The sequence below is a fragment of the Sphingobium xenophagum genome (assembly GCF_031457465.1).
Classification (GTDB): Bacteria; Pseudomonadota; Alphaproteobacteria; order Sphingomonadales; family Sphingomonadaceae; genus Sphingobium; species Sphingobium xenophagum_A.
The window spans coordinates 57,672-114,992 of the sequence record NZ_JAVDWV010000005.1; the positions used below are offsets into that span (position 1 = coordinate 57,672).

The window sequence follows — 57,321 nt, forward strand, 5'->3', positions numbered from 1 at the left end:
GCTTATGGTATCGGGGCGCGATGCGGACGGCGGTGGCACTGAGCTATCGCAAATATGAAGCCGCGCACTGGCTGGAAAGCGTCGGCGGTTCGAACGGCTATTATAAATCGAGCCGCCATCTCCATTTCGCCATGGACCGATCGGAGGAGGCAACGGCCGCTTATGTAGAGGCGCACAGGTCGCATTTCCGTTATGCTTTTCCACAGAGCATCTCGCTGCTGATCCTCTATGCCGTCGCCAGCGCCGGTCTGCTGGCGCTTGGTGGCTGGCTGGTCATTCAGGGACAATTGTCGATCGGCCAGTTGGTCGCGGCCGAACTTATCCTGTCGAGCATCTTCTATGGTGCCGCTCAGCTAGGCCCCTATCTCGACAGCTTTTATGATCTGGTCGCCGGGGCGGAAGAACTTTCCCTGCTTCTCTCCATCCCGCAGGAGCAAGTGCCTGAGCTCAAGCCAGGCGCGTCCAGACCCGCCCATGGTGCCCTTGTGCTACATTCTGTCCGCGCGCCGATCGGTCGGGACGAAGCCGAGATCGACATCGTCATTCCTGGTGGCAGCCGCCTGATGGGTGCCGCCGAACCGGATATGGACCGCGTGCTTGCTACGCTTCTGAAACGGCATATCAGGCCGACAAGTGGCATCATCACCCTGGGCGGCACGGATATCACCTCGCTCGATATGTATCAGCTTCGCAGCGACGTCATCGTTCTCAATCGATCCACCATCGTGGAAAGTTCGATACGCGATTATCTGTCCCTGTCACGCGCCGAGGATGATTCCGCGACTATCATGGATGTCTTGCAGGTGGTCGGACTCGACGCGCGGGTAGCCGCTCTTCCCGATGGCATGGACACGCGCCTGTCCTCTACCGGCTGGCCGTTGGCTCTGGTCGAAATCATGCAGTTAAAACTGGCGAGCGCCCTGCTCGCCCAGCCGCGCATCCTGGTCCTGTCTGCGCTGTACGACATGGTCCCGGTTGAACATCTTCAGGCCGCCTTCGACATGTTGAAGGGCAAACCCGTGACCATCCTCTATTTTTCCAGTCGTCCGCATGACATCACTTTGGACGGCTGGCTGTGGCTGGGGCGCAAGGAGCAACGCTTGGTCGCCGACAAGGAAAGTCTGGATGCCCTGCGCGCCCGCGCTGGCAAGGAGGCTGGCGATGCCTTTTCGCGCTAATCACCTCTCGCATTTCAAAACCCTGGCGAGCATTCGCACGCCGCGCGTCACGCGCGTACTTGCCTGGATGCTGATGGCGACGATTGTCGGCTGCATCCTGTTCATGATGTTCGTGCCCTGGGTGCAGACAGCACCGGGCACGGGTGCGGTCATTGCGCTCGATCCGCGCGACCGGGTGCAGAATATCACCGCGCTGGTCCCCGGCCGGATCGAACAATGGTATGTCACCGATGGCAGCCTGGTGAAGCGCGGCGATCCGATCGCGCGGATCAGCGACAATGATCCCAATCTGCTCGACCGCCTACGCGCCGAAAGGGCGCAAGCCGATGTCGAAATCGTTGCGGCGCAGCAAGCGATGCGCGTTGCGCAGCTTGACGTGTCACGCATGGAAACATTGTATCGCGAAGGTCTGGCACCACGCCGTGACTATGAACTGGCGCAGATCAAGGTCAGCGATTATGCCGCGAAGGTCGCACAGGCCAAGGCCGAGCGCACCCGCGTCGATGTCAGCCTCAATCGCCAATCGGTCCAGATGATCCGCGCGCCCCGCGATGGTCGTGTGCTGCGGATTCAGGGCGGCGACAATGCGACCATGGTCAGCCCCGGCGACATTGTAGCAACCTTTGCCCCAGAAGAATCGCAGCGCGTAGTCGAGTTGTATGTCGATGGCCGCGACGTTCCGCTGATCCATCCAGGTCGGCGCGTCAGGCTGGAATTTGAAGGTTGGCCCGCCATCCAGTTCAGTGGCTGGCCCTCCGTCGCGCAGGGCATGTTCGACGGCAAGGTACGCGCCATCGACGTATCGGCATCGGCCAATGGCCTGTTCCGCATATTGGTCGAACCAGCTGCGGATCGCCCGCCATGGCCGCAGGAACCCTATGTCCGGCTGGGTGCCAAGGTACGCGGTTGGGTATTGATGGATACGGTCAGCGTCGGCTTTGAACTGTGGCGGCAACTCAACGACTTCCCGTTGCAATTCCAGCGACCCGGCAATGTCCCCGACGCATCGGCGACAAATCCGACCGATAGCAATGCCGATGCCAAGTAAGCGCCTGCTCATCCTTGTCGCGCTCATGGCGACGGTCGGCCCTGCGCTCGCGCAGGACATCGCCCCCTTGCCGACGCGCGCACCTGTCGCGCCCCTATCCGGCCCGTTGCAATTGGCCGATGTGCTGGCCTCTTCCCGGCAGCATGCTCCCCAGGTGCTCGAAGCGCTTGCGCGGGTGCGCGGGGCGGAGGGCAAGCGCCTGTCGGCCGAAGGCGCATTCGACACGGTTTTTTCTGCGGCAGCCGACACGCGGCTAACCGGCTATTATGACAATCGCTATGCGGAAACGAAGCTCACGCGCCCGCTCGAACAATGGGGCGGCAATGTCTATGGCGGCTATCGCGTGTCCGATGGGCGCTTCCCCATTTATGAGGACAAAAATTATACCAACCAGTTTGGCGAGATAAAGGCGGGTGTCGTGCTGGCGCTGCTGCGGGACCGCGCCATTGACGATCGTCGTTTTAACCGCACTCAGGCCGAAGCTGACATTGCGCTGGCCGATGCCGATCGTCTGTTCATTGCCATTGGCGTGCAGCGCCGGGCGCTGGATGCCTATAACCAATGGGTGGTTGCAGGAGAGCGGCTGGAGATTGTCCGCAACCTGCTGAACTTGGCGCAGGACCGGCAAAAGGGCTTGGAACGACAGGTCACGCTGGGACTGCGCCCGCGCATCATTCTGACGGAAAATCAGCAGAATATCCTGCGTCGCCAGACATTGGTGGTGGAGGCGGAACAGGCGCTTGCGAGCGCCGCAAACACACTCTCCTTATATTGGCGTGACGCCGATGGGCGGCCGGTCATCCCTTCGCCCGCGCAATTGCCATCGGACCTGCCCACCCCCCTCCCCCTGCCGATTGATCCCAAATCCGCGCTGTCGATGCGACCGGATCTGCGTACCATCGACGTGCGGATGCAGGTGGCGCGCGACCGGCTGGCGCTGGACCAGAATGCGCTGTTGCCGCGGCTTGACCTCAACGCCGAAGCGTCACGCGACATCGGGCCGATCGGCGAAGGCGGCCGGTCGCGCGAGGGCACCGAGACGCGCATCGGGCTGACCTTTACTCTGCCCCTTCAGCGCCGCGCAGCGCAGGGCCGCATAATGCAGACCCAGGCGGAGATCGAGGCGGCGATGCTGCGTGGCCAAGGCCTGCGGGAACAGATTATCGCGGAAATCGACACGATCGGCGTCGCGGTCGATGCAACGCAGCGGCTACTGACGCTGGCGGGCGACGAGCAGGCGAGGGCGCAGGACATGGCGCAGGCCGAACGCCGCCGGTTCGAAATGGGCGCGAGCGATTTTTTTCTGGTCAATATTCGCGAGGAAGCGGCGGCCGATGCGGCGTTGCGGAAGCTGGATGCCGCCTATCGCCAGTTGATCGCCCATGCCGACCTGGCCGCGGCCAGCGCCGACACCGACGCCTTGGGGCTGTGAACGGTTAGCGGCCCATCGTCGCTGCTATCTGCAACCGGAAATTCTGACCTGACGCCGGTGCGGCGATGGCGGTGATGCCTTGTTCCTTGAGCAGCGCGGCGATCGCTAGCGCCCGGCGCTGGGGCAAGGACGGCCGTTCGAGAGCCTCGGTGGGCAAGCCGGGCACGGACAGTTGCGGACTGTTCCAGCGTTTCGCCGCCCAGGCGGACAGCAGCACCGCCTGCTGCGCTTGCGCGTCCAGAGCATCCACATTGTCGGCAAAGGCGATGACCGGCAGTGGCGTAAGCGGGGGGATGATCGCCACTTCCCAATCCTCCACGGACTGAGCAGCGCGTTGTTCCAACGCGCCATAGGTTGTGAGGTCAGCGCCCGGCAAGACGGCGGCGGTTGCCGTCACCCGCTGATGATCGCGGTCGATCGTCACAGCATCTGGCGCGACCCCGGCCGCCAGCGCGACCAGCCCTGCAACCCGGTTCGCTCGGCCGCGATCATTGGCTAGCGCCTCATTAGCCTGCTGCAATTCCGCCCGCTGCGCCTCGACCGATCCTGCGCCCGGATCGAGAAGGACCTGATCCACGCGCAGCGCCACGGGACGGCCCAGCCGGTCACTAAGGTCGGTTTGAAGCAAGGCGTTGCTCTCCGCGCGGGATCGCGGTGCGATGACGACGGTGCGTACCGTCAGCGGTGTCCGGTCGAAATTCACATCAAGCTGGGTAATCCGCGACTCTGCGCCATAGCGATCGGACAGGAAGGAACGGATTTGGTTGACGGCGACCGCCTCGCCCGCGATCCGGCTCAAGGATATTGCCAACGGCACCGCCATCACGACGAAGACCAGCGTAAGCAGCACGGTCTGAGTCCAGCTTTGCTGGCTCGACAGATAATGGCCGAAACCATAATAGCGCGCCATCACCATCGCCGACAAAGCGATGGTCACGAAGTTGGTGACGAACAGGGCGAGCGCGCCGCCCAGAATCGGCATATTCCAGGTTGCAAGGCCAAAGCCGACGACGGCCAGCGGCGGCATCAAGGCCGTAGCGATGGCGACGCCCACGATCGTTTCGCCGCGCCCGCGAATGATGGCGAAGGTGCCAGCCAGCGCGGCGAAGAGAGCAACCAGCAGATCGAACAGATTGGGCCGGGTGCGCGCCAATATCTCGGCCGTGGGTGCTTTTAGCGGCGACACCAGGACGATGAAGGCGGTGAATAGCAGCGCGGCGGCTGCCCCGATCGCCAGCGCCGAGAGCGAGCGGCGCAGTTCGGCAAAGTCGAATAGCGCAAGACTGAAGCCCAAGCCCAGAATCGGGTTCATCAGCGGCGATATCAACATCGCGCCGATCACGACGGCAGGTGATGACAACAGCAGCCCCAGCACCGCAATGCCCGCCGACATCATCGTCATGAACAAATAGCGTGGCGTACAGCCGCTTTCCTCCACGATGCGGGCGACGACCTTTTCCTGATCGACAGATCCGACCACGGATTTCCGCCACCAGCGATAAAAGGGAATATGATCCCAGCGGGCAGGATAGGGATGATCAGTGGAAGGCGGGGTCATGCTATGGGTAGTCCCTTCACATCATCCAATAGATGGCAAAACACGTCACCAGGCCGACGATGATGTTCATGGGCAGGCCGATCTTCACAAAATCGCTGAACCGATAATCCGCTGCCGCATAGACCATCGTGTTGGTCTGATATCCGATCGGCGTGGCAAAACTGGCTGATGCGGCGAACATGACGGCCACGATCAACGGCCGTGGATCAACGCCATTCTGCCCCGCTATGCCGATGGCGATCGGCGTCATGATGACGGCGACCGCATTGTTGGTGACGGTTTCAGTCAGCACCGATGTCGCGGCATAGATGGCGATGATCAACGCTAGCGGCGGGAGCGCCGCCATCCATGGCGACAGAGTGGAGACGATCAATGCCACACTGCCGGATTTTTCGAGGGCCAGGCCGATGGCAAGCATGGCGAAGATCAACACGATGACATTGCCATCTATCGCCGACCAAGCTTCTTCCGCGTCCATGCAGCGGGTCGCTAGCACGATCGCAACGCCGATCAGCGCCAGTGCGAACACCGGCATGATGTTAAAGGCCGCGCCGAGAATGACCATCGCCAGCGTCAGCGCGGCGATCGGCGCGCGGCGACGGCGATAGGGCCTGACGCTGCTGGTATCCTCCGCGAAGAAATTCATATTCTCCCGCAATGCGGTGGCCGCCTGATCGTCGGCGGCGACCAACAAGCTGTCGCCTGCGCGCAGTCGCACATTGGGGAGGTCCGGCCCGGCGACATGGCGGGGACGACTAAGCCCCAATATGCGGACGCCAAGGTTGGACAGAAAGGGAATTTCCCGCAATTTTCGGCCGATGGCGGGATGGGTGGGAGCAAGTGTGATGCCGATCAGCCCGACCGTGCTGTCGCGTTCGTCCGCCGCCAGCCGGATCGGCCTGCCGACATTCTGAAGACCGACGACGAAGTCATGCGACCGGGCCAACGCATCCAATTCATGCGCGCTCGTTGCGACAATGACCCGGTCAGATGGCAGGACGTTATCATCATTGCTGATGTTGCGCAGTATCTGCGACCCGCGGGCAATGCCCAACACGCGCACCGAACCACGACGCAACGCCTTAATGTCGCCCAGCCGGGCACCATCCTCTTTAACCTTGGGGCAGAGTTCGGTGATATAGAGCCGATCGCTATCGACATCGAGTTCGTTATCCGGCCGGTTGGGCAGAAGCAAAGGCCCCAGAATGAGCAGGGTCACGCCTCCGGTGAGCAACGCCACCAGCCCGACCGAGGTAATTTCGAATATGCCGAAAGCCGCCTGCCCATTTTCCTGCGCCACTCCGTCGACCAGCAGGTTCGTGGACGTGCCGACCAGGGTCAAAGTGCCGCTGAGAATGGCAAGGTAGGAGAGCGGGATGAGCAGGCGCGTCGCCGCGATTCCGACCGTGCGCGCCAGTCGCTTTACCAGCGGGATCAGCACCATCACCACCGGCGTATTGTTGACGAAGGCGGGCGCCAGCATGGCGGTGCCGAGCAATTCCGCCACCGTGCGCTTTGGCCGTTCCTTGGCCCGCATGATCATCAGGCTGGCTAGAGCTTCTATCGCGCCGGTGCGGATGAGGGCACCGGAGAGAATGAAGAAGGCCGCGATCGTGATGGGCGCGGGATTGGCGAAGACCGTCAGCAGGTCAGCCGGGCTCAACATGCCGGTCACCAGCATGAGGATGGCCCCGATGACGGCGATCACGACGGGCGGAAACCGCTCCATCGCAAAAGCCAGGAACAGCAGCACGACCAGAATGAGGCCTGCCACCGGCCCCGCTTCAGGCCAGCGGGCAAAGAGCGTTCCTCCTTCCATCAGCACAGGATACCGCGCATCAAAGCCTTACCATCCGGTCGTTCATAATGCCCCTGTCGATCTGGCCCAAATGCCTGCGTCGGCAGCATAACGAGTTCAAGGCATTAAGGAACCAGCGCCGGATGAATTTGGTGCAGGTGGCCGACAGAAAAAGGCCGGTGGATCGCTCCACCGGCCTCATTTTCTTGGCGATGATAGCCGGACTTAGAAGTCCATGCCACCCATGCCGCCCATGCCGCCGCCGGGCATGCCGCCCATTGGCGACTTGTCGTCGGCAGGCATTTCCGAGATCGCCGCTTCGGTGGTGATCAGCAGGCCAGCAACCGAAGCCGCGTCCTGCAGAGCCGCACGAACGACCTTTGTGGGATCGATCACGCCAGCGTCGACGAGGTTTTCGTAAACGTCGGTCGAAGCGTTGAAGCCACGGGTTTCGTCATTTTCGCGCAGCAGGTTGCCGGCAACCACGGCACCATCAACGCCCGCATTTTGGGCGATCTGGCGCAGCGGCGCTTCGATCGCCTTGCGGATGATGTCGATACCACGGGTCTGGTCGTCGTTCGCGCCCTTCATGCCGGCCAAAGCCTTGGTCGCATAGAGGAGAGCGGTGCCGCCGCCAGGAACGATGCCTTCTTCAACGGCCGCACGGGTGGCGTGCAGCGCGTCGTCGACGCGGTCCTTGCGTTCCTTGACTTCGACTTCCGAAGCGCCGCCAACCTTGATGACGGCCACGCCGCCAGCCAGCTTGGCCAGACGTTCCTGGAGCTTTTCCTTGTCATAGTCCGAGGTGGTGTTCTCGATCTGCTGACGGATCTGCTCGGTACGGCCCTTGATCGAGTCATGGTCGCCAGCGCCATCGACGATGACGGTGTTGTCCTTGTCGATGGTGACGCGCTTGGCAGTGCCGAGCATCGCCAGCGTGACGTTCTCCAGCTTGATGCCCAGATCTTCCGAGATCACTTCGCCCTTGGTCAGGACAGCGATATCTTCCAGCATCGCCTTGCGACGATCGCCAAAGCCAGGGGCCTTGACCGCAGCAACCTTGAGGCCGCCGCGCAGCTTGTTGACGACCAGGGTCGCCAGCGCTTCGCCTTCGATGTCTTCAGCGATGATCAGCAGGGGACGACCCGACTGAACGACCGCTTCGAGGATCGGCAGGATCGACTGCAGGTTGCTGAGCTTCTTTTCGTGGATCAGAATGTACGGATCAGCCAGCTCTACAGCCATCTTTTCCGGGTTCGTCACGAAGTAGGGCGACAGGTAGCCGCGGTCGAACTGCATGCCTTCGACGACGTCCAGCTCGAATTCGAGACCCTTGGCTTCTTCAACCGTGATCACGCCTTCCTTGCCGACGCGCTCCATGGCTTCGGCGATCTTTTCGCCAACCACGGTGTCGCCATTGGCCGAGATGATGCCGACCTGGGCAATTTCCTTGGTCCCGGCGACGGGCTTGGAACGGGCCTTGAGGTCTTCGACAACCTTGATGACCGCGAGGTCGATGCCGCGCTTGAGGTCCATCGGGTTCATGCCGGCGGCAACCGACTTCATGCCTTCACGGACGATCGCCTGCGCCAGGACGGTCGCAGTGGTCGTGCCGTCGCCAGCAATGTCGTTGGTCTTCGATGCGACTTCGCGCACCATCTGCGCGCCCATATTTTCGAACTTGTCCTTGAGTTCGATTTCCTTGGCGACGCTGACGCCGTCCTTGGTGATACGGGGGGCGCCGAAGCTCTTGTCGATCACGACGTTACGGCCCTTGGGGCCCAACGTCACCTTGACCGCGTCGGCCAGGATGTCGACACCGCGCAGAATGCGCTCACGAGCGTCGCGGGAAAACTTTACGTCTTTCGCTGCCATGGTCTTAATACCTTCTATCGAGAAATTGCAAAATGGCGAAGTTCACACCGTTGCTGGGTTTGAAAATCGCGAACCGACAATCAGGCTACGACGCCCAGAATGTCCGATTCCTTCATGATCAGCAGGTCTTCGCCGTCGACCTTGACCTCGGTGCCCGACCATTTGCCGAACAGCACGCGGTCGCCAGCCTTGACGTCGAGCGGGGTGACCTTGCCATCTTCAGCCTTGGAACCGGTGCCGACGGAGACGATCTCGCCTTCCTGCGGCTTTTCCTTGGCGGTGTCGGGGATGATGATCCCACCGGCGGTCTTCGCTTCCGCTTCGATGCGGCGGACGAGAACACGGTCGTGCAATGGACGAAATGCCATGTTGATTGCCTTTCCCTTCTATTTGGGATGGGTTCGGCGCGCGATCCGGGGATGATTTCCCCGCAAAACCGCAATCGCCTTGTCCGTCTCCCCTTGAACTGCGTCGCTGTTAGCACTCGTTGAAGGAGAGTGCTAGCGCCGTGAATATGGAATGGTGCTTTTTTCCGTCAAGACGCTTTTGCAGAAAAATTTGATGAGGGCGGGCAACCTTGCACCGGCTTCTTGGTTATGGCCGTCAGCGACCTGAGCGCCACGCGCATGCGGTGAACGGACTGACTATTGCCATGGTCGGCTGTTTCATGTCGCGACCGTAATTTTTCATGAACGCTGCATCCCCTGCCTCGCCCGGTTGTTGGTCGAGAAGAACCATAAAGAGGATGCACCATGGCCTACTCCACGATTATTGTTGCCGTCGACATCAATGATGTGTTGCACGCGCGCGCCGCGATTGACGCCGCTGCGGCAGTTTGTGGACCGGAAACGACGGTCCATATGCTCTATGTCCGCTATCATATGCCCACGCGCTATTCCGAGCTTTTAGGGCGCGATCTCGACATCAAGGAAGAGGCCGAGGCACTGGCGCTGATGCGGCAATGGGCGACCGAGGGTGGCCTTGCCGAGGGGCAGGTCCATTTCGATACGCGGCGCGGCCGGGTGCGCGACGAAGTGATCAGCGCGGCCGAGCGAGTCGGCGCGACGCTGATCGTGATCGGGTCGCATGAGCCTTCCTTCTCCTCGAAACTGCTGGGGTCCAATGCTTCGGCGATCGTGCATCAAAGTCCGGTCAGCGTTCTCGTGGTGCGGGCATCGGCGGAATAATCCCAAAAAGCCTGACGGCTGTCGGTTGCAGGAGGTGGGATCGCCACTTACTTTTGGCCCATCCATTTACGATCCTGGAGCCAGCCCCGTATGACCGACAGCTATACCCCGCCCCGCGTCTGGACCTGGGACAAGGACAATGGCGGGGCGTTCGCTAATATCAACCGGCCGATCGCTGGCGCGACCCACGACAAGGCGCTGCCGGTCGGCCAGCATAAGCTCCAGCTCTATTCGCTCGCCACGCCCAATGGGCAGAAGGTGACGATAATGCTGGAAGAGTTGCTGGAGGCGGGTTTCACGGATGCCGACTATGACGCCTGGCTGATCAAGATCGGCGATGGCGACCAGTTTTCGAGCGGCTTCGTGGCGGTCAATCCGAACAGCAAGATCCCCGCGCTGATGGACCATAGCGTGTCGCCGCCGCAGCGCGTGTTCGAGTCGGGCGCGATCCTGCTGTATCTCGCCGAGAAATTCGGTGCCTTCCTGCCGACCGACCCGGCCAAGCGCACTGCTGCACTCAGTTGGTTGTTCTGGCAGATGGGGGCCGGGCCGCTGCTGGGTGGCGGCTTTGGCCATTTCTACGCCTATGCGCCGGAAAAATACGAATATCCGATCAACCGCTACACGATGGAGGTGAAGCGACAGTTGGACGTGCTGGACCGGCATCTGGCGGATAACGCCTATATGGCGGGCGATGCGTATAGCATCGCCGATATCGCCATCTGGCCCTGGTATGGCGGGCTGGTGTTGGGCCGCGCCTATGAGGCGGCGGAGTTTCTGGACGTTGCGAGCTATACGCATGTGATGCGCTGGGCGGAGCAGATTGATGCGCGCCCGGCGGTGAAGCGCGGGCGGATGGTCAACAAGGCGAATGGCCCGTTGGAAGAGCAATTGCACGAGCGGCACGACGCGAGCGACTTTGCGACCCGGACGCAGGACAAGCTGCAAAGCGAAGATTGAGACTCGTCACACGCCGCGACCGAAGATGTTGCGCGCGCGCAACATTGTTACAAGGGACTAGACGAGGCGGCGGAGCGGGGTAAGACAGGCAGGCAAGACATAAGGGAGTCATCGCCATGGATCGCCGCCTGTTTCTCTCCTCCGCCGGGGCAATCGCCCTCGCCGCCTCCGCCCCGCGCGCGCTGGCGCAGATGGCGGGCAATGACGATGCGCGGCTGTCCGCCGCCTTCGCCGCCATTTTCGAGAAGCAGCTCGATGTGTCGCCCGGCATGGTCACCAGCCTTGGTCTGGACAAGGGCGCGCGCGCCGGGGCCAAGAGCCAGTTGGACGACAATAGCAAGTCGGCGATGATGAAGCGGCTGAGCATGACGCAGGCGGCGATCAAGGAGTTGGAAAGCTTCCAATCGGCCAGCCTGTCCGATCTGCAGCGGCTCAATCTGGAGGTTGTCCTCTATTCGTTGGGGCAGCAGACGGTCGCGCCTGCGACCTTTGGCCTCAACAGCGCGGTGCGTCCCTATCGCATCTTCCAGCAGGGCGGCAGTTACTTCTCCACCCCGGATTTTCTGAACACGGCGCATACCATCAACAATGTAGCCGATGCGGATGCCTATATCGCCCGGCTCAATGCCTTTGCCCGCAACCTGCGGACTGACACGGCCGTCCAGCGGGACGAAGCGGCGCGCGGCTATCTTGCGCCCGGCTGGTCGCTTGACCTGACGTTGGCGCAGATGCGCAAGCTGCGCGATCAGCCCGCCGCGTCCAGTTCGATCGTGGAATCGCTGGTCAAGCGGGCTGCGGCCAAAAATGTGACGGGCGATTGGCAAGGCCAGGCGACAGCCGTTGTCGAGAAGGCGATCTATCCCGCGCTCGATGAGCAGATTGCGGCGATCGAGGCGCTGCGGGGCAGTACGGCTGCGGGCGATGGCATATGGCGCGCGCCGCGCGGCGACGAAATCTATGCCGCCGCACTCAAGAGCGCGACGACGACCGACATGAGCGCCGACGAGATTCACGCGATGGGCGTGGAGCAGGTCGCGGAAATCAGCGGACAGCTCGATACGATTCTCAAAGCCGCGGGCTATAGCAAGGGCACGATCGGCGAACGGCTGGCGGCGCTCAATGCCGAGCCGTCGCAGCTTTATCCCGACACGGCGCAGGGCCGCAGCGACCTGATCGCCGCGCTCAACGCCGAAGCCAAGCTGATGCAGGCGAAATTGCCGCAGGCGTTCGCCACCATTCCCGACACGCCGCTGGAAATCCGCGCGGTGCCGGTCGAGATTCAGGATGGCGCATCGAACGGCTATTATAATCGCGCGGCGCTCGACGGGTCGCGGCCCGCGATCTTCTTCATCAACCTGAAAGCGATTGGCGATTGGCCCAAATATACGCTGCCCGCGCTCAACTATCATGAAGGCGTGCCGGGGCATCATCTGCAGATTTCGACCGCGCAGACCGCCGGCGACATTCCGATGCTGCGCAAGACTGCGTTCATGAGCGCCTATAGCGAAGGCTGGGCGCTTTATGCCGAGCAGCTATCCGACGAGTTGAAGGGCTATGCGACGCCGCTCGACCGGGCGGGCTATCTGCAATCCTTCCTGTTCCGCGCGGCGCGGCTGGTGGTGGATACGGGCATCCATTCGAAGCGGTGGAGCCGTGAACAGGCGACTGCCTATATGGTGGAAAAGACGGGCTTTACTCCTGCCCGCTGCCAGCGCGAGGTGGAACGCTATTGCACCCAGCCGGGACAGGCGACCAGCTATAAGGTCGGCCATGGCGTGTGGACCAAGGCGCGTGCGGCGGCGCAGGCGGCGATGGGCGAGCGCTTTGATATCAAGCAGTTCCACGCCATTCTTGAGGAAGGCGCGATGCCGCTGTCGATGCTGGAGAAGCGCGTGGCCGCACGGGCGAAGATGGGCGTTTAAAAATACCGTTCGGGCTGAGCCTGTCGAAGCCCCATCCTTCTTCTCAAGAAGGACGGCCCTTCGACAAGCTCAGGGCGAACGGCTCAAAGACGTTCGACGGGCCGCTTATTCATATTCGAGATCCTGATAGCCATCCTCGGCGATGTCGGAGAAGCGGGTGATGCGGGCGTCGAATTTCATGCGGATGCGGCCGGTGGAACCGTGGCGCTGTTTGGCGACGATCAGTTCGGCGAGGCCGTAAATTTGCTCCATCTGCTGCGCCCATTCGGTATGTTCGGCGCTTTCCTTGTTCCCCGGTTCCTTGGCGGCGATGTAATAATCTTCGCGGAACACGAACCAGACCATGTCGGCGTCCTGCTCGATGGAGCCGGATTCGCGCAGATCGGAGAGCTGGGGTCGCTTGTCCTCGCGCTGTTCGACGGCGCGGCTGAGCTGTGACAGGGCGAGCACCGGGACATGCAGCTCCTTCGCCAAGGTCTTGAGGCCGCGCGAGATTTCCGAAATCTCGTTCACACGATTCTCGTTGCCGCGGCCGCTGCCCTGGAGCAGTTGGAGATAGTCGACGACGATGAAGCCGACGTCGTGGCGGCGCTTCAGGCGGCGGGCGCGGGTGCGCAGTGCGGCGATGGTGAGGCCCGGCGTATCGTCGATGAACAGCGGCAGTTCCTGCAGCTCGCGGGCGGCGCGGGAGAGATTCTGGAAGTCGGCGCGGCTGATCTTGCCCATGCGCAGCGCTTCGCCGCTGATCCCCGATTGTTCAGCCAGCACGCGGGTCGCGAGCTGATCGGCGGACATTTCGAGGCTGAAGAAGGCGGTCTTGGCCCCCATATTTTTTTCGGGTGGAATGCCATCGGCATTATCGCGCAGCCAGCGCGAGGCGGCATTATAGGCGATGTTGGTGGCAAGCGAGGTCTTGCCCATGCCCGGACGCCCGGCGAGGATCATGAGATCCGAATTGTGGAGGCCACCGATCTTGGCGTTGAGGCTGTTGATGCCGGTGGTGATGCCCGACACATGGCCGCCGCTGTTGAGCGCGCGTTCGGCGACCTGCACGGCGGCGGTGGAAGCGGACAGGAAGCTCTTGACCGAGCCGCTTTCGCCTTCGCCCTCCGAAACCTTGTAGAGCGCGACTTCGGCCGCTTCGATCTGCTCGCGGGGATTGACGTCTTCGCTAGTATCCAGCGCATTTTCAACCAGTTCGCGGCCGACACTGACAAGCTGCCGCAACAAGGCAAGGTCGTAAATCTGCGCCGCGAAGTCGCGCGCGCCGATGAGCGCCGCGCCATTGCCGGTCAATTGCGCGAGATAGGCCGCGCCGCCCAGTTCCTTGAGCGCCGGGTCTTGATCGAGCATCGGCTTCAAGGTCACTGGGTTGGCGATCATGTCGCGATCGAGCAATTTCATGATCGCGTCATAGATGCGGCCATGGAGCGGCTCGAAGAAATGCTCCGCCTTGATCTTGATCTGGACATCCTCGGCAATGCGATTGTCGATCATCAGCGCGCCCAGCAGCGCGGCTTCGGCTTCGACATTGCGCGGCAGTTCGGTGCCACCAGCTTCGGCGGCAGTGATTTTCAATAGTTCGACCATGGGCCTCTCATCCTCCGGTCGCGCGCGTCGCGCAAGGGCTGGCGCGCAATCCATCTGTGGATAAGTCCCGCTTGCTTTTCGGCGCGTGTCGCCGCACTGACTATGCCCTTCACCATGGCCGATCCGCGCATCATAGACATCAAGCTCGACGAGCGCACGATCCTGTGGCGCAATGCCGATGTCGAGCAGGAACGGCGGATCGCGATCTTCGATCTGCTGGAGGATAATCATTTCGCGCCCCAGCGGGTCCATGCGGACGGCTATATGGGGCCGTATAAGGTGGTGCTGCGCGTCGAGGACGGGCGGCTGGTGATCGAGATCAACCGCGAGGATGACAGCGCGCTTGAAGCGATCATCCTGGGGCTGGGGCGGTTCCGGCGGCCAATCCGCGAATATTTCGCGATCTGCGACAGCTATTATCAGGCGATCAGCAATGCGTCGCCGCAGCAGATCGAGACGGTCGACATGGCGCGGCGCGGCATCCACAATGATGCGGCGGAGATGCTGATCGAACGGCTGGAGGGCAAGATCGCGGTCGATTTCGATACGGCGAGGCGGCTGTTCACGCTGATCTGCGTGCTGCATATCAAGGGGTAGGGACGATCGGGCGACTGACTTTGGGGGGGCTGCTGGTCCGCATTGGCGCGGGGCTGGCGATCATGGCGGTGACGGCGCTGGCGCTGTGGCTCTATGCGCGCAGTTGGGCGCCCGCGCGGGACCAATATCCGGTGCAGGGCGTCACGATCAGCGCTGACAATGGCGTTGTGGAATGGGGCACGTTGGCGGCGCAGGGGGCCGACTTCGCCTATATCCGCGCGGCCAGGGGTGCGGCCGGGCGCGATCCCGCGTTCGCGGCGAACTGGCGCGCGGCGCGGACGGCGGGGCTGCGCTATGGCGCGATGCTCGACTATAGCCTGTGTCGGCTGGCAAGCGATCAGGCGACCCGCTTCGTGACGACGGTGCCGCGCGACAATGCCGCCCTGCCCCCGGTGATCCGGCTGGCGTTCGACCCCGGTTGCACCGCGCGGCCGGGGCGTGACCTGCTGCTGTCGGAACTCAATACCCTAGTCAATCTGATCGAAAGCCATGCGGGCAAGACGGTGTTGCTCAACGTCACCGAGGATTTCGACAAGCTGTATGACGTGGGTTCGGGGATCAACCGCACGCTCTGGCTCGACGGCAATTTCTTTCCGCCCGATTATGCGACGCGGCCCTGGGTGATGTGGACAGCCAGCGACATGCGGCATATCGACGGCGTCGACGGGCCGGTGAGATGGGATGTGGTGGCGCCATGAGCGAGACGGAAGATCCGGTGGCGCTGCTGATCGCCGCCGCGCGCGGGGCGATGGCCCATGCCCATGCGCCCTATAGCCGCTTTGCGGTCGGAGCGGCGGTGCGATTGACCGATGGCAGCATCGTGACCGGCTGCAATTTCGAAAATGCAAGCTATGGCCTGTCGCTCTGTGCGGAGACGGTGGCGCTAGCGACCGTCAATGCGCAGGGTCGCTTTGCCGATGTCGCCGCGATCGCCGTGGTCGGCGGCGCGATGGACGCGGCGGAGGAAGCGTTGGTCACGCCCTGCGGCCGGTGCCGTCAGGTGATGAACGAGGCCGAACAGATGGCCGGCCGTGCCATCGCCATCTATTGCGCCACACCATCGGGCAGCCGTGTCACCGAGCATCGCATCGCCGATCTTCTTCCCCACGCCTTCGGCCCCGCCGATCTGGGCATCACCCCCATCAGGAAAAGCTAAAACAGCATCATGGCCATTCTTTCCGACAAATGGATCCGCGACAAAGCCCTTTCGACCGGCATGATCGAGCCGTTCGTGGAGAGCCAGAAGCGTGACGGCTGCATCAGTTACGGCCTGTCCTCCTATGGCTATGATGCGCGGGTGGCGGACGAGTTCAAGATCTTCACCAATATCGACAGCACCATCGTAGACCCCAAAAATTTCGACACCAACAGCTTCGTCGATCGCAAGACCGACTGCTGCATCATTCCGCCCAACAGCTTCGCGCTGGCGCGGACGGTCGAATATTTCCGGGTGCCGCGCGACGTGCTGGTGATCTGCCTCGGCAAATCCACCTATGCGCGGTGCGGGATCATCGTGAATGTCACCCCGCTGGAGCCGGGCTGGGAGGGACATGTGACGCTGGAATTTTCCAACACCACCCCCCTGCCCGCCAAAATCTACGCCAATGAAGGCGCGTGCCAGTTCCTGTTCCTTCAAGGCAATGAGCCGTGCGAGGTCAGCTATGCCGACCGGGCGGGCAAATATATGGGGCAGCAGGGCGTGACATTGCCCAAGCTGTAACGCTGTGCGAGACGTGGCGTGATGAGTTGGTGGCGCAGATGGTTAGGGTGCAGGCTTGCGCCAGCGGCGGGACGGACGCCCAGCGTGGGCGCGGACCGCCGTGTCTATGCGATCGGTGATGTGCATGGCCGGATGGACCTGCTCGACATGCTGCTCGACATGATCGCGCAGGACGATGCGAGCCGTGGGGCCGCGCAACTGACCCTCATCTTTCTGGGCGACCTGATGGACCGGGGCGGCGACTCGCGCGCGGTGATCGAGCGCGTCATGGCGCTGATCGGATCAGGCGGCGACGTACGCTGCCTGCAGGGCAATCATGAGGAACTGTTCATCGCCGCAGCGCGTGGTGACATAAGGGTGATGCCGACATTCCGGCGCATGGGGGCTGAGCAGACGCTGGAAAGCTATGGCCTTGGTCCTGGTCGATTTCCGGTGATGAGCGATGCGGAGATCATCGCGTGGATGCTGCATCATGTACCGCGCGCGCATGTCGATTTTCTCGATGCGCTGCCCGACTGGACCGAAGTGGGCGATTATCTGTTTATCCATGCCGGTATCCGCCCCGGCGTCGCGATCGAGGCGCAGAAATCGTCCGACCTGCGCTGGATACGCCGCGATTTCCTGAACCATGACGCGCCGCATTCGCATATGATCGTGCATGGCCACAGCATCACGCCGGAGGTGGACGAACGGAACAACCGGATCGGCATTGACACCGGTGCCTATCGCAGCGGGCGGCTCACGGCATTGGGATTGCAAGGCACGGCGCGTTGGACATTGCAGACGACGGTATGATCCGTCCTGCTAAGCGGATGCGAAAAAGACCGGCAACCCAAAGAATTGCCGGTCTTTTTCATGAGCAGGTGGATGGCGTGAAGCGTCAGGCGACCTTGGCTTCTTCTTCGACCACTTCGTCCGGGTCGCGCAGCACATAGCCGCGGCCCCAGACCGTCTCGATATAATTATCGCCACTGCAGGCCAGCGCCAGCTTCTTGCGCAGCTTGCAGATGAAGACGTCGATGATCTTGAGTTCCGGTTCGTCCATCCCGCCATAGAGATGGTTGAGGAACATTTCCTTGGTGAGCGTCGTGCCCTTGCGGAGCGACAGCAACTCCAGCATCGCATATTCCTTGCCGGTCAGATGGACGCGGTTGCCGTCCACTTCGACCGTCTTGGCGTCGAGATTGACCGACAGCTTGCCGGTGCGGATGACCGATTGCGAATGGCCCTTCGACCGGCGCACTACGGCGTGGATACGCGCGATCAGTTCTTCGCGATGGAACGGCTTGGTCACATAATCATCGGCCCCGAAGCCGAAGGAGCGGACCTTGCTGTCCATTTCGGCAATGCCCGACAGGATCAGAACCGGCGTCTGCACCTTGGCAGCCCGCAGCTTCTTCAGTACGTCATAGCCGTGCATGTCAGGCAGGTTCAGATCCAGACAGATGATGTCGTAATCATAGAGCTTGCCCAGATCGAGGCCTTCTTCGCCCAAATCGGTGGTATACACGTTGAAACCTTCGGTCGTGAGCATAAGCTCGATCGCCTTGGCCGTGGTCGGTTCGTCCTCAATCAGCAGCACGCGCATGTGAAGCCCCTTTGCGTCGCAGGTCCGTTCACCCCACCAGAACGGCTACTGCTCCAATTCATTAACCAAAAAACTTCTGAACGACAAAGGTTAATTTTTGGCTAACCGGCAGAAATCCACGAGTGGCGGAAATACGAATCCGTTTACAAAGAGTTGAAGCCGAAACGACCGGCCGCGAGTCAAGATATAACCGTGCGCGAAACGAGGTTCAGCAGGCGTGGTGCCGGGTGATGAAATCCAGCAACGCCTCTACCCGTGCGGGCCGCAGCCGCGATGGCGGCGTGACCAGGTGCAGCCCGAAGGGTGCCGGGCGCCAATCCACCAATATTTCCTCCAACTCGCCTGCTGCCAGCGCGTCGCCGACGATGAAGTCGGGAAGTCGGGCAATGCCCACCCCCAGCCGCAACGCAGGCAGCATCGCTTCGCCACTATTGACGGTGATGCGCGAGCGGACCTGCACTGCGACATTCTGATGCCCAGGGCCAGCGAAGCGCCATATGTCGGGCGTCGTCACGTTGGAATAGCAGAGGCAGTCATGCTCCCCCAGGTCCGAGGGATGCTGGGGCCGCCCCCGCGCATCCAGATACGCGCGCGACGCGACCAGATGCAGCGTCACGTCCGCCAGGCGTCGTGCCCGCAGAGAGCTGTCGGGCATGTCGGCGATACGAATCGTGGCATCCAGCCCCATCTCGACAATGTCGATATGCGCGTCCGACAAGTGCAGGTCGACATCGACCAGTGGATGGGTCTTGGTAAATTCCGCAACCAGCGGCGCGATGCGGAGCAGGCCGAAGGTCATCGGCGCGCCCAGCCGCACGACGCCCGACAACTCGGCCGTTTCGTCGCGGGCTGCTTCCTCAGCGGCATAGCCTTCCGCCATGATGCGTTGGGCATGATCGGCGAGGCGCTTGCCGCTTTCGGTCAGCGCCAGGCGACGGCTGGTACGATTGAACAGGCTGGTGTCGAGATGCTCCTCCAGCCGCGTTACAGCCTTGGACACGGTGGCCTTGGATACGCTGAGCGCCTTGGCCGCGTCAGTGAAGCTGCGATGTTCCACCACGGCGGCGAACATCGCCCAGGCCTCAAAATCCGGTAATCGCATAGGGAAACAATCCGTTTCGATGCTGCTTGTTTCAGAAACGATACTGATGACTAGATTGGCGGAAAGCAAGCCGGAACCTCCGGCGCTTGGTCAAAAGGCACCCGAACTATTGAGTTCGAAACCGAAAGGCAGAGCATATGAACACGACCACAGCGAGCCGCATCGAGCGCCGCCCCTTCGCCTCACTCGGCCATGCCAATCATGGCTGGCTGAACGCGCGCCATCATTTTTCCTTCGCCGATTATCATGACGAGGACCGCATGCATTGGGGTGCGATCCGGGTGTGGAACGACGATGAGATCGGCCCGCGTTCGGGCTTTCCGCCCCATCCCCATGCCGACATGGAGATCATCACCTATGTCCGCACCGGCGCGATCACGCATCAGGACAGCCTGGGCAACAAAGGTCGCACCGAGGCTGGCGATGTTCAGGTGATGTCGGCGGGCACGGGCATCCGCCATGCCGAATATAATCTGGAGGATGAGACGACCACCCTCTTCCAGATCTGGGTCATTCCCCGCGCACGGGGCGGCAGCCCAAGCTGGGGGGCAAAGCCCTTCCCGCGTGGCGATCGGTCGGGCAAGCTGGTCGTGCTGGCCAGTGGCTATGACGAGGACAAGGAAGCGCTGCGCATCCGCGCCGACGCCCGCTTGCTGGGTGGGACGATCAAGGCCGGAACGAGCGTGACCTATGACAGCGCAGAAGGCCGTCACCTCTATCTGGTTCCGGCGACAGGTCGGATCGAGATTGACGGACAGACGTTCGAAGCACGGGACGGCGCGGCCATCATCGGCGGTCAGCCCATCACCATCACGGCCCATGAGGACGCCGAAATCGTCCTGGTGGATAGCCTGTAGCTTTGGTCGATCCGTCCATCCCCTCCCCGGACGGATCGGCTCGCCGCCCGCGCATCTCCCCTCCCCCTCGCGCGGGTGGCACCCCTTTCAATCCCTTCAATAAGGAGACGCATCATGGCTAAGGTTCTGGTTCTCTATTATTCTTCCTACGGTCATATCGAAACGATGGCGAAGGCCATGGCCGAGGGCGCAGCCGCCGCTGGCGCGCAGGTCGATATCAAGCGCGTGCCCGAAACCGCGCCCTTGGAAGTGGCTAAAAATGCGCATTTCAAGCTGGATCAGGACGCGCCGATCGCGACCGTTGCCGAACTGGCCGATTATGACGCGATCATCATCGGCACCGGCACACGCTTCGGCCGCATGTCCAGCCAGATGGCGGCGTTCCTTGACCAAGCCGGTGGCCTGTGGGCGCGCGGTGCGCTCAATGGCAAGGTCGGTGGTGCCTTCACCTCGACCGCAAGTCAGCATGGCGGGCAGGAAACGACGCTGTTTTCGATCATCACCAACCTGCTCCATTTCGGCATGACCATCGTCGGTTTGGACTATGGGTTCCAGGGCCAGATGGGCGTGGACAAGGTGCGCGGCGGATCGCCCTATGGCGCGACGACGCTGGCCGATGGCGACGGCAGTCGCCAGCCGAGCGAGGAAGAACTGGACGGCGCGCGCTATCAGGGCCGTCGCATCGCGGAAACCGCGATTAAGTTGCACGGCTGATCGCCGACCGCGCCGTCTAGAGGTGTGGACTGCCGAGACTTTGTGTCGCACGAAGATTACGGCACGCCGCAGGGGTCGATGCACCGGGACTGGGCATCGGCCCCTTTCGCGTTCTGCTATAGCAGCCAGCGGGTTGCGCGTGGGGACAGGCGGATGAGCCGGTCGAGCGCGAAGGGGCCGAGCAGGGCAAGAGCGAGCAAAGCGCCTTTTCCGAGATAGGGCGAGAGATAGTGGATGATGGCGACGTGCAGGTACATGATCGTCAGCGAGGCCCGCCCGATGATCGCCACCGGCCCGGCGACAGGCGCGACCTGCGCGGATAGGCGAAACAGCAGCAGGGAAGTCGCGACGCCTGCACCGATGGATAGTAATGGCCAACCATAATCGGCAGCCTTCATGTTCAGCGTGGGAAAGAGGCCTACCAGCCCTGCGAGCGTGAACAATGCCAGCGGGAGCACCATCCACCATTGCCAATCCATGCGCGACCATGCCGCCCCGATCCATAGCAGAAGGAGCGCCATCGGCACGGTAATCATGCCCAGCGGCGAATACTGCGTCCATTGGCCCAGGCCATAAGCGACCGCCAGGAGCGGTGGCACGAACAACGCCCAGCGCCGGTCGAGCGGATCAGGCCAGCGGCACAGCAGGATATTGAAGATTATTCGGGCCATCATCAGACAGGGTACGAACCAGAAGATCGTATAAGGCCCCCGCAACCAAGTCCCGCCGAGCAGGATGAGCAGGAGGTCTTGCGGCCATTGGTGGAAGATCGGCCGATTGCCCTTGAGCGGCTCGATGAGTTGGTCCGCGATGACCAGCAGGGTCAGAAAGGCAAGATAGGGTCGCATCTGGCCGATAATCTGGCGCATCGTGAAGCGCCCGATGGGCTGCGGGCGCGAGAGCATGCCCGATAGCAGGAAGAAGAGCGGCATATGAAAACTGTACATGGCGTCGCGCAAAGGGCCGCGCGTCCACACATGACCGACCACGACGGCGATGATGCCGATGCCGCGTGCGACATCCACCCAGTCCAGCCGACCCGGCGACGGTGTCGCTGCACCCCCGCTATTTTCCCCACTATGTTCCATCGGCCCCACCGCCTATAGGAAGCGACGCGCGCGTCAATTCCACACCCCTTGCTGCCCCGATCGGATCCTTCTTTTGTCCCTGCTTACCGACCATGTTTTGTTCATCGATGGCGAAGCCCTCATTCTCGACAAGCCCGCCGGGCTGCCGGTCGATGCGCCGCGTGACGGGTCGATCGCGCTGGAAAATCATCTTCAATCGCTGACCTTCGGTTTCCAGCGTTGGCCGCTGCCGGTCCACCGGCTCGACCGTGACACCAGCGGCTGCCTGCTGCTGGCGCGCAATCCCAAGGCGCACAAGCGCTTCGCTCAAGCGTTCGAGGCTGGCACCGTCGCCAAACGCTATGTCGCGGTGATCGAGGGCGTGCCGACGGAGGACAGCGGCCTGATCGAATTGTCGCTCAAGAAGGTCAGCACCGCCGAGGAAGGCTGGCGCATGATCCCGGCCAAGGCGGGCAAGGTCGCCATCACCGAGTGGCGCAAGGTCGCGGAAAAGGACGGCCGTTCGCTGATCGCGTTCACACCCCGCACCGGGCGCACCCACCAGATCCGCGTCCATGCGCTGCATGGGCTGGGCTTTTCGATCGTGGGCGACCCTGTCTATGGCGAGGGCGGCGTGCCGATGCTGCTCCACAGCCGGTTTCTGAGCATCGCGCGCGGCGAGAAGCCTGCAGCGGAAGCGACGGCGCCCCTGCCCGCGACCTTTGCCGCGGCCGGTTTCGGCCCGGAGTTGCTGGACGATGCCGGGATTTGAGATTCCCGATGACGCGCTGGAAGAGCGCTTCATCACCGGGGGCGGTCCGGGCGGGCAGAATGTCAACAAGGTCGCAACGACGGTGCAGTTGCGCGTCGACCTGTTCCGGCTCGGCCTGCCGCCCCATGCCTATCGCAAGATCAGGGAACTGGCCGGATCGCGGCTGACGTCAGGCAATCAGATCGTCATCCAGGCGTCGCGGTTCCGGACGCAGGAAGCCAACCGGCAGGACGCGCGTGAACGGCTGGCCGAGATGATCGCCAAAGCCCACCAGCGCGACGCCCGCCGCATCGCGACCAAGCCCGGCAAAGCCGCCAAGGCGCGGCGGGTCGATTCCAAGAAAGCGCGCAGCACGGTGAAGCAAGGACGTGGCAAGGTGTCGATGGATTGAGCCACGATCAAGAGTCAGAAACAGCCTTAACCAATTAACCATCTTCCCATGTCAAGCGTGGCCGCCAGCGCGATTGCGCCTCGCAAGCCAGACCGAGGATGGACATGCCCCAACCAACGCCCACAACGAGCCTTACGACGCCGCTCAAATGGCTGTTATGGATTGGCGCGATACTGATCGGCGCGTTGCTCTTTTATTATGATTTCCGGCAATTGGACGGGCTGAAACTTACGCAGGCGCGCCTTGTTGTCGGCCGGGACTTTTTCAATGTGTGGAGCGGCGGCAACCTCGCACTCTCAGAGCAACTCGGCAAACTCTATGACTATGAAGCCTATATGCAATGGCAGGCCAGTCTGTTCGGCGCGCTGGACCCCTATAATTACAGCTATCCGCCGCAAAGCCTGTTCCTAGCCATCCCCTTTGCTTCACTGCCTTACGTCACGGCTTTGATCGTCTGGACGCTCGCTGGCACAGCCTTTTTCATCTGGGCCGCCCGCCCCTATATGCCGGAGACTATGTCACCATTGCTGGCAGCGGTCACGCCTGCCGCGATCGTGAATATCTGGATGGGCCATTATGGGTTCGTAGTCGGTGGCCTCTGGCTGCTTTTCTTCAATGCGACAGTCCAAGCCCCCAGACGCAGCGGCATTTTGGCGGGCCTACTGACGATCAAGCCGCATCTGGGGTTGTTCATCGCGCTCACGCTGCTGCACCGCAAGATGATGGGCGCTATCCTGGTGGCAATTGCCGTTACAGCGTCGCTGGTCCTGGCGAGCGGATGGGCTTTCGGCTTCGACCTCTGGCACCAATGGATATTCGAAACGTCTGCATTGCAGACGCGGATCATGACCGCACCGGGAGAGAAATTCTATTATCTGATGATGCCATCGACTTTCATCACGCTACGCAACGCCCCACAACTGGTCGCCATTGCCGGACAAATCTGCGCTGCTGGCCTGGCCCTGTTTCTGGTGTGGAAAGCGCGCGAGGTGGACAATAAAAGCCTGGCTTTCATCACGGCGACGGCAACCGCGATCATTTCACCCTATATCTTCAATTATGATCTGACGGTTGCCAGCCTTGGCTTTGCCATCCTGCTTTATGGCCGCTGGGATGCGTTGAAAGGATGGGAACGGATCATGGTCTGGGTCGCCTTTGCATCACCCCTGCTGGTGATGGTTTGCGCGCCACTCGCCCCGCTCTCGTTGCTGGTCGGGTTGGCCGTGCAGGTGCGTCATGCAATCGGAGCAAAGGATTATGCGGCCATCGGCTTCGTGCCGCCCGCCTGGCGCAAAGCCAGCCGCGTCTTTTCCTGACCGATCAATTGGTGATCGGCGCTGTCTGCCCTATATCGACCCCATGTATGATTTTGCGCCCAGTGATTCCGCCGACAAGGCTGCCCTTTATGCCGACCTGCTGTCCGCCGCCAATGCGTTGACGAAGGATGAGCCGGACGCAGTTGCCAATATGGCCAATGTGTCGGCGCTGCTGTGGCAGTTTTTGCCGGACCTGAACTGGGCTGGTTTCTATCGGCTGGTCGGCGATGAACTGGTGCTGGGGCCGTTTCAGGGCAAGCCCGCCTGCATCCGCATTCCGATGGGACGGGGCGTGTGCGGCGCGGCGGCGGCGACGCGCGAGACGCAGGTGGTGGAGGATGTTCATGCCTTTCCAGGCCATATCGCCTGCGACGCGGCCAGCGCGTCGGAAATCGTCTTGCCGATCGTGCAGGGCAGTCGTCTGATCGGCGTGCTGGACCTCGACAGTCCAAAGGTCGCCCGGTTCGACTCGGAGGATGCCGCCGGTCTGGAAGCGCTGGTCGCGCTGATCAGCGCACGGATTGGTTGACGGGTTAACCGTCTTTTCCCTGTTGCTCGGAGCTTCCGCCCCGTTTCGGGACAGGATTTTGCCGCCCCGCTGATAGATAGCGGCGGATCATCATGCTAAACAGGGCGTTAGCATTTCGATCTGCGCGCGCGCCTTCGCGCGCCGGAAAACAGGGAGCGTTAACCATGCGGATGTCCGGCCTATTCCTTCTGAGCGCAAGCGCCGCACTGGCGGGAGCGGGCAGTCCGGCGCTGGCAGGCACGGGCGCTCCGGCCGCGATGCACCGGCCCGGAACCGCCATGCCAGCCCCCGGCGTCCATGCGCCGCGTCCTGGTGGCCATTGGAACGGCACGCACCGCTGGGGCCAGCGGCATAATGGTCGTTGGCTGGCCGGTTGGCACGCCCCCGGTGGCTGGAACGGCTATCGGCGGCCCGTCTATGGCTATGTCCTGCCGCGCTATTGGGTCAGCCCCACTTATTATATCGCCAATTACGGTGCCTACGGCCTGCCCGCTCCGGCTTATGGCTATGGCTGGTCGCGCTATTATGACGATGCGGTGATGACCGACCGTTATGGCCGGGTCTATGACAGCCGCAGCAATATCGACTGGGGCCGCTATGAGGGCGGCTATGGTCCCGACGACGGCCCTTATGATGACCGCCGCCGCGACAATGGCCTGGGCGGTGCCGCGATCGGTGCGGTGGTCGGCGGAGTCGCGGGCAACCGCATCGCCGGGCGCGGCAATCGCACGGCTGGCACGCTGATCGGCGCGGGCGTGGGTGCCGTCGCCGGCATGGCGATCGACAAGGCGGAGGATGCGCCGCGCCGCAATGCGCCGCCCCCGCCCCGCCGCCCCGGTGCCGCCTATGATTATGGCTATGGCTATGCCGACGACAGCGTCACCAGCAGCAATGAATATGAAGGCCGCTGGACCGGCACTTGGACCACGGAAGATGGTCGCAGCACGACGGGCACTTATGAAGGCCGGTTTGAAGGCAATGTCCGTGGTGCGGGCGTCGATTATGATGCGCCAGCCTATGCCGGTGCGCTGCACTGGTCGCAGGGCGGTGCGCCCATGGGCGGTCAGGGCGGTTATGTTTCGGGCGGCTATTATTATCCCGCGCCTGTCGTCACGACGGTAACGGTGCAGCCCGTCATGACCACGACGACCACGACCAGCTATGTTACCGAAACGGTGCCGGTTCGCCGGACGGTTCGTCGCGCGCGCCGGACCTGCGCCTGCAAATAAGGATTTCGGGGCGGCCTATGCCGCCCCGCCCCCGCATTGCTTGCACGATTGGGCTGCGGGCCATAAGCGCCGGAACGGCTATTTGCGGAAGATGGCTGCCAGTTCGACCGGGAGCGGCGGTTCGTCGCGATGGACGATATTGCGTGCAACAGCGCCGCGAATGGCCTCTACCTGCTCATCGGGATCGAAACGAACCCAGCCGGTGCGGCTGAGTTTTTCGAGCGGGCGGTAGCGGATCTTATATTGCATCCGCTGCGACCCATCGACCCAATAGCCCAGATACACATAGGGCAATCCCGCTGCACTGGCGCGCAGGATATGATCGAGGATGATGAAATTGCCGAGCCCTGGGCGATAATCGAGTTCGGTGTCGAAGAAGCTGTAGATCATCGACAGGCCATCGCCCTGCCGATCGGTCAGGCAGGCCCCGACCAGCTTGCCGACACGCCCGTCAATGCCGGGTTCGCGATATTCGATGATATGGCTGTCTACCGGGGTCTGTTCGACCATGTCGGCAAAGTCCATCTCATCCATCTCGGTCATGCCACCGCCCGGATGCCGGGCGCTTAGATAGCGCTGCAACAGCGCGAACTGTTCCTCGGTGGACCAGGGCTTGCAGGCGGTGACGACCAGGTCGCTGTTGCGGCGGATGAGTTTGCGTTGGGTCGCGTTGGGCTTGAATTCATTGGCGACGACCCGGACCGACACGCAGGCGGTGCAATCTGCACAGCTCGGCCGATAGGCGACATTCTGGCTACGGCGAAAGCCGATGCGGCCCAGAGCGTCATTGAGTTCGGCAGCGTTATCGCCGCTCAGCTCCGTGAAAACCTTCCGCTCGCTCCGTCCCGGCAGATAAGGACAGGGCGAGGGGTTGGTCACGAAAAAGCGGGGGAAACGAAAAGGTGCGGTCACGCGCCTCTGTCCTGTTCATCGCTGTGCCGTAGATGGGTCATGTACAGACTATGCCGACCCCATGCGCGCGTGAAAAGGGCGTTTACCACGAAATATTAACAAAAGGTTGCAGCCCGTCAGGCAACCTCGATCGGCGCGACTTCATAGCCTGCTTCGCCCAATGCCGCGATTAGCCGCTGAAGATGGGCGCGATCGCGCGTTTCGCACTCGACGTCGAGGCTCAAGCCCTTGGCCGGCAGGTTGGTGAAGATGCGCTGGTGCGCCAGTTCAAGGATGTTGACTGCTTCCTGATCGAAGATGCGGGCGACATGGAACAGCGCGCCGGGCCGGTCCTGCAGGATGATGCGCAGCCGCGCCAGCCGTCCCGACCGGGCGAGATCGCGCAGCAACACGTTGGCGAGCAGCCGGGTGTCGATATTGCCACCGGTCAGCACCAAGCCGACATTGCGCCCGACAAATTGTTCGCGATAGGTGAGCAACGCCGCCAGCCCCGCAGCGCCAGCGCCCTCAACGACCGTTTTTTCGATCTGCAGCAACAGGCTGAGCGCTTCTTCCAGCCGCCGTTCGGTGACCAGCAGCATGTCGTCGGCCAGCCGTTCGACCACGAGACGAGTGTTCTCGCCAGGCTGCTTGACCGCGATCCCCTCCGCCAGCGTGTCGCCATCACAGGGCAGATGCTCGCCCTTGATATAGTCGTACATCGACGGATAGAGTTCCGCCTGCACGCCGATCAGGCGAATGTCTGGCTTCATCGCGCGTGCCGCGGTCGCCATGCCGGAAAACAGGCCGCCACCACCGATCGGGATGATCAGTGTGTCGATTTCCGGCGCGTCCTCCAGCATTTCGAGCGCGACCGTCCCCTGTCCCGCCATGATGTCCGGCTCGTCGAAGGGATGGATGAAGGTCAGACCCTGTTCGACTTCCAGCAGGCGGGCATGGGCGTAGGCGTCATCGAATTTCTCGCCATATTGCACGACCGTTGCGCCATGGCCGCGCGTCTGCGTCACCTTGATGATCGGGGTGGTCAGCGGCATGACGATGGTGACCGGCACGCCCAGTCGCTTGCCATGATAGGCGAGGCCCTGCGCGTGATTGCCCGCCGACGCGGCGATCACGCCCTTGGTTTTGGAGGCTTCGTCCAGTTGCAGCAGGCGGTTGAGCGCGCCGCGCTCCTTGTAAGCAGCGGTGAACTGGAGATTTTCGAATTTCAGATAGACGTTGCAGCCGAGCATTTGCGAGAGCGTCTGGCTGATCAGCGTCGGCGTCTTGACGATGGCCCCTGCAATGCGGGTGCGCGCGGCGAGGACGTCATCGACGGTGATGGGCAGCGGCGGGGCGCTCTCGATCTTGGCAAGCGTGTTCATATGGTCGCGCCCTAACGCAAAATTGCGGTGGAAGAAACTGGCACTGTCGGAAAACTGCCCCTATGGCTGGTCGCCACGCACTTATCCTACGAGGCATATGGCTAACATCGCGTTTATCGGCCTGGGCGTCATGGGCGGCCCGGTTGCAGGACATCTGGCGAAGGCCGGGCACAGCCTGACCGTTTACAACCGCTCGATCGGCAAGGCGAAAAGCTGGGCCGAAGCCTATGGCGGGACGGTCGCGACCAGCCCGGCCAAGGCGGCGGAAGAGGCGGAAATCGTCATCAGTTGCGTCGGCACCGATGATGATTTGAGCCAGGTGACGCTGGGCCGAGAGGGTGCATTCCGCACGATGAAGCCGGGCAGCCTGTTCATCGACCATACCACCGTTTCCGCGCGGATCGCCCGGCAATTATTCGTTGAAGGCGAAAGCCGGGGCATCCACAGCGTCGATGCGCCTGTGTCGGGCGGACAGGCGGGGGCAGAGAATGGCCGGTTGTCGATCATGTGCGGCGGCACCGAACCGGCCGTGACGGCCGCAAAGATCGTGATGCAAGCCTATGCCGCGCGGATCGTCCATGTCGGCGGCGCAGGCGCGGGCCAGACGACCAAGATGGTGAACCAAATCTGCATTGCGGGCGTCTTACAGGGTTTGGCGGAAGCGATGCGCTTTGCGCAGGCGGCCGAACTGGACCTCGACACCGTATTCGAGGCGATTTCGGGCGGGGCGGCGCAAAGCTGGCAAATGGATAATAGATGGAAGACGATGGCGCAGGACCGGTTCGATTTCGGCTTCGCGGTGGATTGGATGCGCAAGGATCTAGGGCTGGCGCTGGAAGAAGCGCGAGCGAATGGCGCGACGCTGCCGGTGACCGCGATGGTCGATCAATTCTACGCCGATGTGCAGGCGATGGGTGGGCATCGGCAGGACACCAGCGCGCTGGTGCGACGGATTATCAAAGCGTGAATATTGCCCCCACGTCCGTTCGGGCTGAGCTTGTCGAAGCCGCCTTTGTGTCTGCACCTCGCTCGAAGAAAGGATGGCCCTTCGACAGGCTCAGGGCGAACGGAGTTGGGGTGTTGGGTTTGGGGCTGGTTGTCGCCCTTCCCCTCCCCGCTTTCGCATCGGGGGTGATCGACAATGTGAACGGGATCGCGGTCGATCCCACTGGCAAGGTCGTGCGTTTCGGTGCGCTGCTGATTGATGATGAAGGCAAGGTCGAGAGGCTGATTCCCGGCCGCTATCAGGAACCGGAATATAAAAGGCCCAAGAAGCCGAAACGGGGCCAGCCCTGGCCGGAGCCGCCCAAGGGGCTGTCGTTCAAGCTGGACGCGGGTGGCAAGACATTGGTGCCCGGCATGATCGATGCGCATGGCCATGTCATGAGCCTTGGCCTGTCGCTCATCACGCTAGACCTGTCGGACACGCGATCGCTGGAAGAGGCGCAGGCGAAGATCCGCGCCTATGCGCAGGCCAGTCCGGGTCGCAAATGGATTATCGGCACCGGCTGGAACCAGGAGCAATGGGGGCTTGGCCGCTTTCCGACGGCTGCCGAACTGGACGCGGCGGTCGGTGATATTCCGGTGTGGCTCTCGCGCGTCGATGGTCATGCGGGCTGGGCCAACAGCGCCGCGATCCGCGCGGCAGGCGTGACCGCCGCGACCAAATCGCCCGTGGGCGGCCGGATCGAGATGGCGGCGGGCAAGCCTGCGGGCGTGTTCGTGGACCAGGCGATGGCGCTGATCGAGAAGGTCGTGCCTGCGCCTGCGCCCAAGGATCGCGATATTGCGCTGGAAAAGGCGCAGCGCGCCTTGCTGGCGATGGGCGTCACCGGCATTGCCGACATGGGCACGAGCATCGAGGATTGGCAGGCGTTTCGCCGCTCGGCCGATCGCGGCGCGTTGCGCGTGCGCATAATGGCCTATGCGGCGGGGCTGGACAATATGACGCTGATCGCCGGGCCGGAGCCGACGCAGTGGCTGTATGACGACCGGCTGCGGCTCGGCGGGATCAAGCTGGTGCTGGACGGGGCGCTGGGGTCACGCGGGGCGTGGCTGAAGGCCGATTATGCCGATGCGCCGGGGCAGCGTGGCCTGCCGATGATATCGGCGACGCAGTTGCGCAACGTGATGAGCCGCGCCGCGATGGACAATTTCCAGATCGCCACCCATGCGATCGGCGATGCGGCCAATAGCGAAATATTGGATGCGATTCAGGAATTGTCGGAAACCTATAAGGGCGACCGGCGCTGGCGGATCGAACATGCGCAGATCGTCAGCCCGGCGGATTTGCCGCGCTTTGCCCAGTTCGGCATCGTCGCGTCGATGCAGCCGGTGCATGAAGCGTCCGACTGGCGCATGGCGACTGCGCGGCTGGGCGAAGCACGGCTGGGTGGGGCCTATGCGTGGAAGGCGATGCTCGACAATCGCGTGCCTTTGGCGTTCGGGTCTGACGTGCCCGTGGAAAGTCCCAATCCCTTTGCCGGGATCGCGGTTGCCATGAGCCGCGAAGATGCCAAGGGCGAACCAATGGGCGGGTGGATGCCGACGCAGCGGGTCAGCTTTGACGCGGCGCTCGATGGCTTTACGCGCCAGGCGGCCTTTGCCGGTTTTGCCGAAAAGCGTTTCGGCAGTCTGGTGCCGGGACAGCGCGCCGACTTCCTGCTGATCGACCGGGATATTTCAACCGCACGGCCAGCGGAGATTCGCGAGACTCAAGTGCTGGAAACATGGATCGGCGGCAAGCGGGTGCATGTGAAGGGGCAGTAAGCCCTTTCACATGGCGTTGTCGGCCGCGTTCAGCGCATCTTCGAAGGTTTCAGGCAGCGGCGGCTGGACTGGTTTGTCGCAGCCTTCTTCCTTCATATGCGCGCGCAGCGTGTCCATGCGGCTGAGGTTCCAGCGCGCGAGCGGCACGCCCAGCGGGCGAAATTCGGCGCGGTCGAACAGTTCGACGACATAGGATTTACAGAGTTCGTCGACCTGATCGAGCGTCAGCATGCCCAAGTTCATGACCATCGGCTTGCCCGGCACGCCGTTGCGGCCGCGCACCAGATCCGTGACGTACAGACCGCCGCGCGGATCGACCAGCACGACATCCGCTTGGCTCGAATCGATCAGCCGATGGCTGGCGGCATAGGGCGCGACGAAGGCGTGGGTGCGCCAGACGAGGAAAACACTCCCCAGCGCGGTGATGCACAGGCCGATGACCAGTGGGCGCAACGCATCTTGCGGGCGGAACCGCGCCCAGCCGAGGCCAGCTAGCAGGCAGAACGGCCCGATAAAGCCATGGGCATAGCGGAAGCCCCAGCCATAGCCCTGCGCCAGCGCCAACATGCATCCGGCGAAGCATCCGAGCGCTAGCGGCAGGGCGATCTCCTGCCCCCGGATCATGGTGCGCCAGCGCATCGCCGCCATGCCCAGCACCGTGAGCGGCACCATCAATATGTCATTCCAGGCAATATAGCGGCTGAGATTGACGAGCGGTTGCCAGCGGTCGCCCAGTCGCTGGAACAGGCTGCCAACCTTGTCGGCGACTCCGGCGGACGGGCGCACATCGGCGGGCGCGCCGAGCGCGTGCAGCAGAAATTCGGGCCAGAGCTTGGCCCAGACAATGACGATCGCCACCAGCGTCAGCGCGTGGAAGGCTGCGACCGTCCAGCGGCGGGCGAGCAGCATCCACAGGATGAAGGGCGCGATGAAGAGCGGCGGGAAATGCCATTGGTGCAGCCCCGCCGCGACCAAAGCGACGACGCCCGCGCTGCCATGGCCGAGTACCCCGCCACGCAGCACCAGCGCGAGCCAGATCATGTTGAGCGCGAAATGGCCGGTCATGGCGTAGGGCGTCATCGCCGTGATCCAGAGTTGGCTGGACGAACAGCCAAGCAGCACGGTCACCCATACCGCGTCCGGTCGATCCGGCATCAGCCGCAGCGCCACGCGCCATAGCGCAAGCAGCCCGGCCATCAGCAGCACCGGCCCGGCCAGATTGGGATCGCCCAATTGCCAGAACAAAGCCTGGATCGCGCTGTTCACGGGCAGATAGGCCGCGGTCCAATAATCCGCCGCGCCGAAGGGCGAGAAAAATTCGGGCATGATCGCCCGGCGATAGGGTTCCCATTCGACCGGGATCGGCCGGGCGAACATCCCTTCGCGCATATAGGCGGCGGCGAAGCGCGCGACTTCTTCGTCACGGGAAATGGCGTAATTTTGGAACAGGGCATAATGGCCCGCCCAGGCCGCCAGCCCCATGAGCAGGATCAGCGGCACGATGATCCGCGCGGTCGGGCGCGGCAGGCGGATGCCCTTCCCTTCCGCAAAGGGTGCGGCCAGCGCCAGCAGCAGCAGCGATCCGAGGAGGAGCGGAAAATCCTGATCCAGGAACAGGATGACCGGCAGGCTCAAGCCCTGCCGCCAGGTGACGTGCCAGACGAAAGTGGCACCCAGCCAGAGCGTCAGGCCGATCGCGCCGGCCAGGAACAGGCGGCGCGCGCTCACGAAGCTGGTCGCCCCGCCCCCGATCACGCCGCGACCAATGTCCGGTTGACGAAGATGCCGTCCATTTCGACCAGCAGCGGGAAATGGCCCTTATTATTGGCGAAGAAGGCCGAAGGCACGAAGGCGCGCGCTTCGAGCCAGTCGATCATGGTGCGATAGCCGGTGCCGCCTTCGTAAATGGGGCGGACGCCGAGTTCGGTCTGGATGCCCAGCATCTGCGTCAGTGCGCCGCCCGCGCCTTCGCACACTGACAGGTCGTGGCCCTGCGTGTCCATTTTCAGGAATGGGCGGGTAAATCCATGCTGCGCCACCAGCTCGGGCAATAGCGTGTCGAGGCGGCGGCATTGCATCGCGACCGTCTTGGTCACCTTATTGCGATCAGCGAAAATGGCATCCTGCTCGCCCGACGGGGCTTTGAGCGAGGAGAATTGATCGGCGGCCATGATGTTGAAACTGGCGGTGCCATCAAAGTCGGAGAGCGCCATGTTGAAGACGTGCCAGCGGCGGTCGGACGCGGCGTGGCGTTGCAGCTCGGCGAACACATCGGGGTTTGGCTCGAAGGACAGGATCAGTCCCTTATAGCCCGCATCCTTGCGCAGCATCGTTGCATATTGGCCGCGATTGGCACCGACGTCGAACAGGCAATCGACCGCGAAGGTCGAGAGGAATCGCTTGAGCGCCTGGATTTCGGGATATTGATGCACGCGCCCGGCCAGTGCCAGACGCACCGCCAGCTTGCGGTCGGACAATTCGCGCCAATAGCGGTTCATGCGCGTGCGGCCAGCATGGATTGATAGATGTTCATCGTCGCCACCGCCATGTCGTTCCAGCTTCCCATATCATCCCCATAGGCGCGTGCCGCTACGCCCTGTGCCTGCCTGATGGCGGCGCTTTGCACCAACGGCAAGAGCGCTGCGGCCAAAGCGGGGGCATTCCCCGCCGCCGCCCGGATCGCCACGCCGTCGGGCAATTGCCCGAACATGCCCGCGTCCGACGTCACCATCGCCTTGCCATGATGGAGCGCCGAGAGGAAGGCACCGCTTGAATCGATATGGCGATAGGGAAAGACCATGATGTCGGCGCGGGCCATATGCGCGTCGAGGCGGCCTTCGGTCAGGAAGCCGAAATCAGTCAGCAGCCGGTCGGCAAAGCCTGCATCGGCTACCCTTGCCAAGAGTGGCGCGACGTCCATGAAGGGCTTGCCCGCGAGCATGAGGTCGAAGTCATGGCCGTCGCGCCAGAGCGAGAGGCAGGCGTCCACCGCGAGGTCTACGCCCTTATAGGGGCGGATCGTGCCGAAGAAGAGCAGGCGCGGTTTCGTCGAGGCGGGTACGGCGGCGAGGTCGGCGGCGCTGGCGGATGCCAGCCGCATCGGCGGGTGCGGGGTGATGTGGATGCGGGCGGGGTCGACGCCTTGTGCGATCAGGGCGGCGCGGGTGGTGTCACCATGGACGATCAGGGCGTCCATGCCGTCGAGCAAGGCGCGATAGCCCCGGCCCTGCAGCCCGGCATCGGCATGATAGGCGTCGGCATTATGGACGGTGTGGACCAGTGCGGTGCGCCCCTTGAGACGGTGCAGCATCAGCCGGTCTGCGGGGGCGAGTGGGAGCCATTGGATATGGGCCACATCGGCGGCAATTAAGGGCGTGAGGTCGCCCAGGGCGCAGGCCAGCCCGTATTCCGCTGCCTTGGTCAGGCGAAAGGCGCGGCCATTGCCTAGCCGGTCGCGCAGTTTTTCGCTGCGGCGGAAGAAATGGGGCATATAGGCATAGCCGTGCGGCACGATCGCATCGGTTGTGCGCATGGGGCGGCCGAGCAGCGTGACGTCCGCACCCTGCCCCGCCAGCGCCGCGCACAGGCTGTCGTCATAGCGCCCGGTGAAGAGCGAGGGATCAAGCATCGCGACCTTCATGCCCGCGCCAGCCTGTGGAGCGAGAGCAAATGCAGGATGGCCGCGCCGGTGAGTGTCAGCGTGTAGAGACTGAGGAAAGCGAGGTCGAAGCCTTGTGGTGCCAGCGCCAAGGCCAAGGGCGCGCTGGCGAGCGATCCGGCGAGGAAGGGCAGTGAGCGATGCAGCAGGGTCGAGAAGCGGCCGAGCGCGCCCTGCACATAGACTGAGACACAGATGATCGTGAGCGCGGCCAGGGCGGCTACGATCAGGGCGAGTTCCGTCCGGTCGATCATCGCACGACCGTCGAACAGCGTGGCGAACAGCCAGTCGCCCACGCCTAGCAGAAGGGCCGACAGCAAGACGGCAAAGACCAGGCCTGCGCCGAGCGAGCGAGCGAGCAACTGGCGCAACCGTGTGCGGTCACCCGCATGATAGGCGCGGGTGATGCGGGGCAAGGCGGCCTCCACGACGGCGCGGACCAGCATCGAGAGGGCGCGCGACATTTTGAAGAAGAAGTCGAAGATCAGCATCGGGCGGGCGTCGGACGTGGCCATGGCGATGGTGAAATAGGGGGCATTATAGGCGATGATGTCGGACGCGGTGAAGGCCGCCGATGCGCCGATGTCGCGCAGATAATGGGCGCGGACATGGCCGCCGCCGACGCGAAAGGCGAGCCAGTGCCGGGCGGTCATGCCCAACCGCCGGTGGACATGGGCGATGGCCCAGCCGATGACGAGTAGGCTGACCGCCAGTTGCAGCGCGATCGACAGGCGCGGGTCCAGGCCCAGGAGGATGGCGAGCAGCAGCGCAATGGTCACCACCCGCCGTCCGCAATCGAGCGCTTCCCACAAGAAATTGCCGTCCACTGCCGCCAGCGCCCGCTTGGCCAGCAAGGCAGGCAGATTGAGGCAGGCGGACAGGAAGAAGAGCAGGAACAGCAGCGGCATCGCCGTGTCGAACCAGCCCAGCGCAAGCGCCCCGATCAGGATTGCCGTACCGCCCGCGACGATGAGGCCAAGGAACAGGAACAGCACGCCCATTTCCTCCAGCCGGAAGCCGCCATCGGCCTGATCGCCGCCCAGCCAGTGCCGCCGCAGCCGCGCGTAGATGATGCTGGTCAGGCCGAATTCGGCGGAAATGGTGAAGTTGCCGAACGCGACCAGCAGCAGGAAGGCCTGAAACTCGGCCAGCGGCAGCACGCGGACGAAGACGAAGGTGACGGCAAAGCCCCATATCAGCACGAGGCCGACATTGGCGAGTTTGACCAGCGCGAGGATGCGGGCGGATGCCTCCATCCGCGCGAGAATGCTCACCGCGTAGCGGCTCCGCCGGGCTTGCGGGCGCGGAACAGCCGGTCGTCCAGCGCGTAATAGTGGCGCGCGGCGACGTCGATGCTGCTGGCGTCAATCTCTTCCAGATCGAAGCCTGCGGCGCGGATGCGGTCGGCGAAATCCGGGCCATATTGGCGCACATGATCCCACTGGCCAAAGCGGCGCTCGCGTTCGCGCGGGGGGATGTCGAAACTGCCATCCTCGGTCGCTTTGGCCCAGAGCGGTACGATCAACCAGGCTTCGCCGCCCGGCTTCAAGGCGCGATAGATGTTGCGCAGCACGGCCATGTCGTCAGGCACATGCTCCATCACATGGCTGGCGTAGAACAGGTCGTAGCGGTCGGTGACCGCGAGTTCCATCAGGTCCACCCGCGCCATGTTGGGCACGGTGTAGCGCGACGGATCGAGATCGGCGGGCATGTAGTAGGTCGCGGCGGAGAAGCGGCGGACGAGGCTGGCTTCATTGGGCGCCATGTGCAGGATCGCGCCTTCCACTGGCACGGCCAGGCGGCCATTGGCGATCAGCCAGTTCATCAGCCGTTCGCGCGGCGATGCGCCACATTCCGGGCAGCCCCATTCGCCATTGTCGCCATAGCGGAAGAAACCCACGACGGTCGCGCCACAGGCCGGGCAACCGCGCTTTCGCCGTGCGCCCAGCGCCTTGCGCGCCTGGAGCGAGGTTCGGGTCAGATGCTTGCCGACGGCCTTGGCCACCCGCTGAACAGTAATCACGTCATTCTCCGCTTGGGAACAAGGGATGGGCTATACAATATCGCAGGCGTTTGACGAGGGGGTGAGAGTGGCTTTGTATATTCGGAAGGTGAAGCGGCAAAGGCATCCTCCCCTTGTAGGGGAGGTGGCAGGGCATAGCCCTGACGGAGGGGTGTCACGCTATAGATAGGGTAACATCCCTCCACCGCCTTCGGCGGTCCCCCCTCCCCTTACAGGGGAGGATTGAGCAATTAGCGTGACTTGGCGGGATTCCAGGTCGTCACGGTGCGGCCGGTCATGGCTTTGACCACGCCCTGCAAGGTGGCGGCATAGGCTATCATGATGTCCACCAACGCAGCGAACGGCCCGCTTTTCGCGCGCACTCCGGCCCAGATAGTCAGGGCGACGGCCAGTGCGCCGACCATGTAGAGCATGGGCGAAATCCGCATCGCCAGCGTGCCCGCCGCGACAGCGCCGGTGAGGATGAAGATGCCGCCGAACCAGCGGACGATCTTGCGCGAGGCATATTTGAAGCGGTCGATAGCGCGCATTTGGCGCAGTTGCGGGCGCAGATGGACATGGGTGTGCCAGGCGCGGGCGGCGATGCGCACCTTGCGGCGATATTCGTCCTTGCGTCCCGTCACCAGCCGTTCGCGGGCAATGACGTCCCTGGCCTTGATCAGGCGCTTGCCCGCGAACACCACCGCCATCGAGACAGTGAGGTCATCGAGCACGCTGTCGGGGAAATCGGGATAGAGGTTGCGGCGGATGGAGAATATCGAGCCGTCGGCGCCCAGCACATTGCCGGTGCGCGATTCCTCGTCTTTCAGCCGTTCCTCGATCCGCCAGTAGAGCGAGCCGACCGAGGCGGTCGCGCTTTCGTCCGCGCCGATATAGTGGAGCGACCCTAACACGCCGCCCACGTCCGGGTCGGCATAGCGGGCGAGCAGATTGTCGATCGCGTCGCCGTCCAGCAGGACATTGGCGTCGGTGAAGACCAGCACGTCGCCACGGGCGCGGGCTGCCAGTTGCTTCATGCCATGCGCCTTCCCGCTACGGCCGGGGCCACGGATCAGGGTGACGAGATCGCCTTGCGCCGCGATCAGGTCGCCGGTGCCGTCGGACGAGCCATCGTCGAAAGCGAGGCACTCAAGCCCCGAATGGCGCGCCTTGAGCATGGCGATATTGGCGAGCTTTTCCGGCATCGCATGGGCTTCATTATAGGCGCAGAAGAGCAGTGAGGCGCTGGGCGGTGTGATCGCCACCGGTGCTTCGGGAAGCGTCGGTAAAGCGCGCAGAATCAGGGGGTAGAAGAGGAAGGGCCACAGCAAAGCGAACAGCGAAGCGGACAGTAGAACGCCTATTAGCAGGTCGGTCATGCTTAGTAGGCCTTGGGATGGACGAGGACGCCCAGGGTCGCGACGATGATGCGCAGGTCGCGCCAGACCGACCAGTCGCTGACATATTCGAGGTCCGATTGGAGCCGGTCGATCAGATCCTGATGATGGTCGGTCGATCCGCGATGGCCGCGCACCTGGGCGAGGCCGGTCATGCCGGGTTTGATGCAATGGCGCGCCCAATAGCGGGGGTCGACTTCCCAATAGAGGCTGTCCCCTGCCCGCGCGGCGGCGGCATGGGGGCGCGGGCCGACGATGCTCATACCGCCTTCTAATACATTGAAAAGTTGAGGTAATTCGTCGATGCTGGTCCTACGCAGGAAGGCACCGATCGGGGTCACGCGATCATCGTCGCGCTTGGTCAGAGTCTCGGCCTTTGTGTCGCTGGCCTCTGTCCGCATCGAACGGAATTTGTAGATGGAGAAGGAGCGGCCATCCTTGCCGATGCGCGGCTGGCGGAAGAGGATGGGACCGGGGCTGGTCAGCTTCACCGCCAGCGCCGCGCCGATCAGGATGGGCGAGAGCAGGATGGTGGCAACGGTGGCAACGATCAGATCGAACAGCCGCTTGATCAGCCGGTCGCGGAATTGCAGCGGGCCGCCCGCGACGATGATGGTCGGCTGGCCGTCAAATTCGGCGACGCGCGCGGGGGCGAAACGCAGCAGTTCGGGCACCACGATCTCGCCACGGGCGGACAGCGATTTGAGCGCCGCCGACCAGTCGGCCATCCGGTCGAGCGGACAGGCAACGATGACGCGCTCGGCCATGCCGACCGCGCTCGCCAGCCGCGCTGCCATGTCGGCATCGTGGCGTTCGGGGCGCAGGTCGATGGCGGCGGCTTCGATGACGGTCATGTGCGGCCCGGTGGCAATCATCACGCCATCCATGATGACGACGGTGAGGTCGGGCACGTCGCCCAGCACCTGACTCGCCAGCCGCGCGATCGCGAGGCGCACCAGCGCGACGGCAAGGCCGCCCAGGCCAAGGCCGGCGACGAAGGTGAGGCGCGACAATTGTTCGGCCATCTTGCCTAGATAGACGATCAGCAGCATCAGCAGCGCCGCCTGCACCAGCGCCCAGAGCGCGCGGACGATGCCGCGCCGGACATTGTTGATGCTCTGAATGCCATAACCGCCGCCCTGCACCGCCAGCAGCGCGTAGAGCGGCGCGATCATCGCGAACATGACGAGGCCGTGCGGCTTGCCCGGCTCGCCCCACAGCGCGCCCAGCACGAACCAGTTGGCGGCGAGGAAAGCGCAGAACAGCCCGGCCATGTCCCCGCCCAGGCACAGCGCATAAAGCCGGAACCGCACGATTTCCTTGGAAACTGTCACTGCTGCGCCCTGATCATCGCCATGCGCCCCGTTGGCACCGGGCGGCGCGGGTTGCAAGGGGGTGGGCGTCGCAGTGTCCGCTCTTGTTCATCCTCCCCTTGCAGGGGAGGTGTCTGGCCGAAGGTCAGACGGAGGGGTGTCCCGCCATCGATAGGGGGACACCCCTCCGTCAGCACTGCGTGCTGCCACCTCCCCTTACAGGGGAGGATGCGGCTAGGGTCGATCGCGTGGACCCTACACCCCGAACAATCGCGTCAGCGACTTGTCGAGCATCAACAGTTGCCACAGCAGGCGGCCATGGTCGGCGACACCGGAGCGGTGGTCGGTGGCGATGCGGGCGAGCATGGCGCTGTCGAACCATTCGGTGCGGGCCAGGGCCGATCCGCCCGCGATGGCGGTGGCTTCGCCTGCGAGCGCGCCACGGAACCAGGCGCTGATGGGCGTGACGAAGCCCATTTTCTGGCGATAGAGTATGTCTTGCGGCAGATAAGGCTCCATCGCCTTTTTCAGCAGATATTTGCCGCTATTGCCGCGAATGCGCTGGCTGACCGGCAGGCGCGCGGCAAATTCTACGAGGCGATGGTCGAGCAGGGGTTCGCGCGCTTCTAAACTGACGGCCATGCTCATCCGGTCGGTCTTGGTCAGGATGTCGCCGGGCAGCCAATATTTGATGTCGGCATATTGCGCGCGGTCGAGCGCGTCGCGCGCGGGCGCGTTGGCCATCGCCTTCACATAACGATCTTCGGCGCGATAGCCGCCGAGCCGGCCCTTCACCTCCTGCGTGAAGAGGCGCTGGCGCAGGGCGTGGGGGGTGACACCGACCGATGCGGCATAGGCTTCGCCGCCGCTGCCCGCCAGTTCGAGGAAGGTGGATTTGGCCCGCAGGGCGCGCGGTGCCCAGTCGGCCTTGGGATAATATTTGCCGAGCATTCCGAACAGGGGTTCGCGGATCGACGCGGGGATGAGGCCGCGAATGCGTTCGCCCTGCATCTGAAAACGATGACGGCGATAGCCCGCAAAGGCTTCGTCCGCGCCGTCGCCCGACAGCGCGACCGTCACCTGCTCACGCGCCAGTTCGCATACGCGGAAGGTGGGCAGCGCGGAGGCGTCGGCGAAGGGTTCGTCGAAATGGAAGGCGAGCCGGTCGATCAGGCCATAATCGTCGGGCGAGACGATGCGGCTGCGATGATCGGTGGCGAAGCGGCGGGCGATGCGGTCGGCATAGGCGGTCTCATCGAGCGCGGCGACGTCGAAGCCTATGGTGCAGGTCTTGACCGCCTGCGAGGAGGATTCGGCCATCAGCGCCACGACGCTGCTGCTATCCACACCGCCCGACAGAAAGGCACCCAGCGGCACGTCGGCAACCATCCGCGAGCGAACGGCCTGCCGCATCAGGGCGACCAGTTCTTCTTCCTGTTCCTGCGGCGAGGATTTGGTGCGGTCGGCGAAGCTGACATCCCAGTAGCGTTGCGGCTGGGGCAGGGGGCGGCCGCGCACCAGGCGGAGCGTTTCGCCCGCGCCAAGCTTGCGCACGCCCGCGACCAAGCAGGCATCGTCGGGGACATAGCCATAGGCCATATAATCTTCGAGCGCGGACAGGTCCGGCGCGCGGCGCAGCAGCGGATGGGCGAGCAGGCTTTTGAGTTCCGATCCGAAGATCAGGCTGCCATCGGATAGCAGGGCATAATGGAGCGGCTTGACCCCCAGCCGGTCACGCACGAGCCAGAGCGACTGGGCGCGGGCGTCGAACAGGGCGAAGGCGAACATGCCGTTGAAACGGTGAACGCACTCCTCGCCCCATTGGCGATAGCCGTGGAGGATGACTTCGGTGTCGCTGTGGGTGCGAAAGACATGGCCCTTCGCCTCCAGTTCGGCGCGGACTTCAGCGAAATTATAGATTTCGCCGTTGAATATGACCGCGAGGGCCTCGTCGTCGGTCAGCATCGGCTGCGCGCCCGACTCCAGATCGATGATCGAGAGGCGCAGATGGCCCAGCCCCACGCCCGGCGCGGTCCAGATGCCGCTGCCATCCGGGCCGCGATGCGGCATGGCGTCGAGCATGGCGCGCACGCGCGCGGGATCGACCGGCTTGGCCGTTTCCAGATGAAAGATACCCGCTATGCCGCACATGCGAACCTCCCTAGCGGATGCCCGCGCTGCGGTCAGCCAAAAGCTGTATGTCGCCGATATTGGTCAGGAAGGCGCGGATCGCCGCATCGGCGCGCGCGCCCTGCCCTTCTTCGGCGGAGATGAGGATGGCGACGGCGCGCTGGTCCTGCCCCAGCAGCCGGGCCTTCATCGTGGCGATCTTGACGCCCGGTCGGCTGCCGGTCGGGGGGGTGCCGCCAACCACATAATAGCTCACGACCTGACGCACGACCGGGCCGGGCGCGGTAATCTGTTCGCCGCGCGCATCGTGCGGCGCGCGCGCGGGCGAGGACCAGACCCATTGGCTGTCGGGATCGGCCGCACCCTGGCCAAAGCCGACGAGTTCGCGGGTCTCTTCCTGCCGGTCATAGGCGATGATGGCGAGGTCGACGACCTGGCCGTCCGCATTGCGATAACGGCCGAAGACGAAATGATCGGCCCCATCGAAGCGCGGTTTCCAGGGATAGGCCATGGGCGTGTCGCTGCGAATCCAGCCGGGCACGGCGGGCAGGTCGATCCGGGGCGGGAGCCGCTCAGCGGTCGCAGCGGTGGTCGCGAGCCAGAGCGGCGCGGCGACGATCAGCGCCAGCGCGCCGCCCGCCACCCGTCCGGCCGACCGTTGCGGCGGGGTTTCGGGCTGGAGGCGGCGCGGGTCGAACCAGGGATCGCCCGGCTTGCGATCAAAGAAAGGCCAGGCGGTTGCCATCACCACGATCATGATGATCGCGAAAAAGACCCAGCCATAGACGACATGGTCGAAGCCGACCGCCGCATCAATGGTGGTCAGGTGCGCGACCAATATGGTGGCGAAGGCGCGCACACCATTGGCCAGGATGGAGAGCAGCAACGCGCCGCTCATGAAGATGATGCGGCGCGGCCAGGTGCGAAAACAGACATTGCAGACGAGGACGCCATAGGCCGTCATGGCGATCAGGAATTTCGCACCCGAACAAGCCTCCGCCACTTCGAAATAGCCGGTCGGCGTCGTGATGAAGATGCCCTCCATATGGGCGGGTACGCCCGACAGGTCGAGGAAGAACATCGTCAGATGCGCCGTCACCAGTTGCAGCGGCGGCACGAGTTCCTCGCCGAAGGGCACCATGAAGAAGGCGTAGAAGAGCGGGAAGATGAGCGCGCGCGTGACCGCCGGGCCGAGCAACGCGATGGTTGCGCCCTGCAACATCAGGATCAGCGCGCCGTGGCGGACCATGGCGACGCCGGCCGCCGCGCCCAGCAACCAGGCAAGCGCGCCCAGCCCCAGCCAGATCAGGCCCGGTGCCCAGGCGACCGGCTCCATCTGGCGCAGGCCGGGCAAGCGCTGCTGCACCAGCCAGGCGATGAGCGGCGGGATGAACAGGCAGTGGCCGAAGGTGGAGGAATGCCACCAGATCGCCGCCATCGACTGCACATCGGCGAAAAAGAGGGTCAGGATCGAGAAGGCGACGACGCCGAGCGCGGTCAAATGGCCCCGCCATCCGGTGAGATCGACAAGCGGCGGTTGTGCCATGGACAAGGTCTGGCCGGTCATGCGGCACGGCTGTCCGCTAGGGGGCCAAATAACAGGTCGGGCAGATGGGCGAGCGTGGCCGACCAGCGGTAGCGGGCTTCCATGCGCGCGCGGGCAGCGATGCCGAGTTGGGCCGCGCGGGCGGGATCGGCGAGCAGAGCGTTGATCCTGGCGCCTTCTTCGGCGGGGTTGGCGGCGATCAGCAGGTGCAGGTCATCCTGCGCGTCGATGCCTTCGGCGGCTTGGGGCGAGGCGACGACCGGGCGAGCCATCGCCATGGCTTCCAGCACCTTGTTTTGGATGCCGCGCGCGATGCGTAAAGGGGCGACGACAATGTCGGCCGCCGCCAGCCAGCCGCGCACGTCGGGCACGCCGCCGGTGACGATCACGCCGGGATGGGCGGCGAGCGCTTCGACCGCCTTGGACGGGTTGCGGCCGACAATGGCGAAGCGGGCGTTGGGATGGACAGTGCGGATGGCGGGCAAGGTCTGGCGCGCGAAACTTTCGACCGCCTCGACATTGGGGCGATAGTCCATCTGGCCTGTGAAGACGAGCAAGGGGCCATCGCCATGGTCCACCGGGGGGAAATCAGCCGCGGGGTCGAAATAGTCGAGCGCCACGCCGTTTTCGAGCGGCACGATGCGGTCAGGGCCAAGGCCGCTGGCGGCGCGGAACAGGGCTGCTTCGGCTTCGCTGACGAAGGTGGAGATGTCGGCGCGCGCGGCGACGCGGCGTTCGAAGTCGAGCAGAACGCGGCCTTCGCGCCGGTTGATCCAGCCCATCGGTCCCGACCCCTGCGCGCCATAGGCGGCATATTTGGCCGAATCGAAATCCACGAAATCCATCAGGAAGCGGACGCCGGGCGGGAGCGTGGGCACGAAATGCGCCATCTGCGCCGAATAGGCTACGACGGCGCGAATGGGATGGTCGGCCAGAGTCTGCGCGACCCACTGGTGCAGGCCGGGATGGTCGAACAGCGACACGAGCAAGGGTTCGCGCTTGGCGAGGCCGGTGAGGCCGGCCACGATCTTGGACTTGTCGCGCCGGAGCAGGCAGTGGCTCTGCGCAATGGCGGCCAGTTCCCCGGCAAAGCCCATGTCGCGATCATCATCGGCGAAGCAGCCGACATGGACGGGGGCGACCTGCGCCAACCGCTTGAGCAGGTTGCACGAGCGGATCTTGTCGCCCCTGTCCGGCGGAAAGGGGATGCGATGGCAGAGGAAGAGGATCTCGCCCGTCATCCAAGGCCCCGCGCGATATGCGGGCCGATGAGCGTGGCGAGGCTTTCGGGGAGCTTCTTCCAATATTCGACCTTCCGCCGATATTGGGGTGAGAGCGGATTGACGTCGCGCGTCTCCTTGCCCGGCGCGGTGCGCAGATGATAGCCGAGCGGTTCGCCCTCGAAGCCCCAGGTCTTTTTCCAGGCGGCGGGGCCGGTGCCGACCTTCGACCGGCCGAAATCGAAGGTCGTGCAGCCGCGTTCGCGCGCCTGGCGCATCAGCAGGAAATAGAGCGCTTCATTCGAGCGCATGGTCCGCGCGCCATCGGCCGCGCCATGCCAATAGGGCATGCACGCGCCACCATGATAAAGGCTGATGACCGCCGACAGGGGCTGGCCGTCTTTCGACACGACCGCAATGTCGGCGTCTTCGCCGAGCCGATCCAGCACGCCATCGAACAGGGCGCGGGGGAAGACCGGGGTGCCCAGATGATGGACGCTATGGGCGTAGAGGCGGTAATGGATGTCGCGCAGCCGCTTGTCGCGGCCGCTTTCGAAGACAAGATCGTTGGCGAGGCCTTTGCGGATTTCGGCGCGGTGGCGTTTGGGCACGGCCTTGAGTTCTGCTTCGTCGTCGGCGGCGAGCGGGCGCGAGAAGCCGAGATAGGCGTCGGCTTTTGCCTGCCAGGCGAGACCGGCTGGCGCTTCGCCGCCGCGCAGTTCGAGCGTCGTGCAACCAAGCTTCTGCGCCAGCGTCCAGGCGGCGTCGGCCAGCATCTCGCCTGCCTTGCGGTGGGTGGTGAGGATGCCGCCGTCGACCGCAAAGCCGCTGCCGACCAGGGCGCGGCCGAACAGCATCGAGCGGATATAGGTGAGCGGGAGGACGCCGACGATCTGGCTGCCCAGCCGCGCCACCAACAGCCGGGCCTTCTGACCCGTGCCATGTTCAACCCCCATGATCCAGCCGGGACGATGGAAAGGCGTCGATTGCGGATGGGCGCGCACCCATGCGTCGATTACGGCAACCTCTGCCGCATCGGCAAGGCGCGCCTCTTCGACGAGGAGGCCGACCTCGGTTATCCCTTGCATGAACATGACGTCCTAGTCCCCCCGACCCCCGCCGGTCCCATGGGCCAGCATAGCATAGATTTCCCGTTTCATCCCAGGCCGCGCGCGATGAGCGGGCCGACCAGATTGGCGACCGGCAGCGGCAAACGCTTCCACAAGGCAATGCGGCGCTGATATTTCTCGCTGTGCGGGTTCACATCGCGCCGCGCGCCATCGGGAGCCCATTCGTGATAGACCAGAGGACGCGGCTCGAAACCGAAACTTTTTTTCCAGGCCGCCTGCCCACTGCCGACCTTTGACCGGCCGAAATCGAACATCGTCATACCGCGTGCCCGGCCATGCCCCATCAGGCGGTAATACATGAGTTCATTGGAGCGCAGACGCCGCGCCTCGGCGAGGCCACCGCCCCAATAGGGCATGACCCGGCCGTTATGATAGAGCGTCAGCACCGCCGAGACGGGCCGGTCGCCGTCGCGCACGATCAATATGTCCGCATCCTCGCCGAACCGATCCAGCACGGCGCGGAACAGGCGCGCGGGGAAGACCGGGGTGCCGAGGTTTCGGACGCTGGTGGCGTAGACGCGATAATGGTCACGCAAATGCCGTCGAGTGCGGCCGATGTCGATCGCCAAGGCGGGGTTAGCGAGCGCCTTGCGCAGTTCGGCGCGATGCTTGCGCGGGACGGCCAGCAATTCCGCATCGTCATCGGCAGCGATCGGCCGGACGAAGCCGACATGCTGGTCGGCGCGCTGTTCCCATGTCGGGCCGGGGCACGGTCCGCCGCGCAGTTCGAGCGACAGGCCGCCACGGTCATGGGCGAGATGCTCGGCCGCGCTGACGAGCGCTGCCGCGACGCGATCATTGTCCGCCAACAGGCCGCCATCGACAGCGAAGGCGGTCGAGACGAGCGCCTGCCCGAACAGGCGGCTGCGCACATGATGCAGCGGCAACAGGCCGCTGATGCCGCCCGAATGGCCGACTGCCGCCAGAAGCAAGGCGGCGTTGGCGGTGCCGTCCTGCACGGCCAGCAACCAGGCCGGGCGGTGAAAGGGGGTGCCGTCGGCATGGGCCATGACATAGGCGTCCACCGCCCCTGCCTGCGCCGGATCGGACAGGTCCATCAGCGTGATGAAGGGTGTGACAGCCTGCCCCATCGTCAGGACGCCCGCGCCGCTTCGGCGTCGGCCAGCGCATCGACCCGTGTCCAGGCGAAGTCGCGCGTCAGGCGGCGCAGCTTGGCGGCCATGACCGAGAGATTGCTATAATGGCGCAGGCGCGAGCGCAGCGGTGCGTCAGCGACGCGCGGCTGGTCCGGGTCGATTTCCCACGGGTGGAAATAGATGATGGCGGGCCGCCCCGCTTGATCGTTGACCTGGCGGATCGCCCAGCGCGAAAATCCATAGGGGAGCAGGCGGAAAAAGCCCCCTCCCCCCGCCGCCAGCGTGCGATTGCCCAGTTTCGCCGTCGTCACCGGCAGCTCGACCAGATCGGACCCCGGCACCGGCTTCCACGCGAAGCGCGGGGATTCGGGCCAGCCATAATGGTCATGCCGGATCGGCGCGACGCTGGAAGAATAGCGATAGCCCTCCTCCGCCAAAATGGGATGCGCCCAAGGCGTGCGGGTGTCGATCGAGAAACTGGGCGCGCGATAGCCGGTGACGCGCTGGCCGCTGGCATCCTCCAATATGGCGCGGGCCTTGCGCAGGTCGGCGCGGAAGGCTTCGGGGGTGAAGGTGAAGACGCGGCCATGGTCATAGCCATGGCTGGCGACCTCATGTCCGGCGTCGGCAATGCGGCGCATAAGCGCCGGATAGCGTTCGGCGACCCAGCCTAGGGTGAAGAAGGTCGCCTTGACGTCCGCCTGCGCGAACAGGTCCAGCACCGCGTCGGTATTGCGCTCGACCCGGTGGGTCAGCCCGTTCCAATCGGCACGACGGATCGTGCGCTCGAACGCGCCGACCTGGAACCAGTCCTCGACATCGACCGACAGGGCGTTCTGCATCATTCTTTCAATTCCCGCGCGTCTGGCCGTCAGGCGGCGACGCTATCCTGCGTCACCCCCGCCATGCGATCTTCGCGTTCGACCCAATCGACCAGCAGCGTCAGCACGCGGCGGAGCGCGGTATCCTGTTCCTCGGCGCGAAATTCCAGCGAGGATAGTCGTTCCTCGATCAGGGTGAAGCAATCCTTGAGCGCTTCGGGATCAATCGTCTGGGCAGGAACGAACGGCACATGCGCTTGCACCGCGCGCAGCGAGGCGATTTCAGCGCGGAGCGCTTCGATCTCGCCCAGCATGTCGTGGCGCAGCATCTCGACGGACTGGGCGTCGATGGTATCGGGCTGTTCCGCTTCGGCTTCGTGGAGGTCGGCGATCCTGGCGTCCAGCGCTTCGGCGAGGTCGGCTTCGGGCTGGTCGTCATCCTCGTCAACAACGTCCACCTCGACGGGTGGTGCGAAAGGTGCGCGCTGCATCGACCAGTCCTGCTGATCGTAGGGCGAGGTGAAGTCGCCAAGCGTGGCGTCGCCCTGTGCAAGGCTGTCTTCGAGCGCAATCGGTTCTTCTTCGATCGCTTCGTCCACGATCTCAGCATCCTGTGTGTCGGAGGCCAAGGGCCAGCTCTCGTCGATCATATCCTGTTCTTCCTCGACTTCGGCGACGATCTCGTCCGCTTCTTCGACTGTTTCCAGTTCTAGCTGCGCGGTGTCGTCTGCTACGTCGGCTTCCGCTTCGGCTTCCGGTACAATTAGGGCAGTGTCCTCACCAACATCTTCGACATCGTCCAGTGCGGAGGGCGTCATCGCCGTTGGCGTGACGTCGATGTCCAGACCCATGTCGGCGACGACCGCCTGCACCACATCGGCGTCGATCGCTTCCAATTGCTCGATCGCGCCCATCAGCAGGACGCGGCTGACCAGTGCGTTCAGGCGGCGCGGCACGCCGCCGGTCGCGGCATAGAGGGCGGCAAAGGCGTCGCGGCTGAAGATCGGGCGACCGTCCCAGCCCGCCACCGTCAGGCGGTGAATGACATAAGGCTCGACTTCATTGGCCATCATCGGTTCGAGATGATGGGTGGCGATGACGCGCTGGCGCAACTGTTCGAGCTGCGGCGATTTGAGCAAGTCGCGAAATTCGGGCTGGCCGAGCAGGAATATCTGGAGAAGCGACTGGCCGCCAAGCTGGAAATTGGACAGCATCCGCAACTCCTCGATCGCCGAGACCGCCAAATTCTGCGCCTCGTCCACGATCAGGAGGGTGCGCCGTCCGGCACGCGCCTGCATGTGCAGATAGGCTTCCACCTGTTGCAGCGTTGCAGCCTTGGTCATGCCTTCGGTCGCGAGGCCGAAGCTTTGCGCGGCGAGGCGCAGCATGTCGTCGCCCTGCACCTGGGTCGAGACGATCTTGACGGCGGTGAGGCGCGAAGGGTCGATCGTCTGCATCAGATGGCCGACCAAAGTGGTCTTGCCCGCGCCGATGTCGCCGGTGATGACGATGAAGCCTTCGCCCTGCGCCAGGCCATAGCCGAGATAGGATAGCGCCTTGCGGTGCGTGGCACTTTCGAAATAATAATGCGGGTCGGGCGTTAGCTGAAACGGGCGACCCTGCAATCCGTAGAATTGATCGTACATATCTTCGTCTCCCCAGGCCGACCCGTTAGAAGCTGTAGCGCAGGCCGACCTGGCCCAACGCGCTGATGATGGTTTCGAAGTCGTCTGCCTGCACACCGTCCAGCCCGACCGAGGCCGAAGCCGACAGACGCCGGGTCAGATTCTTGTAATAGCTGGTAAATGCACCGAAGTTCAGGACATCCAGCCGATCGCCGCTGGCGTCGAAATAGTTGATGTAGGTGACAAGGTCGATGCTGTCGCTGTCGCTGAACATATAGCTGACCGAGCCGTTGCCGTACCAGTTCTGATCACGCGATCCGCTGATCAGCACGCTCTGGCCCTGCGGCGTGATGAACTTGCGCTGCGAATAGCCAGCGCCCAGGCCCCAGCCCCAAGGTCCACGCCGCAGCGCATATTGGGCCGCGACCCCACGATAGCGGAAATTGGCGTCAGTGATGCCCGACAGCGAATCGTTGAAACACTGGCCTCCGCCGGTGGTCGAGAAGGCGCAGCCGGTGAGATCGCCGGTGAAGGGATTGCGCACGACATTGAGGCTGCTGCCCGACACGGCCGCGACATCGGCCATGATCATGCGGCCGAAACTGTCGATGCCATCGAAGACCATGAGGCCGAAGCTGCTGTCCTGACCCTGCCAGGTGAAGCTGCCCTGATAGGTCATGCCGCCATAGCGTTCGCCCACCCGCGCGGTCAGCGAGGTGCGGCGGCTGGGCCGCCACAAGACGCCGACATCCCAGATGATATCGTCGAAATTATAGACCAGCGCGCGCGGCGAGCTTTTGTCAGTGACGTAGCGGCCGTTGCGGATCAGTGGTACGCCCTCGTCCGTCAGTTGCGGCGAACGCTGGCTGATCTCGATCTTTTCATAGCCGATGCCGCCCAGAAGCGCGACGGTGCGCGAGACTGGCAGGGTCGCGTCCAGACGACCCCAGGCATTTTCGAACCGCTGGTCGAGCTGGCTGGCATCTTCGCGATTATAGCCGGCGCTGGCGGTCAGGCCGACCGGCAGCACTGTGCCCGGCCCGAAGCCGACCGAGCCAAGGAGGCTGTGCGTCCAGCTATCGGCGAAGGAGCCGGCGCGCCCGCCCAGGAAATCGGCATTGACGCTGTCTTCCACCCGCGCATAGCCCAGTTGGTAGGAGCCGTTGACGGTGAAGTCGCCGACCTGCGTCGTGTAGGACGGGCCGATATAACCGGCATAGACCTGGCTGGTGAAGCTGTTGTCGTTAAGCGATGTCGCGCCCGACAGCCCATCAGTGCGCACCCGCGTCGCCAGACCGCCCGCATTGAGCGAAAGGCCGCGCGCCAGATTGACGCGCGCGCTGGCGATGCCGCTCAGCACGTCCTGATCGGGTGCCTGGCTGCCCCAGCCGAAGCTGTGATTATATTGGACATCGACCACCGCTTCGACCCGGCGATTCTGCACTTCGGCGGTCAGGCCAGCCGTGACATTGGTATAGGTCAGCACGTCGCCGCCGCCCTTGAGCGGGGCCATCACCACCTGGTCGATGCCGATATAGGGCGTCACGTCCATCCGGCGCTGCGCATCCTGCGCCAGCGCGGGAACGGCGGCGGCGGCCAGCGCGACGAAGGACGCGCCGCTGATCCAGTAACGAGTCATGAGCGGGGTTCCCCCTTGGCATAATAGCTGCCGAAGCGGCGGCCGCCGCCGGTGAAGCGGACGGCGTTAATCAGAAGCTGGACCTGCGCTCCGCCCTTGAGCAGGCCGATCGCATCGCGCACGGCGGCTTCGCTGGTCTTGTCGGCGCGCACCACCAGCAGGGCGATGGCGACATGGCTGGCCAGCACGGCAGCGGGCGAGGCGGCGAGCAGCGGCGGCGAGTCGAAGACGAGGATGCGGTCGGGCCGACCTTCGGTCAGACGCGCGAGCAATTGTTCGGTGCGGGCGGAGGAGAGAAATTCGGTGTCCGCGTTACTGCGCTGTCCGGCGGGCAGGATCGACAGCGAGGGGATGTCCGTGCGGATCACGCAATCCTCGATCGCCACCATCGGGTCGGCGAGCGCGTCCATCAGGCCGGGGCCAGCCTCCAGCCCCAGTGCGGCGGGGATGCCGGGCTTGCCGAAATCGGCGTCGATCAGCAGGATTTCGCGGTCCTTTTCGGCCGCGAGGCTGAGCGCCAGGTTGATCGCGCAGAAGCTCTTGCCATCGCCGCTATGCGGCGAACAGACGAGGATGCGGTTGCCGCGCTTATTATCCTGTAGCTGCGCCAGCAGGTCGCGCTTGAGCAGGCGGAACTCCTCGCTCATCGCGGTGACGGGGCCGTCGGGCTGGAGCAGGCCTGCTTCGGCGAGTGCAATGCGGTCGATCGGCTGGATGGGGCCGGTCCAGGGCAAGGCGCGGAAGCCCGTCGGCGCGGGGGCCAGCGCGGCGGGCGCGACGGCAACCGGCGCGGCGAGCGGCGGCGCATCGGCGGGCATTTCGACGGCAGGCGCGGCGCGGCCGCGCAGGGCGGCGCTGAAATCATAGATTTCGGTGGCGCGCTCGATCAGCGATCCGCCTTTGATGGGGCTATGCTGGTTCATGTTTCCTGGTTCCTTCACGCCCACATCTCAAGCCATGCCACGCTGGACAAATTCGACGACGATCAGCAGCAGGCAGACCGCCGCCAAGCCGCCACTGGCGCCCGCAAACCATTTCATCCGCTGTTTTTCGACGGCGACCTGCGTAGCGCTGACCGCCTGGCTGATTGATCCGGCGACCGGCAGGCCGATGGCGCGTTCCAGACGGGCGGCGGTGGGGAATGTTCCCTTGAGCTGGCCCATGGCGAAAGCGACGCCAACGCCCGCAGCAATGCCGACGATCAACACGCCGAGCAGCAGCAGCGGCCGGTTGGGCGCGGTCGGCGCGGTGGGGATGCTGGGCGGGTTGATGACGCGGAACTGGACCGATCCGGTTTCCGACTTCACCTCGCCACGCAGGCGGATTTCCTCGCGGTCGGCGAGCAGCTTGTCATATTGGGTCTTGAGCACTTCATAGTCGCGGTCGAGCTTTTCCTGCTCTGACGCGATGCCCGGTTCGTCGACCTGCTTGGCCATCATGGCGTTGAGGTCGGCCTGCAACTGTGCCTTGCGGGTGGAGAGCGCCTGCACCGTCGCAGCGCGTTCGGCCTGCATCGACTTGATCGACAGATAGGCGGGATTGGGCGTGCCACCGCCGCCTGCGCTGCCGCCGCCACCCTGACGGCGCAGGGCATCGACTTCGCGTTGTGCCGCGATCACGTCGGGATGGTCGACGGTCCAGCCGCGCGCGCGCATGCCCGCGAGGTTCGACTGAGCCTGGCTGAGCGCCGAGGGGCCGCCCGCCGCGCCGACGCCCGGCAGGCTTTGCGGGGTGCCCGCCAACTGGCCGTTCATCGCGCTCAGGGCGCTTTGTGCCTGCACCAGTTGTGAGTCGATCTGGTTGATCTCCATCCGGGCGGCATCCATGCGCTGGCTGATGGAGCCTGCGCCGGGCAATAGCCCGACATAGCGCTGGGCAAATTCGACGCGGCGCTGGTCAGCGGCCTCCATCTGCTTGCCGCGCGCTGCGACCTGCTGGTCAAGGAAAGCGAGGCTCTGCTTGGTTTGCGTCCGGTCGCCCGACAGATTTTCTTCCTGGAAGATGTCGATCAGCTTTTGCGCCACCTGCTGCGCGATGCGCGCGTTCGCACCGTCCGACAGGCTCGAATCGGCGGACTTGGCGCTGATGTCGATCATGCTGGGGTCGGCCTGCGCCATCACGGTGATATTTTCACGCAGCGTCGTGATCTTGGCGGCGACGTCGCGCGGGCCGGAGACGCCCTGCGACAGATCGGTTTCGCGCACGACCTTTTCGAGATTTTCGGCGCTGGCCAGCGTGCTGCGCACGCGCTCCAGTTCCTGCTGCGACTGGACCTGGGTGATGCCGACCTTGTCCTCCAGCAACGACTGGGTGCTGACATAGACCCGCGCCTTCGATTCATAGCTGTTGGGGATCAGCGCCACGCCGAGCCAGCCAAGCATGGCCACGCCCCAGGCGACGCCCAGCGCGATCCAGCGGCGGCTCCATATGCCATGGAGCAGGACCAGCAATTCGTCGTAAAGACCGGCCATATCAGAACATGCTTTCAGGGATGATGATGACGTCGCCGGGGGCGAGCATGACGTTGGCGCGCGTGTCGCCCTTCTTGAGCAGGTCGTTCAGGCGGACCTGATATTCCTTTTGCTTGCCGCTATCCTTGTCGAAGCGGATGAGGCGCGCGCGGTTGCCCGCGGCAAATTCGGACAGGCCGCCGACCGAGATCATCGCATCGAGCAACGTCATGTTGGCCCGATAGGGAATCGAGGCGGGCTTGTCAGTCGCGCCGACGATCCGCACCTGCTGGCTGAAGGTGCCGCTGAAATTGTTGACGATGACCGAGACGAGCGGATTTTCGATATATTTGGTGAGCGCCAGCTTGATGTCGTCGGACAACATCTTGGGCGTCTTGCCCACGGCGGGCATATCGGTGATCAGCGGCGTGGTGATGCGCCCGTCGGGCCGCACCTGAACCTTGGCCCCCAGTTCGGGATTGCGCCACACGAAGATGGTGAGGTCATCGAGCGGGCCGATGATATATTCCTCGCCCGGTCCTTCCTGCGTCGACACGAAGGATGCCGGGGGCAGTTGCGGCCCGGCAGGCACCGTGGCGCAGCCCGACAGGGCGACGGCGGGCAAGGATGCACCGATCAGGAGCCTGGAAACGGACAGGAAACGCATATTCTCACCTCTTTGTGCGGCCTTGTGCGACCGGCCGCCAAAGAGGGGTGGCAAGGCCGTTCAGCACAGGGCTTCGGACCTCTTCATGCCGTCAAAGGGTAAAGATACCGTTAGGAGTTATGTGTAGAGTAATTCAGCCAAGTAAAACTTCACGAGGACTTGGATGGCCAAGAAAAGCGGTCGGACTGGCCGACGCGCCATAGGCCCCTGCTAGGAAGATGGCAATGAGGTCGCCTTCCTGCACCGGGGGTAACGCCACCTTGTCGCCGAGCCGGTCGATCGGGGTGCAAAGGCAGCCGACGACCGTCACTGGCTCTGCCGCCGGGTCCGCGCCGAAACGGTTGGCGATGGCGATCGGATAGTTGCGGCGGACGACGGTGCCGAAATTGCCGCTGGCGGCAAGTTGATGGTGCAGGCCGCCATCGACGACGACGAAGGTTTCGCCCTGGCTGACCTTCACGTCGATTACGCGGGTTAGATAGACGCCCGCCTCCCCCACCAGCCAGCGGCCGAGTTCGATCGCGAAATGGGTGGGTTTGAGGATGTCGGGCAATGATTCCAGCGCGCTGTCGAGGGCGACACCGATGGGGCGGATGTCGAGCGGCACGTCGCCGGGGAAGTAGGCAAGGCCAAAGCCGCCGCCCAGATTGACCAGCGGCGGCGCGACGCCGACCGCTTCGGACAGGCGCGCCGCCAGCGCCAAGGTCGCGGCCTGCGTCTCGATGATCGCCATGGCGTCGAGATTTTGCGAACCGGCAAAGATATGCCAGCCGCGCCAGTCGGCCCCGCCGTCGATCATCGCGCGGGCAAGCGCCGCGGCGCGATCGGCATCGACGCCGAATGGCTTGGCCCCGCCGCCCATCCGCATCCCGGAGCCTTTGAGATGGAAGTCGGGGTTCACCCGCACCGCGACGCACGGCGTCTTGCCGATCCGGTGGCCGATGGCGAGCGCGCGACGCCCCTCCCCTTCGGATTCGAGGTTGAGCGTGACGCCTGCGAAAATGGCCGCTTCCAGTTCGTCATTGCGTTTGCCCGGCCCGGCAAAGCTGATCCGCGCCGGGTCCATGCCCGCTGCCAGCGCCATGTCCAGTTCGCCGCCCGACGCGATGTCGAAGCCATCGACCTGCCCCGCCATGGCCGCGAGCAGCGGAGCATAGGGGTTGGCCTTGATCGCATAATGGAGGTGCAGGGCGGGCGGCATGGCGGCCCGGAAGCGCCGGACCTGCGCTTCGACGATCGCCATGTCATAGGCGAAGAGCGGCGTGTCGCCTGCCTCATCCACCAGGCTGGCCGCGCCATAACCGCCGATCAGCAACATGCCCTCCTCGCCCGCGAACCAGGGCGGGATCGGTCCCATCGGCTTCATCTGCAACACCTTCTCAGCTTCATAACGATGGGCTCCTGCGAAAGCAGGAGCCCAGGGCGATAGGTTACCCGCCTCACCCTAGGCTCCTGCTTTCGCAGGAGCACAATGATGATGCGCAAGGGCGACTCGATCGATCTTGCCGTTGGGATTGCTGGGAAATTCGTCCAGCACAAGGATATCCCTTGGCTGCATATAATTGGGCAGTTCGCTTTTGAGGTGCGCGGCAACCGCCTGCGCGACAGCCGGATCGTCGGCGCGCAGCAACAGCCGGACCACCTGGCCCTGCCGGTCATCCTTCACCCCCAGCGCCACCGCTTCTGCGACACCGGCGACGGCGACGGCGGCTTCCTCTATCTCGGTCGGGCTGATGCGGTTGCCCGCAGACTTGATCATCGCGTCGTCGCGACCGACGAAATAGAGCAGCCCTTGCGCATCGCGCCGCACCGTGTCGCCCGACCAGACCGCCATGCCGCCATAGCGGGAGGCCGCAGGTGCAGGTTTGAAGCGTTCGGCGGTGCGGGCGGCGTCGCGCCAATAGCCCTGCGCCACCAATGGCCCGCAATGAACCAGTTCGCCCGGCTCGTCATCGTCCGTGACGCTGCCATCGGGGCGCAGCACGAGGATCTCGGCAAAGGGGATCGCGCGGCCCATCGAATCAGGGTGGCTGTCCACCAAGGCGGGCGGCAGATAGGTGGAGCGGAAGGCCTCGGTCAGGCCATACATGGGATAAAGGTCGGCGCGGGGGAACAGGGCGCGCAGTTTCCCCACCAGCGGCCGGGTCAGCGCGCCCCCGCTGTTGGTCAGGCGCTTGAGCTTGGCGGCGACCTCCGGCGGCCAGTCCAGTTCGGTCAGTTGCACCCAGAGCGGCGGCACCCCGGCCAGCGTGGTGATGTCGCGCCGGTCGACCAGCTTCATCACGTCGCGCGGGGTCAGATAGTCGAGCGGATAGACGCAGCCACCCGCAATCCAGGTCGAGAAGAGCTGGTTCTGGCCATAGTCGAAGCTGAACGGCAGGACGCAGGCGGTCCGGTCGTTCGTGCCCATGCCCAGATAGTCGGCCACCGCGACCGCGCCCAGCCAGAGATTGGCGTGGCTGAGCATCACGCCCTTGGGTCGTCCGGTCGATCCGCTGGTGTAGAGGATGGCGGCCAGCGTGTCGGGCGCAGCGTCGGACGGGCCGATCGGATCGCCGCCGCTCATGGCGCAGGCGGCGTCATCCTCGCGATGCAGCGGGCAATCGGGCGGCACGTCGCCAGGCTGCAGGCTGTCGAGTCGCGCCGCCGTGCCGATCAGCATCGCGGCTCCGCTGTCGGACAGGATATGGGCGACCTGGGCATGTTTGAGCAGGGGGTTGATCGGCACATGGACAAGGCCCGCGCGCGGCGCGGCCAGTGGCAGGAGCGCGGCGACCGGCCCTTTGGCGATCCAGCTCGCGACGCGTGCGCCCGGCTCCAGCCCGCACCCGGCCAGCCAGCCCGCCAGCCGTCCCAGCGTTTCTTCCAACTCGGCGAAAGTATAAGTGCCCGATCGCCCGTCCAGCGCCGGGCGGAGCGGATCGCCACGCAGCAGGACATGATCGATCGGCAGGCTGTCCGCAGACGGGCCTGTCGTGCTTAACTCCATTTCCAGACTTTGCACTTAAGCGTTCCTCTTCTGGTTGCGGAGATAGTCGGTTGCCGACGACAAGGGAATATCACAGCCTGGCCGAAGTCGGGCACGCGCTGCAGGGCCGTGCCGATCGGATGGCCATGCCGTCCCTGTTCGACCGATTCGACTGGTATGCAC

51 protein-coding genes (2 of these 51 running past the window's edge) are annotated in these 57,321 nt (G+C 63.9%); 21 read left to right on the top strand and 30 right to left on the bottom strand.

Features of this window, described 5'->3' with window-relative positions; translation table 11 throughout:
- The 3 genes in view from J2W40_RS06100 to J2W40_RS06110 are tightly spaced (each overlapping or abutting the next) and all read left to right on the top strand, a layout consistent with a single transcriptional unit that may run on beyond the window.
- Positions 1-1,178: the 3' portion of an ABC transporter transmembrane domain-containing protein gene (locus J2W40_RS06100; RefSeq protein WP_310222706.1), read on the top strand. The gene continues 544 nt to the left of window position 1, outside the view; only the last 1,178 of its 1,722 coding nucleotides appear in the window; its start codon lies off the left edge, out of view; the stop codon is at positions 1,176-1,178.
- On the top strand, positions 1,162-2,226 hold the full coding sequence (locus J2W40_RS06105; RefSeq protein ID WP_310222708.1) for an efflux RND transporter periplasmic adaptor subunit: 1,065 nt from the start codon (positions 1,162-1,164) through the stop codon (positions 2,224-2,226). Before J2W40_RS06100 ends, J2W40_RS06105 begins: the two co-directional genes overlap by 17 nt.
- Positions 2,216-3,658, top strand: coding sequence for a TolC family protein (locus J2W40_RS06110; RefSeq protein WP_310222710.1), 1,443 nt, complete (start codon positions 2,216-2,218; stop codon positions 3,656-3,658). Before J2W40_RS06105 ends, J2W40_RS06110 begins: the two co-directional genes overlap by 11 nt.
- A 4-nt stretch (positions 3,659-3,662) precedes the next feature.
- Here J2W40_RS06110 and J2W40_RS06115 read toward each other — a convergent pair whose 3' ends face one another.
- The 4 genes from J2W40_RS06115 to groES all read right to left on the bottom strand — a co-directional run bounded on the left by J2W40_RS06115 (position 3,663) and on the right by groES (position 9,257).
- The gene (locus J2W40_RS06115; protein ID WP_310222712.1) at positions 3,663-5,216 is read right to left on the bottom strand and encodes a DUF389 domain-containing protein; all 1,554 of its coding nucleotides are present in this window, start codon (positions 5,214-5,216) and stop codon (positions 3,663-3,665) included.
- A 16-nt stretch (positions 5,217-5,232) separates the two neighbouring features.
- Positions 5,233-7,035 carry an SLC13 family permease gene (locus J2W40_RS06120; protein WP_310223039.1) on the bottom strand — a complete coding sequence of 601 codons (1,803 nt, stop codon included), beginning with the start codon at positions 7,033-7,035 and terminating at the stop codon, positions 5,233-5,235.
- Between the two features lie 204 nt (positions 7,036-7,239).
- On the bottom strand, positions 7,240-8,889 hold the full coding sequence (gene groL, locus J2W40_RS06125; protein ID WP_037476035.1) for a chaperonin GroEL: 1,650 nt from the start codon (positions 8,887-8,889) through the stop codon (positions 7,240-7,242).
- Between the two features lie 80 nt (positions 8,890-8,969).
- Positions 8,970-9,257: a co-chaperone GroES gene (gene groES / locus J2W40_RS06130; RefSeq protein ID WP_007704439.1), complete on the bottom strand. Its 288-nt coding sequence runs from the start codon at positions 9,255-9,257 to the stop codon at positions 8,970-8,972.
- A gap of 384 nt (positions 9,258-9,641) precedes the next feature.
- Between groES and J2W40_RS06135 the strand changes: the two genes are divergently transcribed.
- From J2W40_RS06135 to J2W40_RS06145, 3 genes are all read left to right on the top strand, one after another.
- Complete coding sequence (locus J2W40_RS06135; protein ID WP_310222721.1) at positions 9,642-10,076, top strand: universal stress protein; 435 nt, start codon at positions 9,642-9,644, stop codon at positions 10,074-10,076.
- Positions 10,077-10,166: 90 nt separating this feature from the next.
- Complete coding sequence (gene yghU / locus J2W40_RS06140) at positions 10,167-11,036, top strand: glutathione-dependent disulfide-bond oxidoreductase (protein WP_310222724.1); 870 nt, start codon at positions 10,167-10,169, stop codon at positions 11,034-11,036.
- Between the two features lie 116 nt (positions 11,037-11,152).
- Complete coding sequence (locus tag J2W40_RS06145) at positions 11,153-12,958, top strand: DUF885 domain-containing protein (protein WP_310222726.1); 1,806 nt, start codon at positions 11,153-11,155, stop codon at positions 12,956-12,958.
- 105 nt (positions 12,959-13,063) lie between these two features.
- Here the strand turns inward: J2W40_RS06145 and J2W40_RS06150 are convergent, their stop codons facing one another.
- Positions 13,064-14,548, bottom strand: coding sequence for a replicative DNA helicase (locus J2W40_RS06150; RefSeq protein ID WP_037476023.1), 1,485 nt, complete (start codon positions 14,546-14,548; stop codon positions 13,064-13,066).
- 114 nt (positions 14,549-14,662) lie between these two features.
- Between J2W40_RS06150 and J2W40_RS06155 the strand changes: the two genes are divergently transcribed.
- From J2W40_RS06155 to J2W40_RS06175, 5 genes are all read left to right on the top strand, one after another.
- Positions 14,663-15,145 (top strand): UPF0262 family protein, encoded by a 483-nt coding sequence (locus tag J2W40_RS06155; RefSeq protein WP_037478539.1) that lies wholly within the window; start codon positions 14,663-14,665, stop codon positions 15,143-15,145.
- Positions 15,146-15,207: 62 nt separating this feature from the next.
- Positions 15,208-15,843 carry a GH25 family lysozyme gene (locus J2W40_RS06160; RefSeq protein WP_409050350.1) on the top strand — a complete coding sequence of 212 codons (636 nt, stop codon included), beginning with the start codon at positions 15,208-15,210 and terminating at the stop codon, positions 15,841-15,843.
- Positions 15,840-16,301 (top strand): cytidine deaminase, encoded by a 462-nt coding sequence (locus tag J2W40_RS06165; RefSeq protein ID WP_310222729.1) that lies wholly within the window; start codon positions 15,840-15,842, stop codon positions 16,299-16,301. The genes J2W40_RS06160 and J2W40_RS06165 overlap by 4 nt, the downstream gene beginning before the upstream one ends.
- A gap of 9 nt (positions 16,302-16,310) precedes the next feature.
- Positions 16,311-16,865 (top strand): dCTP deaminase, encoded by a 555-nt coding sequence (gene dcd / locus J2W40_RS06170; protein ID WP_069066552.1) that lies wholly within the window; start codon positions 16,311-16,313, stop codon positions 16,863-16,865.
- Between the two features lie 21 nt (positions 16,866-16,886).
- Positions 16,887-17,660, top strand: a complete 774-nt coding sequence (locus J2W40_RS06175; RefSeq protein ID WP_310222731.1) for a metallophosphoesterase — start codon at positions 16,887-16,889, stop codon at positions 17,658-17,660.
- A gap of 85 nt (positions 17,661-17,745) precedes the next feature.
- Here the strand turns inward: J2W40_RS06175 and ctrA are convergent, their stop codons facing one another.
- Positions 17,746-18,453, bottom strand: coding sequence for a response regulator transcription factor CtrA (gene ctrA / locus J2W40_RS06180; RefSeq protein WP_310222733.1), 708 nt, complete (start codon positions 18,451-18,453; stop codon positions 17,746-17,748).
- Positions 18,454-18,661: 208 nt separating this feature from the next.
- The gene (locus J2W40_RS06185; protein WP_310222735.1) at positions 18,662-19,555 is read right to left on the bottom strand and encodes a LysR family transcriptional regulator; all 894 of its coding nucleotides are present in this window, start codon (positions 19,553-19,555) and stop codon (positions 18,662-18,664) included.
- A gap of 137 nt (positions 19,556-19,692) precedes the next feature.
- Here J2W40_RS06185 and J2W40_RS06190 point away from each other — a divergent pair, with 137 nt between their 5' ends.
- Together J2W40_RS06190 and wrbA are read left to right on the top strand one after the other, a co-directional pair.
- The gene (locus tag J2W40_RS06190; protein WP_037476012.1) at positions 19,693-20,412 is read left to right on the top strand and encodes a pirin family protein; all 720 of its coding nucleotides are present in this window, start codon (positions 19,693-19,695) and stop codon (positions 20,410-20,412) included.
- A gap of 114 nt (positions 20,413-20,526) precedes the next feature.
- Positions 20,527-21,126, top strand: coding sequence for an NAD(P)H:quinone oxidoreductase (gene wrbA / locus J2W40_RS06195; protein ID WP_310222738.1), 600 nt, complete (start codon positions 20,527-20,529; stop codon positions 21,124-21,126).
- A 116-nt stretch (positions 21,127-21,242) separates the two neighbouring features.
- Here the strand turns inward: wrbA and J2W40_RS06200 are convergent, their stop codons facing one another.
- Positions 21,243-22,214: an acyltransferase family protein gene (locus J2W40_RS06200; RefSeq protein WP_310222740.1), complete on the bottom strand. Its 972-nt coding sequence runs from the start codon at positions 22,212-22,214 to the stop codon at positions 21,243-21,245.
- Positions 22,215-22,287: 73 nt separating this feature from the next.
- Here J2W40_RS06200 and J2W40_RS06205 point away from each other — a divergent pair, with 73 nt between their 5' ends.
- The 5 genes from J2W40_RS06205 to J2W40_RS06225 all read left to right on the top strand — a co-directional run bounded on the left by J2W40_RS06205 (position 22,288) and on the right by J2W40_RS06225 (position 26,430).
- Positions 22,288-22,965 carry an RluA family pseudouridine synthase gene (locus tag J2W40_RS06205; RefSeq protein ID WP_310222743.1) on the top strand — a complete coding sequence of 226 codons (678 nt, stop codon included), beginning with the start codon at positions 22,288-22,290 and terminating at the stop codon, positions 22,963-22,965.
- Positions 22,952-23,356, top strand: coding sequence for an alternative ribosome rescue aminoacyl-tRNA hydrolase ArfB (arfB, locus tag J2W40_RS06210; protein WP_310222745.1), 405 nt, complete (start codon positions 22,952-22,954; stop codon positions 23,354-23,356). Before J2W40_RS06205 ends, arfB begins: the two co-directional genes overlap by 14 nt.
- Before the next feature lie 104 nt (positions 23,357-23,460).
- On the top strand, positions 23,461-24,672 hold the full coding sequence (locus tag J2W40_RS06215) for a glycosyltransferase family 87 protein (RefSeq protein WP_310222747.1): 1,212 nt from the start codon (positions 23,461-23,463) through the stop codon (positions 24,670-24,672).
- Between the two features lie 43 nt (positions 24,673-24,715).
- Positions 24,716-25,201: a GAF domain-containing protein gene (locus J2W40_RS06220; RefSeq protein ID WP_310222749.1), complete on the top strand. Its 486-nt coding sequence runs from the start codon at positions 24,716-24,718 to the stop codon at positions 25,199-25,201.
- A 164-nt stretch (positions 25,202-25,365) separates the two neighbouring features.
- Positions 25,366-26,430: an RcnB family protein gene (locus tag J2W40_RS06225; RefSeq protein WP_310222751.1), complete on the top strand. Its 1,065-nt coding sequence runs from the start codon at positions 25,366-25,368 to the stop codon at positions 26,428-26,430.
- Between the two features lie 78 nt (positions 26,431-26,508).
- On the opposite strand, the gene J2W40_RS06230 is transcribed toward J2W40_RS06225, so the two are convergent.
- Positions 26,509-27,342, bottom strand: a complete 834-nt coding sequence (locus J2W40_RS06230; RefSeq protein WP_310222752.1) for an arginyltransferase — start codon at positions 27,340-27,342, stop codon at positions 26,509-26,511.
- Positions 27,343-27,458: 116 nt separating this feature from the next.
- Positions 27,459-28,706: a threonine ammonia-lyase gene (locus tag J2W40_RS06235; protein ID WP_310222754.1), complete on the bottom strand. Its 1,248-nt coding sequence runs from the start codon at positions 28,704-28,706 to the stop codon at positions 27,459-27,461.
- A 97-nt stretch (positions 28,707-28,803) separates the two neighbouring features.
- Here J2W40_RS06235 and J2W40_RS06240 point away from each other — a divergent pair, with 97 nt between their 5' ends.
- Positions 28,804-29,673 carry an NAD(P)-dependent oxidoreductase gene (locus J2W40_RS06240; protein WP_310222756.1) on the top strand — a complete coding sequence of 290 codons (870 nt, stop codon included), beginning with the start codon at positions 28,804-28,806 and terminating at the stop codon, positions 29,671-29,673.
- 110 nt (positions 29,674-29,783) lie between these two features.
- Entirely contained in the window at positions 29,784-31,475 is a 1,692-nt protein-coding gene (locus J2W40_RS06245; RefSeq protein ID WP_310222758.1) for an amidohydrolase, read from the top strand.
- 6 nt (positions 31,476-31,481) lie between these two features.
- Here the strand turns inward: J2W40_RS06245 and J2W40_RS06250 are convergent, their stop codons facing one another.
- The 20 genes from J2W40_RS06250 to J2W40_RS06345 all read right to left on the bottom strand — a co-directional run bounded on the left by J2W40_RS06250 (position 31,482) and on the right by J2W40_RS06345 (position 57,159).
- Positions 31,482-33,230, bottom strand: a complete 1,749-nt coding sequence (locus tag J2W40_RS06250) for an MFS transporter (protein WP_310222760.1) — start codon at positions 33,228-33,230, stop codon at positions 31,482-31,484.
- Entirely contained in the window at positions 33,227-33,973 is a 747-nt protein-coding gene (locus J2W40_RS06255; RefSeq protein ID WP_310222762.1) for an FkbM family methyltransferase, read from the bottom strand. The genes J2W40_RS06250 and J2W40_RS06255 overlap by 4 nt, the downstream gene beginning before the upstream one ends.
- Positions 33,970-35,115, bottom strand: a complete 1,146-nt coding sequence (locus J2W40_RS06260) for a glycosyltransferase family 4 protein (RefSeq protein WP_310222764.1) — start codon at positions 35,113-35,115, stop codon at positions 33,970-33,972. The genes J2W40_RS06255 and J2W40_RS06260 overlap by 4 nt, the downstream gene beginning before the upstream one ends.
- Positions 35,112-36,389, bottom strand: coding sequence for a hypothetical protein (locus J2W40_RS06265; protein ID WP_310223043.1), 1,278 nt, complete (start codon positions 36,387-36,389; stop codon positions 35,112-35,114). Before J2W40_RS06265 ends, J2W40_RS06260 begins: the two co-directional genes overlap by 4 nt.
- Positions 36,390-36,403: 14 nt before the next feature.
- A complete protein-coding gene (locus tag J2W40_RS06270) occupies positions 36,404-37,156 on the bottom strand; it encodes a class I SAM-dependent methyltransferase (protein WP_310222766.1) in 753 nt (250 codons plus the stop codon).
- A gap of 230 nt (positions 37,157-37,386) precedes the next feature.
- A complete protein-coding gene (locus tag J2W40_RS06275; protein WP_310222767.1) occupies positions 37,387-38,514 on the bottom strand; it encodes a glycosyltransferase in 1,128 nt (375 codons plus the stop codon).
- A gap of 2 nt (positions 38,515-38,516) precedes the next feature.
- Positions 38,517-39,866 carry a sugar transferase gene (locus tag J2W40_RS06280; RefSeq protein WP_310222769.1) on the bottom strand — a complete coding sequence of 450 codons (1,350 nt, stop codon included), beginning with the start codon at positions 39,864-39,866 and terminating at the stop codon, positions 38,517-38,519.
- A 234-nt stretch (positions 39,867-40,100) separates the two neighbouring features.
- Positions 40,101-41,996: an XrtA/PEP-CTERM system amidotransferase gene (locus J2W40_RS06285; protein ID WP_310222771.1), complete on the bottom strand. Its 1,896-nt coding sequence runs from the start codon at positions 41,994-41,996 to the stop codon at positions 40,101-40,103.
- A gap of 10 nt (positions 41,997-42,006) precedes the next feature.
- Positions 42,007-43,542: an exosortase A gene (xrtA, locus tag J2W40_RS06290; RefSeq protein WP_310222773.1), complete on the bottom strand. Its 1,536-nt coding sequence runs from the start codon at positions 43,540-43,542 to the stop codon at positions 42,007-42,009.
- Entirely contained in the window at positions 43,539-44,762 is a 1,224-nt protein-coding gene (locus J2W40_RS06295; protein WP_310222776.1) for a TIGR03087 family PEP-CTERM/XrtA system glycosyltransferase, read from the bottom strand. Before J2W40_RS06295 ends, xrtA begins: the two co-directional genes overlap by 4 nt.
- Positions 44,759-45,829 (bottom strand): FemAB family XrtA/PEP-CTERM system-associated protein, encoded by a 1,071-nt coding sequence (locus tag J2W40_RS06300; protein WP_310222778.1) that lies wholly within the window; start codon positions 45,827-45,829, stop codon positions 44,759-44,761. The genes J2W40_RS06295 and J2W40_RS06300 overlap by 4 nt, the downstream gene beginning before the upstream one ends.
- A gap of 68 nt (positions 45,830-45,897) precedes the next feature.
- Positions 45,898-46,962 (bottom strand): FemAB family XrtA/PEP-CTERM system-associated protein, encoded by a 1,065-nt coding sequence (locus J2W40_RS06305; protein WP_310222780.1) that lies wholly within the window; start codon positions 46,960-46,962, stop codon positions 45,898-45,900.
- 2 nt (positions 46,963-46,964) lie between these two features.
- Positions 46,965-47,813: an XrtA system polysaccharide deacetylase gene (locus J2W40_RS06310; protein WP_310222782.1), complete on the bottom strand. Its 849-nt coding sequence runs from the start codon at positions 47,811-47,813 to the stop codon at positions 46,965-46,967.
- A gap of 26 nt (positions 47,814-47,839) precedes the next feature.
- On the bottom strand, positions 47,840-49,435 hold the full coding sequence (locus tag J2W40_RS06315; protein WP_310222784.1) for an XrtA/PEP-CTERM system-associated ATPase: 1,596 nt from the start codon (positions 49,433-49,435) through the stop codon (positions 47,840-47,842).
- A 25-nt stretch (positions 49,436-49,460) separates the two neighbouring features.
- Positions 49,461-51,053, bottom strand: coding sequence for a hypothetical protein (locus J2W40_RS06320; RefSeq protein WP_310222786.1), 1,593 nt, complete (start codon positions 51,051-51,053; stop codon positions 49,461-49,463).
- Positions 51,050-51,976: a P-loop NTPase gene (locus J2W40_RS06325; protein WP_310222787.1), complete on the bottom strand. Its 927-nt coding sequence runs from the start codon at positions 51,974-51,976 to the stop codon at positions 51,050-51,052. Before J2W40_RS06325 ends, J2W40_RS06320 begins: the two co-directional genes overlap by 4 nt.
- A 27-nt stretch (positions 51,977-52,003) precedes the next feature.
- Positions 52,004-53,524 carry an XrtA system polysaccharide chain length determinant gene (locus tag J2W40_RS06330; RefSeq protein ID WP_310222789.1) on the bottom strand — a complete coding sequence of 507 codons (1,521 nt, stop codon included), beginning with the start codon at positions 53,522-53,524 and terminating at the stop codon, positions 52,004-52,006.
- A gap of 1 nt (position 53,525) precedes the next feature.
- Complete coding sequence (locus tag J2W40_RS06335; RefSeq protein ID WP_310222791.1) at positions 53,526-54,170, bottom strand: XrtA/PEP-CTERM system exopolysaccharide export protein; 645 nt, start codon at positions 54,168-54,170, stop codon at positions 53,526-53,528.
- A gap of 133 nt (positions 54,171-54,303) precedes the next feature.
- Positions 54,304-55,536 carry a pyridoxal-dependent decarboxylase, exosortase A system-associated gene (locus J2W40_RS06340; protein ID WP_310222793.1) on the bottom strand — a complete coding sequence of 411 codons (1,233 nt, stop codon included), beginning with the start codon at positions 55,534-55,536 and terminating at the stop codon, positions 54,304-54,306.
- Between the two features lie 78 nt (positions 55,537-55,614).
- Positions 55,615-57,159, bottom strand: coding sequence for an acyl-CoA ligase (AMP-forming), exosortase A system-associated (locus tag J2W40_RS06345; protein ID WP_310223045.1), 1,545 nt, complete (start codon positions 57,157-57,159; stop codon positions 55,615-55,617).
- A gap of 50 nt (positions 57,160-57,209) precedes the next feature.
- Between J2W40_RS06345 and J2W40_RS06350 the strand changes: the two genes are divergently transcribed.
- Positions 57,210-57,321, top strand: the 5' end (the start) of a protein-coding gene (locus J2W40_RS06350; protein ID WP_310222795.1) for a GNAT family N-acetyltransferase. 893 nt of this gene lie beyond the right edge of the window; only the first 112 of its 1,005 coding nucleotides appear in the window; it begins with the start codon at positions 57,210-57,212; the stop codon falls past the right edge of the window.

What these genes read in the sequence shown, in the direction of transcription:
- J2W40_RS06200 (WP_310222740.1), bottom strand. Translation starts at nt 22,214, where the DNA reads ATGGAACATAGTGGGGAAAATAGCGGGGGTGCAGCGACACCGTCGCCG.
- J2W40_RS06190 (WP_037476012.1), top strand. Translation starts at nt 19,693, where the DNA reads ATGAACACGACCACAGCGAGCCGCATCGAGCGCCGCCCCTTCGCCTCA.
- J2W40_RS06135 (WP_310222721.1), top strand. Translation starts at nt 9,642, where the DNA reads ATGGCCTACTCCACGATTATTGTTGCCGTCGACATCAATGATGTGTTG.
- J2W40_RS06240 (WP_310222756.1), top strand. Translation starts at nt 28,804, where the DNA reads ATGGCTAACATCGCGTTTATCGGCCTGGGCGTCATGGGCGGCCCGGTT.
- J2W40_RS06275 (WP_310222767.1), bottom strand. Translation starts at nt 38,514, where the DNA reads ATGACCGACCTGCTAATAGGCGTTCTACTGTCCGCTTCGCTGTTCGCT.
- J2W40_RS06340 (WP_310222793.1), bottom strand. Translation starts at nt 55,536, where the DNA reads ATGAAGCCGATGGGACCGATCCCGCCCTGGTTCGCGGGCGAGGAGGGC.
- J2W40_RS06175 (WP_310222731.1), top strand. Translation starts at nt 16,887, where the DNA reads ATGAGTTGGTGGCGCAGATGGTTAGGGTGCAGGCTTGCGCCAGCGGCG.
- J2W40_RS06105 (WP_310222708.1), top strand. Translation starts at nt 1,162, where the DNA reads ATGCCTTTTCGCGCTAATCACCTCTCGCATTTCAAAACCCTGGCGAGC.
- J2W40_RS06265 (WP_310223043.1), bottom strand. Translation starts at nt 36,389, where the DNA reads ATGGAGGCATCCGCCCGCATCCTCGCGCTGGTCAAACTCGCCAATGTC.
- J2W40_RS06285 (WP_310222771.1), bottom strand. Translation starts at nt 41,996, where the DNA reads ATGTGCGGCATAGCGGGTATCTTTCATCTGGAAACGGCCAAGCCGGTC.
- J2W40_RS06255 (WP_310222762.1), bottom strand. Translation starts at nt 33,973, where the DNA reads ATGAACCGCTATTGGCGCGAATTGTCCGACCGCAAGCTGGCGGTGCGT.
- J2W40_RS06260 (WP_310222764.1), bottom strand. Translation starts at nt 35,115, where the DNA reads ATGAAGGTCGCGATGCTTGATCCCTCGCTCTTCACCGGGCGCTATGAC.
- groES (WP_007704439.1), bottom strand. Translation starts at nt 9,257, where the DNA reads ATGGCATTTCGTCCATTGCACGACCGTGTTCTCGTCCGCCGCATCGAA.
- J2W40_RS06310 (WP_310222782.1), bottom strand. Translation starts at nt 47,813, where the DNA reads ATGATGCAGAACGCCCTGTCGGTCGATGTCGAGGACTGGTTCCAGGTC.
- J2W40_RS06110 (WP_310222710.1), top strand. Translation starts at nt 2,216, where the DNA reads ATGCCAAGTAAGCGCCTGCTCATCCTTGTCGCGCTCATGGCGACGGTC.
- dcd (WP_069066552.1), top strand. Translation starts at nt 16,311, where the DNA reads ATGGCCATTCTTTCCGACAAATGGATCCGCGACAAAGCCCTTTCGACC.
- J2W40_RS06330 (WP_310222789.1), bottom strand. Translation starts at nt 53,524, where the DNA reads ATGGCCGGTCTTTACGACGAATTGCTGGTCCTGCTCCATGGCATATGG.
- J2W40_RS06120 (WP_310223039.1), bottom strand. Translation starts at nt 7,035, where the DNA reads ATGGAAGGAGGAACGCTCTTTGCCCGCTGGCCTGAAGCGGGGCCGGTG.
- J2W40_RS06325 (WP_310222787.1), bottom strand. Translation starts at nt 51,976, where the DNA reads ATGAACCAGCATAGCCCCATCAAAGGCGGATCGCTGATCGAGCGCGCC.
- J2W40_RS06300 (WP_310222778.1), bottom strand. Translation starts at nt 45,829, where the DNA reads ATGCAAGGGATAACCGAGGTCGGCCTCCTCGTCGAAGAGGCGCGCCTT.
- arfB (WP_310222745.1), top strand. Translation starts at nt 22,952, where the DNA reads ATGCCGGGATTTGAGATTCCCGATGACGCGCTGGAAGAGCGCTTCATC.
- J2W40_RS06160 (WP_409050350.1), top strand. Translation starts at nt 15,208, where the DNA reads ATGGCGGTGACGGCGCTGGCGCTGTGGCTCTATGCGCGCAGTTGGGCG.
- J2W40_RS06165 (WP_310222729.1), top strand. Translation starts at nt 15,840, where the DNA reads ATGAGCGAGACGGAAGATCCGGTGGCGCTGCTGATCGCCGCCGCGCGC.
- J2W40_RS06305 (WP_310222780.1), bottom strand. Translation starts at nt 46,962, where the DNA reads ATGGGGCAGGCTGTCACACCCTTCATCACGCTGATGGACCTGTCCGAT.
- J2W40_RS06150 (WP_037476023.1), bottom strand. Translation starts at nt 14,548, where the DNA reads ATGGTCGAACTATTGAAAATCACTGCCGCCGAAGCTGGTGGCACCGAA.
- wrbA (WP_310222738.1), top strand. Translation starts at nt 20,527, where the DNA reads ATGGCTAAGGTTCTGGTTCTCTATTATTCTTCCTACGGTCATATCGAA.
- J2W40_RS06155 (WP_037478539.1), top strand. Translation starts at nt 14,663, where the DNA reads ATGGCCGATCCGCGCATCATAGACATCAAGCTCGACGAGCGCACGATC.
- J2W40_RS06235 (WP_310222754.1), bottom strand. Translation starts at nt 28,706, where the DNA reads ATGAACACGCTTGCCAAGATCGAGAGCGCCCCGCCGCTGCCCATCACC.
- J2W40_RS06345 (WP_310223045.1), bottom strand. Translation starts at nt 57,159, where the DNA reads ATGGAGTTAAGCACGACAGGCCCGTCTGCGGACAGCCTGCCGATCGAT.
- J2W40_RS06335 (WP_310222791.1), bottom strand. Translation starts at nt 54,170, where the DNA reads ATGCGTTTCCTGTCCGTTTCCAGGCTCCTGATCGGTGCATCCTTGCCC.
- J2W40_RS06115 (WP_310222712.1), bottom strand. Translation starts at nt 5,216, where the DNA reads ATGACCCCGCCTTCCACTGATCATCCCTATCCTGCCCGCTGGGATCAT.
- J2W40_RS06220 (WP_310222749.1), top strand. Translation starts at nt 24,716, where the DNA reads ATGTATGATTTTGCGCCCAGTGATTCCGCCGACAAGGCTGCCCTTTAT.
- yghU (WP_310222724.1), top strand. Translation starts at nt 10,167, where the DNA reads ATGACCGACAGCTATACCCCGCCCCGCGTCTGGACCTGGGACAAGGAC.
- J2W40_RS06215 (WP_310222747.1), top strand. Translation starts at nt 23,461, where the DNA reads ATGCCCCAACCAACGCCCACAACGAGCCTTACGACGCCGCTCAAATGG.
- groL (WP_037476035.1), bottom strand. Translation starts at nt 8,889, where the DNA reads ATGGCAGCGAAAGACGTAAAGTTTTCCCGCGACGCTCGTGAGCGCATT.
- J2W40_RS06185 (WP_310222735.1), bottom strand. Translation starts at nt 19,555, where the DNA reads ATGCGATTACCGGATTTTGAGGCCTGGGCGATGTTCGCCGCCGTGGTG.
- ctrA (WP_310222733.1), bottom strand. Translation starts at nt 18,453, where the DNA reads ATGCGCGTGCTGCTGATTGAGGACGAACCGACCACGGCCAAGGCGATC.
- xrtA (WP_310222773.1), bottom strand. Translation starts at nt 43,542, where the DNA reads ATGACCGGCCAGACCTTGTCCATGGCACAACCGCCGCTTGTCGATCTC.
- J2W40_RS06315 (WP_310222784.1), bottom strand. Translation starts at nt 49,435, where the DNA reads ATGTACGATCAATTCTACGGATTGCAGGGTCGCCCGTTTCAGCTAACG.
- J2W40_RS06225 (WP_310222751.1), top strand. Translation starts at nt 25,366, where the DNA reads ATGCGGATGTCCGGCCTATTCCTTCTGAGCGCAAGCGCCGCACTGGCG.
- J2W40_RS06320 (WP_310222786.1), bottom strand. Translation starts at nt 51,053, where the DNA reads ATGACTCGTTACTGGATCAGCGGCGCGTCCTTCGTCGCGCTGGCCGCC.
- J2W40_RS06295 (WP_310222776.1), bottom strand. Translation starts at nt 44,762, where the DNA reads ATGACGGGCGAGATCCTCTTCCTCTGCCATCGCATCCCCTTTCCGCCG.
- J2W40_RS06145 (WP_310222726.1), top strand. Translation starts at nt 11,153, where the DNA reads ATGGATCGCCGCCTGTTTCTCTCCTCCGCCGGGGCAATCGCCCTCGCC.